The 55,233-nt window shown below is 62.6% G+C and carries 57 protein-coding genes and 1 pseudogene (1 of these 58 only partly in view); 31 read left to right on the top strand and 27 right to left on the bottom strand.

The window, feature by feature from the left end; translation table 11 throughout:
• Positions 1 to 316 carry the 5' portion of a DeoR/GlpR family DNA-binding transcription regulator gene (locus P1U55_RS07650; RefSeq protein WP_301046945.1) on the bottom strand. 455 nt of this gene lie to the left of the window's left edge, so 316 of the gene's 771 nt are visible here — the first part of the coding sequence; it begins with the start codon at positions 314 to 316; its stop codon lies beyond the left edge, outside the window.
• A 254-nt stretch (positions 317 to 570) separates the two neighbouring features.
• Here P1U55_RS07650 and glpD point away from each other — a divergent pair, with 254 nt between their 5' ends.
• From glpD to glpK, 8 genes are all read left to right on the top strand, one after another.
• A complete protein-coding gene (glpD, locus tag P1U55_RS07645) occupies positions 571 to 2,172 on the top strand; it encodes a glycerol-3-phosphate dehydrogenase (protein ID WP_301046944.1) in 1,602 nt (533 codons plus the stop codon).
• 12 nt (positions 2,173 to 2,184) lie between these two features.
• Complete coding sequence (locus tag P1U55_RS07640) at positions 2,185 to 3,270, top strand: ABC transporter ATP-binding protein (RefSeq protein WP_301046943.1); 1,086 nt, start codon at positions 2,185 to 2,187, stop codon at positions 3,268 to 3,270.
• Positions 3,271 to 3,282: 12 nt separating this feature from the next.
• Entirely contained in the window at positions 3,283 to 4,362 is a 1,080-nt protein-coding gene (locus tag P1U55_RS07635; RefSeq protein ID WP_301046942.1) for an ABC transporter ATP-binding protein, read from the top strand.
• Between the two features lie 205 nt (positions 4,363 to 4,567).
• Positions 4,568 to 5,443, top strand: coding sequence for a carbohydrate ABC transporter permease (locus tag P1U55_RS07630; RefSeq protein ID WP_301046941.1), 876 nt, complete (start codon positions 4,568 to 4,570; stop codon positions 5,441 to 5,443).
• A complete protein-coding gene (locus tag P1U55_RS07625) occupies positions 5,440 to 6,288 on the top strand; it encodes a carbohydrate ABC transporter permease (RefSeq protein WP_301046940.1) in 849 nt (282 codons plus the stop codon). Before P1U55_RS07630 ends, P1U55_RS07625 begins: the two co-directional genes overlap by 4 nt.
• Before the next feature lie 216 nt (positions 6,289 to 6,504).
• The gene (locus P1U55_RS07620; RefSeq protein ID WP_301046939.1) at positions 6,505 to 6,777 is read left to right on the top strand and encodes a DUF2160 domain-containing protein; all 273 of its coding nucleotides are present in this window, start codon (positions 6,505 to 6,507) and stop codon (positions 6,775 to 6,777) included.
• A gap of 58 nt (positions 6,778 to 6,835) precedes the next feature.
• Entirely contained in the window at positions 6,836 to 8,557 is a 1,722-nt protein-coding gene (locus P1U55_RS07615) for an ABC transporter substrate-binding protein (RefSeq protein ID WP_301046938.1), read from the top strand.
• Between the two features lie 188 nt (positions 8,558 to 8,745).
• Positions 8,746 to 10,275 (top strand): glycerol kinase GlpK, encoded by a 1,530-nt coding sequence (gene glpK, locus P1U55_RS07610; protein ID WP_301046937.1) that lies wholly within the window; start codon positions 8,746 to 8,748, stop codon positions 10,273 to 10,275.
• 78 nt (positions 10,276 to 10,353) lie between these two features.
• Here the strand turns inward: glpK and P1U55_RS07605 are convergent, their stop codons facing one another.
• Positions 10,354 to 11,169 (bottom strand): response regulator, encoded by an 816-nt coding sequence (locus P1U55_RS07605; protein WP_301046936.1) that lies wholly within the window; start codon positions 11,167 to 11,169, stop codon positions 10,354 to 10,356.
• A 175-nt stretch (positions 11,170 to 11,344) separates the two neighbouring features.
• Here P1U55_RS07605 and P1U55_RS07600 point away from each other — a divergent pair, with 175 nt between their 5' ends.
• The 4 genes from P1U55_RS07600 to P1U55_RS07585 are packed head-to-tail and all read left to right on the top strand — an operon-like array spanning position 11,345 to position 15,619.
• Positions 11,345 to 11,509 carry a NepR family anti-sigma factor gene (locus tag P1U55_RS07600; protein ID WP_301046935.1) on the top strand — a complete coding sequence of 55 codons (165 nt, stop codon included), beginning with the start codon at positions 11,345 to 11,347 and terminating at the stop codon, positions 11,507 to 11,509.
• A complete protein-coding gene (locus tag P1U55_RS07595; protein ID WP_301046934.1) occupies positions 11,506 to 12,084 on the top strand; it encodes an RNA polymerase sigma factor in 579 nt (192 codons plus the stop codon). The genes P1U55_RS07600 and P1U55_RS07595 overlap by 4 nt, the downstream gene beginning before the upstream one ends.
• Before the next feature lie 20 nt (positions 12,085 to 12,104).
• Entirely contained in the window at positions 12,105 to 13,934 is a 1,830-nt protein-coding gene (locus tag P1U55_RS07590; protein WP_301046933.1) for a sensor histidine kinase, read from the top strand.
• Positions 13,931 to 15,619 carry a phospholipase D-like domain-containing protein gene (locus tag P1U55_RS07585; protein WP_301046932.1) on the top strand — a complete coding sequence of 563 codons (1,689 nt, stop codon included), beginning with the start codon at positions 13,931 to 13,933 and terminating at the stop codon, positions 15,617 to 15,619. The genes P1U55_RS07590 and P1U55_RS07585 overlap by 4 nt, the downstream gene beginning before the upstream one ends.
• Before the next feature lie 16 nt (positions 15,620 to 15,635).
• Here P1U55_RS07585 and P1U55_RS07580 read toward each other — a convergent pair whose 3' ends face one another.
• From P1U55_RS07580 to P1U55_RS07570, 3 genes are all read right to left on the bottom strand, one after another.
• Positions 15,636 to 16,739, bottom strand: a complete 1,104-nt coding sequence (locus P1U55_RS07580) for an AI-2E family transporter (protein ID WP_301046931.1) — start codon at positions 16,737 to 16,739, stop codon at positions 15,636 to 15,638.
• Positions 16,740 to 16,910: 171 nt separating this feature from the next.
• A complete protein-coding gene (locus tag P1U55_RS07575) occupies positions 16,911 to 17,795 on the bottom strand; it encodes a PRC-barrel domain-containing protein (RefSeq protein ID WP_301046930.1) in 885 nt (294 codons plus the stop codon).
• 328 nt (positions 17,796 to 18,123) lie between these two features.
• The gene (locus P1U55_RS07570; protein WP_301046929.1) at positions 18,124 to 18,294 is read right to left on the bottom strand and encodes a DUF1328 domain-containing protein; all 171 of its coding nucleotides are present in this window, start codon (positions 18,292 to 18,294) and stop codon (positions 18,124 to 18,126) included.
• 203 nt (positions 18,295 to 18,497) lie between these two features.
• Here P1U55_RS07570 and P1U55_RS07565 point away from each other — a divergent pair, with 203 nt between their 5' ends.
• From P1U55_RS07565 to P1U55_RS07550, 4 genes are all read left to right on the top strand, one after another.
• The gene (locus tag P1U55_RS07565; RefSeq protein WP_301046928.1) at positions 18,498 to 18,821 is read left to right on the top strand and encodes a DUF883 domain-containing protein; all 324 of its coding nucleotides are present in this window, start codon (positions 18,498 to 18,500) and stop codon (positions 18,819 to 18,821) included.
• A gap of 4 nt (positions 18,822 to 18,825) precedes the next feature.
• A complete protein-coding gene (locus P1U55_RS07560) occupies positions 18,826 to 19,182 on the top strand; it encodes a phage holin family protein (protein WP_301046927.1) in 357 nt (118 codons plus the stop codon).
• A 3-nt stretch (positions 19,183 to 19,185) separates the two neighbouring features.
• Positions 19,186 to 19,914, top strand: a complete 729-nt coding sequence (locus P1U55_RS07555; protein WP_301046926.1) for a Crp/Fnr family transcriptional regulator — start codon at positions 19,186 to 19,188, stop codon at positions 19,912 to 19,914.
• 121 nt (positions 19,915 to 20,035) lie between these two features.
• Complete coding sequence (locus P1U55_RS07550) at positions 20,036 to 20,599, top strand: DUF2585 domain-containing protein (RefSeq protein WP_301046925.1); 564 nt, start codon at positions 20,036 to 20,038, stop codon at positions 20,597 to 20,599.
• Positions 20,600 to 20,616: 17 nt separating this feature from the next.
• Here P1U55_RS07550 and P1U55_RS07545 read toward each other — a convergent pair.
• Both P1U55_RS07545 and P1U55_RS07540 read right to left on the bottom strand, forming a co-directional pair.
• A pseudogene (locus P1U55_RS07545) lies at positions 20,617 to 21,598 on the bottom strand (fumarylacetoacetate hydrolase family protein).
• Positions 21,599 to 21,718: 120 nt separating this feature from the next.
• Positions 21,719 to 21,856: a hypothetical protein gene (locus P1U55_RS07540; RefSeq protein ID WP_301046956.1), complete on the bottom strand. Its 138-nt coding sequence runs from the start codon at positions 21,854 to 21,856 to the stop codon at positions 21,719 to 21,721.
• A gap of 9 nt (positions 21,857 to 21,865) precedes the next feature.
• Here P1U55_RS07540 and P1U55_RS07535 point away from each other — a divergent pair, with 9 nt between their 5' ends.
• Positions 21,866 to 22,138 (top strand): MarR family winged helix-turn-helix transcriptional regulator, encoded by a 273-nt coding sequence (locus P1U55_RS07535; RefSeq protein ID WP_301046924.1) that lies wholly within the window; start codon positions 21,866 to 21,868, stop codon positions 22,136 to 22,138.
• Between the two features lie 6 nt (positions 22,139 to 22,144).
• On the opposite strand, the gene P1U55_RS07530 is transcribed toward P1U55_RS07535, so the two are convergent.
• From P1U55_RS07530 to tyrS, 3 genes are all read right to left on the bottom strand, one after another.
• Positions 22,145 to 22,498 (bottom strand): hypothetical protein, encoded by a 354-nt coding sequence (locus P1U55_RS07530; protein WP_301046923.1) that lies wholly within the window; start codon positions 22,496 to 22,498, stop codon positions 22,145 to 22,147.
• 47 nt (positions 22,499 to 22,545) lie between these two features.
• A complete protein-coding gene (locus tag P1U55_RS07525; protein ID WP_301046922.1) occupies positions 22,546 to 23,538 on the bottom strand; it encodes a zinc ABC transporter substrate-binding protein in 993 nt (330 codons plus the stop codon).
• 118 nt (positions 23,539 to 23,656) lie between these two features.
• Positions 23,657 to 24,907, bottom strand: coding sequence for a tyrosine--tRNA ligase (tyrS, locus tag P1U55_RS07520; protein ID WP_301046955.1), 1,251 nt, complete (start codon positions 24,905 to 24,907; stop codon positions 23,657 to 23,659).
• A 71-nt stretch (positions 24,908 to 24,978) separates the two neighbouring features.
• On the opposite strand from tyrS, the gene P1U55_RS07515 reads away from it, so the two are divergent.
• A complete protein-coding gene (locus P1U55_RS07515) occupies positions 24,979 to 26,097 on the top strand; it encodes an anhydro-N-acetylmuramic acid kinase (RefSeq protein WP_301046921.1) in 1,119 nt (372 codons plus the stop codon).
• 125 nt (positions 26,098 to 26,222) lie between these two features.
• Here the strand turns inward: P1U55_RS07515 and P1U55_RS07510 are convergent, their stop codons facing one another.
• The 5 genes from P1U55_RS07510 to P1U55_RS07490 all read right to left on the bottom strand — a co-directional run bounded on the left by P1U55_RS07510 (position 26,223) and on the right by P1U55_RS07490 (position 31,056).
• Entirely contained in the window at positions 26,223 to 26,645 is a 423-nt protein-coding gene (locus P1U55_RS07510) for a cupin domain-containing protein (RefSeq protein ID WP_301046920.1), read from the bottom strand.
• A 316-nt stretch (positions 26,646 to 26,961) separates the two neighbouring features.
• On the bottom strand, positions 26,962 to 28,239 hold the full coding sequence (eno, locus tag P1U55_RS07505; protein ID WP_301046919.1) for a phosphopyruvate hydratase: 1,278 nt from the start codon (positions 28,237 to 28,239) through the stop codon (positions 26,962 to 26,964).
• Positions 28,240 to 28,481: 242 nt separating this feature from the next.
• Complete coding sequence (locus tag P1U55_RS07500) at positions 28,482 to 29,429, bottom strand: DMT family transporter (protein WP_301046918.1); 948 nt, start codon at positions 29,427 to 29,429, stop codon at positions 28,482 to 28,484.
• 401 nt (positions 29,430 to 29,830) lie between these two features.
• The gene (locus P1U55_RS07495) at positions 29,831 to 30,523 is read right to left on the bottom strand and encodes an anti-sigma factor (protein ID WP_301046917.1); all 693 of its coding nucleotides are present in this window, start codon (positions 30,521 to 30,523) and stop codon (positions 29,831 to 29,833) included.
• On the bottom strand, positions 30,520 to 31,056 hold the full coding sequence (locus tag P1U55_RS07490; protein WP_301046916.1) for a sigma-70 family RNA polymerase sigma factor: 537 nt from the start codon (positions 31,054 to 31,056) through the stop codon (positions 30,520 to 30,522). The genes P1U55_RS07495 and P1U55_RS07490 overlap by 4 nt, the downstream gene beginning before the upstream one ends.
• A 194-nt stretch (positions 31,057 to 31,250) precedes the next feature.
• Here P1U55_RS07490 and P1U55_RS07485 point away from each other — a divergent pair, with 194 nt between their 5' ends.
• Positions 31,251 to 32,105, top strand: coding sequence for a DUF4394 domain-containing protein (locus tag P1U55_RS07485; protein ID WP_301046915.1), 855 nt, complete (start codon positions 31,251 to 31,253; stop codon positions 32,103 to 32,105).
• A 179-nt stretch (positions 32,106 to 32,284) separates the two neighbouring features.
• Here the strand turns inward: P1U55_RS07485 and P1U55_RS07480 are convergent, their stop codons facing one another.
• Complete coding sequence (locus P1U55_RS07480; protein WP_301046914.1) at positions 32,285 to 32,695, bottom strand: Fur family transcriptional regulator; 411 nt, start codon at positions 32,693 to 32,695, stop codon at positions 32,285 to 32,287.
• Between the two features lie 132 nt (positions 32,696 to 32,827).
• A complete protein-coding gene (locus tag P1U55_RS07475) occupies positions 32,828 to 33,667 on the bottom strand; it encodes a MoxR family ATPase (RefSeq protein ID WP_301046913.1) in 840 nt (279 codons plus the stop codon).
• A 188-nt stretch (positions 33,668 to 33,855) separates the two neighbouring features.
• On the opposite strand from P1U55_RS07475, the gene dksA reads away from it, so the two are divergent.
• On the top strand, positions 33,856 to 34,278 hold the full coding sequence (dksA, locus tag P1U55_RS07470) for an RNA polymerase-binding protein DksA (RefSeq protein WP_301046954.1): 423 nt from the start codon (positions 33,856 to 33,858) through the stop codon (positions 34,276 to 34,278).
• 64 nt (positions 34,279 to 34,342) lie between these two features.
• Positions 34,343 to 35,509, top strand: a complete 1,167-nt coding sequence (locus P1U55_RS07465) for an FAD-dependent oxidoreductase (protein ID WP_301046912.1) — start codon at positions 34,343 to 34,345, stop codon at positions 35,507 to 35,509.
• 256 nt (positions 35,510 to 35,765) lie between these two features.
• On the opposite strand, the gene xth is transcribed toward P1U55_RS07465, so the two are convergent.
• Positions 35,766 to 36,557, bottom strand: a complete 792-nt coding sequence (gene xth, locus P1U55_RS07460; protein WP_301046911.1) for an exodeoxyribonuclease III — start codon at positions 36,555 to 36,557, stop codon at positions 35,766 to 35,768.
• 107 nt (positions 36,558 to 36,664) lie between these two features.
• Complete coding sequence (locus P1U55_RS07455) at positions 36,665 to 36,988, bottom strand: iron-sulfur cluster assembly accessory protein (protein ID WP_301046910.1); 324 nt, start codon at positions 36,986 to 36,988, stop codon at positions 36,665 to 36,667.
• Positions 36,989 to 37,076: 88 nt separating this feature from the next.
• Here P1U55_RS07455 and P1U55_RS07450 point away from each other — a divergent pair, with 88 nt between their 5' ends.
• A complete protein-coding gene (locus P1U55_RS07450) occupies positions 37,077 to 38,219 on the top strand; it encodes a deoxyguanosinetriphosphate triphosphohydrolase (protein WP_301046909.1) in 1,143 nt (380 codons plus the stop codon).
• 26 nt (positions 38,220 to 38,245) lie between these two features.
• Here the strand turns inward: P1U55_RS07450 and P1U55_RS07445 are convergent, their stop codons facing one another.
• A complete protein-coding gene (locus P1U55_RS07445; protein WP_301046908.1) occupies positions 38,246 to 39,310 on the bottom strand; it encodes a hypothetical protein in 1,065 nt (354 codons plus the stop codon).
• Positions 39,311 to 39,637: 327 nt separating this feature from the next.
• Between P1U55_RS07445 and argS the strand changes: the two genes are divergently transcribed.
• The 8 genes from argS to P1U55_RS07405 all read left to right on the top strand — a co-directional run bounded on the left by argS (position 39,638) and on the right by P1U55_RS07405 (position 47,304).
• On the top strand, positions 39,638 to 41,380 hold the full coding sequence (gene argS, locus P1U55_RS07440; RefSeq protein ID WP_301046907.1) for an arginine--tRNA ligase: 1,743 nt from the start codon (positions 39,638 to 39,640) through the stop codon (positions 41,378 to 41,380).
• Positions 41,381 to 41,464: 84 nt separating this feature from the next.
• Complete coding sequence (locus tag P1U55_RS07435) at positions 41,465 to 42,589, top strand: SPOR domain-containing protein (RefSeq protein WP_301046906.1); 1,125 nt, start codon at positions 41,465 to 41,467, stop codon at positions 42,587 to 42,589.
• Positions 42,586 to 43,608 (top strand): glycoside hydrolase family 3 N-terminal domain-containing protein, encoded by a 1,023-nt coding sequence (locus P1U55_RS07430; RefSeq protein ID WP_301046905.1) that lies wholly within the window; start codon positions 42,586 to 42,588, stop codon positions 43,606 to 43,608. Before P1U55_RS07435 ends, P1U55_RS07430 begins: the two co-directional genes overlap by 4 nt.
• Positions 43,601 to 44,395 (top strand): ScpA family protein, encoded by a 795-nt coding sequence (locus P1U55_RS07425; protein ID WP_301046904.1) that lies wholly within the window; start codon positions 43,601 to 43,603, stop codon positions 44,393 to 44,395. Before P1U55_RS07430 ends, P1U55_RS07425 begins: the two co-directional genes overlap by 8 nt.
• A gap of 97 nt (positions 44,396 to 44,492) precedes the next feature.
• Positions 44,493 to 45,110, top strand: coding sequence for an SMC-Scp complex subunit ScpB (gene scpB, locus P1U55_RS07420; RefSeq protein ID WP_301046953.1), 618 nt, complete (start codon positions 44,493 to 44,495; stop codon positions 45,108 to 45,110).
• Complete coding sequence (locus P1U55_RS07415; protein ID WP_301046903.1) at positions 45,103 to 45,240, top strand: hypothetical protein; 138 nt, start codon at positions 45,103 to 45,105, stop codon at positions 45,238 to 45,240. Before scpB ends, P1U55_RS07415 begins: the two co-directional genes overlap by 8 nt.
• Before the next feature lie 4 nt (positions 45,241 to 45,244).
• Positions 45,245 to 45,403, top strand: coding sequence for a hypothetical protein (locus P1U55_RS07410; protein WP_301046902.1), 159 nt, complete (start codon positions 45,245 to 45,247; stop codon positions 45,401 to 45,403).
• 83 nt (positions 45,404 to 45,486) lie between these two features.
• The gene (locus P1U55_RS07405) at positions 45,487 to 47,304 is read left to right on the top strand and encodes an ATP-binding cassette domain-containing protein (protein ID WP_301046901.1); all 1,818 of its coding nucleotides are present in this window, start codon (positions 45,487 to 45,489) and stop codon (positions 47,302 to 47,304) included.
• A 219-nt stretch (positions 47,305 to 47,523) separates the two neighbouring features.
• Here the strand turns inward: P1U55_RS07405 and P1U55_RS07400 are convergent, their stop codons facing one another.
• The 7 genes from P1U55_RS07400 to P1U55_RS07370 form a co-directional block, all read right to left on the bottom strand.
• A complete protein-coding gene (locus P1U55_RS07400) occupies positions 47,524 to 48,198 on the bottom strand; it encodes an ATP-binding cassette domain-containing protein (RefSeq protein WP_301046900.1) in 675 nt (224 codons plus the stop codon).
• Positions 48,167 to 49,852, bottom strand: a complete 1,686-nt coding sequence (locus P1U55_RS07395; RefSeq protein WP_301046899.1) for an ABC transporter permease — start codon at positions 49,850 to 49,852, stop codon at positions 48,167 to 48,169. Before P1U55_RS07395 ends, P1U55_RS07400 begins: the two co-directional genes overlap by 32 nt.
• Positions 49,853 to 49,951: 99 nt before the next feature.
• Complete coding sequence (locus tag P1U55_RS07390; protein ID WP_301046898.1) at positions 49,952 to 51,169, bottom strand: ABC transporter substrate-binding protein; 1,218 nt, start codon at positions 51,167 to 51,169, stop codon at positions 49,952 to 49,954.
• Positions 51,169 to 51,789, bottom strand: coding sequence for a CDP-alcohol phosphatidyltransferase family protein (locus P1U55_RS07385; protein WP_301046897.1), 621 nt, complete (start codon positions 51,787 to 51,789; stop codon positions 51,169 to 51,171). The genes P1U55_RS07390 and P1U55_RS07385 overlap by 1 nt, the downstream gene beginning before the upstream one ends.
• Positions 51,790 to 51,903: 114 nt before the next feature.
• Positions 51,904 to 52,788, bottom strand: a complete 885-nt coding sequence (locus P1U55_RS07380) for a TPM domain-containing protein (protein WP_301046896.1) — start codon at positions 52,786 to 52,788, stop codon at positions 51,904 to 51,906.
• A gap of 81 nt (positions 52,789 to 52,869) precedes the next feature.
• The gene (locus tag P1U55_RS07375) at positions 52,870 to 53,220 is read right to left on the bottom strand and encodes an MmcQ/YjbR family DNA-binding protein (RefSeq protein ID WP_301046895.1); all 351 of its coding nucleotides are present in this window, start codon (positions 53,218 to 53,220) and stop codon (positions 52,870 to 52,872) included.
• Between the two features lie 84 nt (positions 53,221 to 53,304).
• On the bottom strand, positions 53,305 to 54,129 hold the full coding sequence (locus tag P1U55_RS07370) for an isocitrate lyase/phosphoenolpyruvate mutase family protein (protein WP_301046894.1): 825 nt from the start codon (positions 54,127 to 54,129) through the stop codon (positions 53,305 to 53,307).
• A gap of 198 nt (positions 54,130 to 54,327) precedes the next feature.
• On the opposite strand from P1U55_RS07370, the gene cysS reads away from it, so the two are divergent.
• Positions 54,328 to 55,233 (top strand): cysteine--tRNA ligase (cysS, locus tag P1U55_RS07365; protein ID WP_301046893.1); only part of this gene is annotated, 906 nt, incomplete at its 3' end.

The raw sequence follows: 55,233 nt of genomic DNA, 5'->3' as shown, positions 1-55,233 counted from the left end.
CGGCCTCGGTGCTGGTGCCGATATTCAGGAAAATACTCGCATTTTCAGGGATTTGCGAAGCGCAGCAGCGGGCAATCGCCGCCTTGGCGCGGTGATTCAGCGACCGCCGCTCCTCATAGCCAATGTTATGGGTGCCCGAAGGCGGGATCGCCCCACCATGCACCCGTTCGATCTGCCCCGCTTCGGCCATATCCGACAGGTCGCGGCGGATGGTTTGCAGCGTGACTCCAAAATGCTCGGCCAGCCCATCGACCGTCACCTTGCCGTCCCGGCGCAGGATTTCAACGATCTCAGGGCGGCGAAAGGCCTGATTCATGGTGGGCTCACTGGCTTGCGAATTTTCGTTTCTTTTCGCATGGGGGGCAGGGGCGGGCAACGGTTTTTGAACGCTATCAAAGGCCGGAGAGTGCAAGGCCCTATATTTGCTGCGCTGCGGCGTTGGTTTACCCTAGTGCAGCAAGCCCATGATCTTGCGGGGCTTTCCGAGAAGCGAAAACAAACGAACATTTTCTGCTTTCGCTTCCCCCCGACTCGCCTCATAATCGGACCCGCACAGGTGGGGAGGATCATGTGTCTGATGACGCGGCACAAAAGCTGGTAGACCTGTTCGTGATCGGCGGCGGCATCAACGGTTGTGGCATCGCGCGGGATGCGGCGGGCCGGGGCCTTTCGGTTACGCTGGCCGAAATGGGCGATCTGGCGCAGGCGACCTCCTCCTCATCAACCAAGCTGTTCCACGGCGGGCTGCGCTACCTTGAATACTTCGAGTTTCGCTTGGTGCGAGAGGCGCTGGTGGAGCGTGAAGTGCTGCTGCGCAACATGCCCCACATCTCGTGGCCCATGCGTTTTGTGCTTCCTTATCATAAGGATATGCGCTTTGAGGCCGAAACGCCTACCTCCCGCCTGTTGTCGCTGGTCATGCCATGGATGAAAGGGCGCCGCCCGGCGTGGCTGATCCGCCTTGGCCTGTTCCTTTATGATCATCTCGGCGGTCGCAAGCTGCTGCCCGGCACTGAAACCCTCGCCTTGCCCGGAACGCCCGAAGGCGCGGCGCTGCAACCGCGCTTTGAGCGGGCCTATGAGTATTCCGACTGCTGGGTCGAGGACTCGCGCCTCGTGGTGCTCAACGCCCGTGATGCCGAAAGCCGGGGCGCAACCATCCACACCCGCACCAAGGTGATTTCGGCGGGGGTCGAAGACGGCCATTGGCGGATCGAAACGCAAAATTGCGAAAACGGCGAAACCGCCACCCACCACGCCCGCGTGGTGGTGAACGCCGGTGGCCCCTGGGTTGGCCAGATTCTCAGCGAAACGATCCAAACCAACAGCAACGAGGGTGTGCGGCTGGTGCGTGGCTCACATATCGTCACCCGCCGCCTCTACCCGCATGACAAGGCCTATTTCTTCCAGGGCGAGGACGGGCGGATCATCTTTGCGATCCCCTATGAGCAGGATTTCACCCTGATCGGCACCACCGAAAGTGCGCATGAAAACCCCGATGAACCGCCCCATTGCACCGATGCCGAGCGGGACTACCTGATCGCCTTTGCCAACCGCTACCTTGCCGCGCCCATCAGCGCCGAGGACGTGGTTTGGAGCTATTCCGGCGTCCGCCCGCTTTATGACGATGGTGCAAGCTCGGCCACGGCGGCCACGCGCGACTATACCCTCAAGGTGGATAAAACGGCGGGCGCCCCGGTGCTCAACATATTCGGCGGCAAGATCACCACCTACCGCCGCCTCGCGGAATCCGCCTTGGAAAAGATTGCAACGCATTTCCAGGGGCTTGGCGGGAAGTGGACGAAGGATGCTCCACTCCCCGGCGGTGATTTCCCGGTCGAGGGCGTGGCCAAGCTTACCGCCCGGCTCCACGCCGATTACCCCTTCCTCACCGCGCCCCACGCCGCCCGGCTGGTGCGCGGTTATGGCACCGAGGCGTGGCAAATCCTGGGCGAAGCGCGCAGCCTTGAGGACCTTGGCGAGGCTTTCGGCGCCACACTCACCGAGGTCGAGGTTACCTGGCTCCTCACCCATGAATATGCCCGCAGCGCCGAAGATATCCTTTGGCGGCGCAGCAAGCTTGGCCTGCGCCTTACCCCCGATGAGGCGGCGGCGCTCAAGGCCCATGTCGCAACCCGGATCAAAGCCCGCAGCGCCGCGGCTGCGGAATAAGGAGAGAACACCGTGCTGGACCTCAAATCCGTGACCAAGGTGGTGGGCCGTAACACCCATATCCACCCCACGGACCTCACGCTGCAAAAAGGCACGATGAACGTGCTGCTTGGCCCCACCTCGTCGGGCAAGACCAGCCTCATGCGGCTGATGGCGGGCCTCGATCAGCCTAGCGAGGGCCGGGTGTTTTGGGATGGCGTGGATGCGACGGGGATGCGCGTGCAGGACCGTCAGGTGGCGATGGTCTACCAGCAGTTCATCAACTACCCGTCGATGACGGTTTATGACAATATCGCCTCCCCGCTGCGCCTTCAGGGCAAGGACAAGGCCGAGATTGACGCAGCGGTGCATAAAACCGCCGAGATGATGCAACTCACCCCCATGCTGGCGCGCAAACCATTGGAGCTTTCGGGCGGGCAGCAGCAGCGCTGTGCGCTGGCCCGCGCATTGGTGAAGGGCGCAGGGCTGGTGCTGCTTGATGAGCCGCTCGCCAACCTTGATTACAAGCTGCGCGAAGAGATGCGGGTTGAAATCCCGCGCATCTTTGAGGAGTCCGGCGCGATCTTTGTTTATGCCACCACCGAGCCGGAAGAGGCGCTCTTGCTGGGCGGCAATACGGCGACCCTCTGGGAGGGGCGCGTCACCCAGTTTGGCCCCACGGCGCAGGTTTATCGCCACCCGGTGGATGCCACCACTGCGCGGGTGTTCTCTGACCCGCCGATGAACTTTTTGCAGGTCTCAAAAACCGGCGGCAAGCTGATGTTTGGCGATGGTCAGGCTACCGCCGCCACAGGCAAGCTGGCCGAGGTGCCAGATGGTCGCTACATGGCCGGGTTTCGCCCCAACCATCTGGAAATATTGCAACATACCGAAACCGCGATGCGCTTTGAAGCGCAGCTTTCCGTGACCGAGCTCACCGGGTCAGAGACCTTTGTGCATCTCGATCATCACGGCGAGCGCTGGGTGGGGCTGGTGCATGGGGTGCATGATCTGGCCCCCGGTGCGCCGCTCGATGTCTGGCTCGACCCGAGCCATGTGTATGTTTTTGATGAAACCGGCGCATTGGTGGCCCCTGCCGCCTATGCCGTCGCCGCCTGAGGGGAGGGGACCATGGCCCGGATCACGCTCGACAATCTCGCCCACAGCTACCTCACCGCGCCGACGAGCGAGGATGATTTTGCGCTGAAAGAGTTGAACCACGTTTGGGAAGACGGCGCCGCCTATGCCCTGCTCGGTGCTTCGGGTTGCGGCAAGTCGACCCTGCTCAACATCATCTCGGGCCTGTTGCAGCCCTCGCGCGGGCGCATCCTGTTTGATGACCGCGATGTTACGCACGCGCCCACCGCCGAGCGCAACATAGCGCAGGTGTTCCAGTTCCCCGTGGTCTACGACACGATGACGGTGCGCGATAACCTCGCCTTCCCGCTGCGCAATCGCGGACGCGATGAGGCCTATGTAGCCGAGCGGGTGGGGGAGATTGCCCGGATGATCGGCATGGAGGCCGATCTTGACCGCAAGGCGCGGGGGCTGACGGCGGATGCCAAGCAAAAGATCTCGCTGGGCCGGGGCATGGTGCGCAAGGACGTGAATGCGCTGCTGTTCGATGAGCCGCTCACGGTGATTGATCCGCACATGAAGTGGGAGTTGCGCACCCAGCTAAAGCAACTCCACCATGACTTTGGCCACACCATGATCTACGTCACCCATGACCAGACCGAGGCGCTCACTTTCGCCGATAAGGTGGTGGTGATGCACGATGGCCGGGTGGTGCAGATCGGCACACCCGAAGAGCTTTTCGAGCGGCCTGATCATACCTTTGTGGGCTACTTCATCGGCTCGCCGGGGATGAATGTGATCCCCGCCCGGGTCGAGGGCAACCGCGCCTATATCGACGGGGCCGAGCTGGTATTGGCGCAGGGCTACGGCCCGCTGGAGGGCAATGTCGCACTTGGCGTGCGGCCCGAATATGCCAGCCTTTCCGCGACCGAGGGCCTGCCCGTGAAGGTGCGCCGGGTGGAAGACGTCGGCCGTCACAAGATCGTGCGTGCCGAGTGTTTTGGCAATGAGATCAACGTGATCGCCGGAGAGGGTGATGGGATCTCAGAAAATATGACCAGGGTCAAATTTGATCCGGCGCATGTGAACGTCTACGCGAATGACTGGCGTGTCAGCCCGGAGGTGGCGCCATGAGCTTGCGCGCGCGCATGGCAATCGTCTTGCCCGGCTTCAGCCGGGCAGCGGCCGACCTCCCCCCGGAGGCCGCTTTGGTGATGTCTCCAGCAAAAGGCGCGGCATTCATGCTTGCGGGCGCACGCACTGGCCAAAGGGCTTGCAAACGGCCTCTAGGTCGGCCGCTACCCGGCTCACGATACACCGCCCCCAAAGGAGCCGCCTGATGGAAAAGACCACCAACCACAAGGCATGGTTCCTGGTTCTGCCGGTGCTGATCCTCGTCGCCTTCTCTGCCGTGATCCCACTCATGACCGTGGTCAATTATTCGGTGCAGGACACCTTCGGCAACAACCAGTTCTTCTGGGCGGGGCTGGAATGGTTTGATGACATGCTGCACTCCGAGCGCATGTGGTCCGCCCTCTGGCGGCAAATGGGATTCTCGGCGATCATCCTCGCCATCGAGGTTCCGCTGGGCATTTTCGTGGCCCTCAACATGCCTAAAAAGGGCTTCTGGGCCTCGCTCTGCCTGGTGCTGATGAGCCTGCCGCTGCTGATCCCATGGAATGTGGTTGGCACCATCTGGCAAATCTTCGGGCGGGTCGATATTGGCCTGCTGGGTTACACGCTTGATGCCATCGGGATTGATTACAACTATACCCGCGATGTGCTTTCGGCCTGGATCACCGTTGTCGTCATGGATGTCTGGCACTGGACCTCGCTGATCGCGCTGCTTGCCTACGCGGGCCTGCAATCCATCCCCGATGCCTTCTACCAGGCCGCCAAGATCGACCAGGCCTCGCGCTGGAAGGTCTTCCGCTTCATCGAACTGCCCAAGATGCAGGGCGTGCTGATGATCGCCATCCTGCTGCGCTTCATGGACAGTTTCATGATTTATACCGAGCCTTTCGTCGTTACCGGCGGCGGTCCGGGCAATGCCACCACCTTCCTGTCGATTGACCTTGTGAAAATGGCCATCGGCCAGTTTGACCTTGGCCCGGCTGCCGCCTTCTCGATCATGTATTTCCTCGTAATCCTGCTGGTGAGCTGGGTGTTCTACACCGTGATGACCAACCTCGAAAAACGGGACGGCCTGAAATGACCGATGCAACCCTGAACACTCCCGCCAAAGCCGCACCAAAGATCCGGGTCAAAGGGTCTGCCGTGGTGATGGGCCTTTACCTGCTGTTCCTGCTGTTGCCGATCTACTGGCTGCTGACCATGAGTCTGAAGACCAATTCTGAAATTCTCGGAGGTTTTTCGCTTTGGCCGCAAGATATCACGCTGGCCAACTACATGGTCATCCTGACAGACCCAAGCTGGTATATGGGCTACGTCAATTCGCTGATTTACGTGGTGATGAACACGGTGATCTCCATCGCCGTTTCGCTGCCCGCCGCCTATGCGTTTTCGCGCTACCATTTCCTTGGCGACAAGCACTTTTTCTTCTGGTTGCTGACCAACCGCATGGCCCCGCCTGCCGTGTTTGCGCTGCCGTTCTTCCAGCTTTATTCGTCGGTCGGCCTGTTTGATACGCATATCGCGGTGGCGCTGGCCCACTGCCTTTTCAACGTGCCGCTGGCGGTGTGGATCCTTGAGGGCTTCATGCGCGGCGTCCCGAAAGAAATCGACGAAACCGCCTATATTGATGGCTACTCCTTCCCGCGCTTCTTTGTGAAAATCTTCATGCCTTTGATCGCCTCGGGCATCGGCGTTGCGGCCTTCTTCTGCTTCATGTTCTCGTGGGTCGAGCTGCTGCTCTCGCGCACCCTCACCACGGTCGATGCCAAGCCCATCGCCGCCACCATGACGCGCACGGTTTCGGCCTCGGGCCTCGACTGGGGCGTGCTCGCTGCTGCCGGGGTGCTCACCATCGTGCCGGGCGCCTTGGTGATCTACTTCGTGCGCAACTACATCGCCAAGGGCTTCGCCCTGGGGAGGGTGTGATGCAAGCAAATCGTCTCAACCCAAGCCGGGCAGCGGCCGACCTGGAGGGCGCATGTGCTCCCGTCGGCCAGCGCCAGCACTCAAAAGCATCCATTGCGGGCTTGTTACGCACGACATCGCCGAAGCGGCCTCCGGGGGAAGGTCGGCCGCTGCCCGGCTTGGGCCGGGCGCGACATCACCAACCAACCCCGCGAAACACCGAAGGGAGCCACTAACATGGACTGGATGGCATGGACCTGGCCCACCGCGATCTTCTTCATGGTCATCGCGACCCTGCTGATCATCTTCACGGTGCTCGCTATCAAGTTTCCGGAGACACCCCGCAAGGGCGTGCTCCAGATCGAAACGACAAGGGGCGACCGCCTCTTTATCACGCTTCTCGGCTCGGCCTTCATCAACCTGGCCTGGCTTGGATTGACCGGCATCGCCCAACCCTGGGCGCTGGTTCTCTGCCTGATCTACGCCGCAGCGGTGTTCCGCTGGGTCTAGCACAGGAACGACGGCCGCCCAGAAGGCGGCGTTTCATAACCCCTAGGGAGGAGACATCATGAAACTTACTTTCAGATCAACCACGGCGCTGGCGCTGGCCATGGGGCTTGCGGCCCCGGCCTTTGCCGGAATGGACGAGGCCAAGGCCTTCCTCGACGCCGAAATCGGAGATCTTTCCACGCTCAGCCGCGCCGACCAGGAGGCCGAGATGCAGTGGTTCCTCGATGCTGCGGCACCGATGGAGGGGATGGAGATCAAGGTGGTCTCCGAAACCATCACCACCCACGAGTATGAGAGCCAGGTGCTCGCCCCCGCCTTCGAGGCGATCACCGGCATCAAGGTCACCCATGACCTCATCGGTGAGGGCGATGTGGTGGAAAAGCTGCAAACCCAAATGCAGTCCGGCGAGAACATCTATGACGCCTACGTTAACGACTCTGACCTGATCGGCACCCACTGGCGCTACCAGCAGGCCCGCAGCCTGACAGACTGGATGGCAAACGCCGGTGCCGATGTGACCTCGCCCACGCTGGACCTCGATGATTTCATCGGCACCCAGTTCACCACCGGCCCGGATGGCGACCTCTATCAACTGCCCGACCAGCAGTTCGCCAACCTTTACTGGTTCCGCTACGATTGGTTCACCGATCCCAAATCCATGGCCGACTTCAAGGAAGCCTATGGCTACGACCTTGGCGTGCCGGTCAACTGGTCGGCCTATGAGGACATCGCCGAGTTCTTCACCGGGCGCGACATGTCTTACGCGGGCGGCCCCGACAGCGGCGTCTTCGGCAACATGGACTACGGCAAGAAAGACCCTTCGCTCGGCTGGCGCTACACCGATGCGTGGATGTCCATGGCTGGCATGGGGGACAAGGGCGAGCCAAATGGCCTGCCGGTCGATGAGTGGGGCGTTCGGGTCAACGACAAATCCCAACCCGTCGGCTCCTGCATGGCCCGTGGCGGCGCAACCAACGCGCCCGCTGCTGTCTATGCCGTTGAAAAGGCGATTGAATGGCTGCAAAAGTACACGCCGCCTGCGGCTCAGGGCATGACCTTCGGCGAGGCCGGTCCGGTGCCGAGCCAAGGCAATATCGCCCAGCAGATGTTCATGTATACCACCTTCGTGCCTTCACTGGTCGAAGAGGGTCTTCCTGTCATGAACGACGATGGCACGCCCAAGTGGCGCCTTGCCCCGTCGCCCCATGGCGCTTACTGGGAAGAGGGCATGAAGATCGGCTATCAGGACGTGGGGTCCTGGACGCTGTTGAAGTCCACCCCCGATGACCGCGCCAAAGCGGCCTGGCTCTATGCCCAGTTCGTCACCTCCAAAACCGTGGACGTGAAGAAAAGCCACATTGGCCTGACCTTCATCCGCGAAAGCTCGATCGCACATGACAGCTTCACCGAGCGCGCGCCCAAACTGGGTGGTCTGGTCGAGTTCTACCGCTCGCCAGCCCGCGTCCAATGGTCGCCCACCGGCACCAACATCCCCGACTACCCCAAGCTGGCACAGCTCTGGTGGCAGAATATCGGCGATGCGATGTCTGGCGCAAAAACCGCTCAGGAGGCGCTGGATTCGCTCTGCGCCGATCAGGAAAAGGTGCTGGAGCGGCTTGAGCGCGCAGGCGTTCAGGGTGAACTTGGCCCGGTCATGAACGAGGAAGTCGATCCGGCTGAATGGCTCGCCAAATCGGGCGCACCCAAGGCCAAGCTCGACAATGAAGACCCAGAGCCGATGACCGTCAACTACGACGAGCTTATTGCCTCCTGGCAGTAACCTATCAAGCCGGGGCTGCCCTCACAGGTGGCCCCGGCATTTCTCCCGTCCCCCAAGCCACTCATCCGCCCTTCGAGGCGTCTTCGCAGCGGCGATGATGGCCCATGGGGCCTGAAGAGCCTCCCCCGGTGACGCGAGAGGCCCTTGCCGTTAGACTCTCCAAACAATCACCCGAGGGAGGACCGCCCATGACCTACATTCTCGCCATTGACCAAGGCACCACGTCCTCCCGCGCCATCCTGTTTGACGAGCACCTCAAGGTCAGCGCCACCGCACAGGAAGAATTCACCCAGCACTTCCCCCAGTCCGGCTGGGTCGAACATGACGCCGCCGATCTTTGGACAACCACCGCCGCCACCTGCCGTGGTGTGCTCGAAAAGGCCGGGGCCAGTGCCTCGGATATCGCCGCCATCGGCATCACCAACCAGCGTGAAACCACCGTGGTATGGGACCGTCATACCGGCAAGGCCGTCCACAACGCCATCGTCTGGCAAGACCGCCGCACCGCCGATTTTTGCCGTGATCTCAAAGGGCAGGGGCTGGAAGCTCAAGTGACCAAAGCCACCGGCCTGCTGCTTGATCCCTACTTCTCGGCGACCAAGCTGGCTTGGGTTCTCGAAAACGTCGAAGGCGCGCGCGCCGGGGCCGAAGCCGGCGATCTGCTGTTCGGCACGGTGGATGCGTGGATCATCTGGCACCTCACCGGCGGCATATCCCACGTCACCGACGCCACAAACGCCGCCCGCACCATGCTTTATGATATCCGCAAAGGCGCGTGGTCTGATGAGATGTGCGACATGCTCGACATCCCGATCAAAATGCTGCCCGAGGTGAAAGACAGCGCCGCCGCCTTCGGCACCACCCGCCCTGATCTGTTCGGCGGGCGCGAAATCCCCATCCTTGGCGTCGCCGGAGATCAGCAAGCGGCGACGGTGGGGCAGGCCTGCTTTCAACCTGGCATGATGAAAAGCACCTATGGCACCGGCTGCTTTGCCCTGCTCAACACCGGCTCAGAGCCTGTTTTCAGCAAAAACCGCCTGCTCACCACCATCGCCTACCAACTTGATGGCAAGCCGACCTATGCGCTCGAAGGGTCGATCTTTGTGGCCGGGGCGGTTGTGCAATGGCTGCGCGATGGGCTGAAAATGATCCGCGATGCAAGCGAAACCCAGCCGCTGGCTGAAACTGCCGATACCGCGCAAGGGGTGGTCATGGTGCCTGCCTTCACCGGCCTCGGCGCGCCCTATTGGGAGGCCGATTGCCGTGGCGCGGTCTTCGGCCTCACCCGCGCCACCGGCCCCGCCGAACTCGCCCGCGCCGCGCTTGAAAGCGTGGGCTACCAAACCCGCGATCTGCTGGAAGCGATGAAGGCCGATTGGCAAGGGACAGGCCAAACCGGCGGTGAAACGGAGCAGCGCGACGGGACTGTCAGTCCAGCGACCCTTCGGGTTGACGGGGGTATGAGCGCCTCTGACTGGGCGATGCAGTTTTTGTCCGATATCATCGGTGCCCCGGTTGATCGTCCTCGCGTGCTCGAAACCACCGCCATGGGCGCAGCCTGGCTGGCCGGGCAGGCGGCAGGGGTTTACCCCGATCAGGCGGGTTTTGCCGAAACATGGGCGCTTGAGCGCAGCTTTCAGCCCGAGATGAGCGCTGAGGAGCGGGACGAAAAATATACCCGCTGGAAACGCGCCGTCGCCGCCACGATTTCTTTCTAGGCCCGCGGCCGCCGTGCGCTGCACGGGGCTTTACCGGTAGTTTGCGGGCCAGCCACCGGGCGGCGACTGGCCGCATAATCAGGCGACCAAGGTTACCGTGGAGGAGAAGAACATCGCCTGGCTGACAGCAAGGCGCACCTGCTCTTCAGTGTAGGGCTTGGTGATCAGGAACACCGGCTCGGGCTTGGCTCCGGTCAGCAAACGTTCGGGGAAGGCGGTGATAAAGATCGCCGGCATCTCACCAAACTCGGCCAGAATATCATTCACCGCATCAATCCCTGACGAGTTGTCAGCGAGTTGAATATCGGCCAGCACAAGATCCGGTTTTTCCTGCTGGGCAAGGCTGACAGCCCCCTTATGGGTGCGGGCAACGCCGGTGACCAGATGGCCCATATCGGAAACCACGCTCTCAAGGTCCATGGCGATAATCGCCTCGTCCTCGATGATCATCACCTTACCGGTGATCGACTTGGCCATCTCTTCCTGCGCGGTAATCACCATCTGCTCTGCCTCTTCTGCCGAGTTGCCGGTGATCTCGCCGATCTGGCTGTAGCTGAACTGCTCGATGGTATAGAGCAATAGGGCTTCACGGGTGCCGGGGGTGAGCGGGGCCATGTGCTTTTGGGCCTGGGTGGCGGTGAAATTACTATCGTCGACGCCCTCAACCGGCGCGCCAGAGCTTGTCCAGATCGCGTGAAAGGCGGCAAACAGCGTCACCCTTGGGCTGCGAGACCGATCCCCCAGTTCGGGGTCTTCCAGCATCGCTTCAAGGGTGGCGGCAGCATATGCATCACCGGTTTTCTGGCTTCCCGTCAACGCCCGTGCGTAGCGCCGCAGATATGGAAGTTCGCGTGCGATGCCATCGGCAAAGCTCTCGGTTTGTGCACTGTTCATTCGCAATGACCCTGTTTTTATTGATCCCTCTGCAACCGAACGCTAAAAAAAGCGATTGGTTCCAAACTTTTTTGGAACCTGCGCGGTTTTTACGGGTTGAACAAGCGTCTAATAAGGTAGCCTCCATGGGGCTGGGGGTGCGCTGGCACTAAAAAATATGGGTACGGGAACACTTATGTCTGAGCAGAACAACGAACCGAATGAAGGGCTACGGCGCCAAATCGACGAGAACCTGCGGCGGGTTTACCAATCGCAGGTGGAAGAGGAATTGCCTGATCGCTTTACCGATCTTCTCGCGAAGCTCAAAGCCCAGGATAGCAACTGTGGATCGTCTGAATGAACGATGCATCCTCACGGGCGACATCGACAGATCCACGCGATGAGATCGTCGAACACCTCCCCGCCATGCGTGCCTTCGCCATGAGCCTCGCCCGAAATTCGGCCCAGGCCGATGATCTGGTTCAGGACTCGGTCGTCAAGGCGTGGTCAAACTTTGACAAGTTCAAGGAAGGCACCAACCTGCGCGCCTGGCTCTTTACCATTCTGCGCAACACCTTCTACTCCGCCCGCCGCAAGGCTGGCCGCGAAGTGGCTGATGTGGATGGGGTATTTGCCGATGGCCTCGCCACCAAGCCCGACCATGACGGACGCCTTGCCCTGGCAGATTTCCAGCGCGCCTTTGCCACTCTGCCCGATGAGCAGCGTGAAACCCTGTGGCTCGTGGGCGCTCTGGGCATGTCTTACGAAGAAGCCGCCGATACGTGCGAATGCGCCGTTGGCACCGTCAAATCCCGTGCAAACCGTGCCCGCGCCCGCCTTGCTGAAATGCTCAACCTTGACGAAAAGGAAAAAATGGAGCTGACCGAACAGGGCACCATGGCTGTCCTCTCGGCAAGCGCGACACGGATCGGCTGATCCGAAAGAGGGGGCGGCACATGCCGGCAAGAGTTATCGGACGTAGCCTCGTTTTTCGGGTGGCGCTGCTGCTGTCGGTTGCGCTGCTGCCCGTTGGCATTATCGCCTTGATGCAAACGGCCAATGTTTCGCGGCAGGGCGAAGCGCTGAAACGCTCGGCGCTCTACGGGCAAACCGTGGCCGATGTGGAGCCGCTGCGCGATATGGTCTATGGTGGTTTTGCCTCGGCACGGGTGCTGGCAGCCAGCGTTGTCACCACCCGGCAAGACCCGGACGCCTGTCACCAGACGATGCAGGAATTTACCGACAGATCCGTCACTTACACGCTGGCGACCTTTGTTCAGCCCAACAATGTGACCACTTGCAACTCCCGCGGTGAAACCTTTGAGCTGGGAGGCTCGACCTTTTCCGAACAGATGCATCGCGACAGGGTGCCAAGCGCCCAGGTGCTCGACCGGGGCCGCATCAGCGGGATTCCGGTGCTGATCATCGGCTACCCGGTTTATGACGACGCGGGCTACCTTGGTTTTGTGTCCGTCTCGATTGAACGGGCGCAAATCGACAGCAACAAAACCGTGACGCACAACCCCGTGCAAGGCGCCGCAGATATATCCCCGGTGCCGATTGATCTGCTCACCTTCACCCGTGACGGAAATATCATCTTCTCCGGCTTGGCCGTGCCAAAGCTTGGCCCGGAACTGCCGCTTGATATTGATCTCGAGCAACTGCCGCTCAGTGGCGATACCGCCTTTGCCAGTGTCAGCCGCGGCGGCAAGAATCGCATCTATACCGTCGTCACCGTTGTTCCGGATCTTGTTTACGCGGTGGCCATCTGGCGCAATACCGAACCGGGCAATGTCTTGCTTGGGGCGGCTTTCTTCCCGATGCTGATGTGGGCGATTTCACTCGCGGTGGCCTATATCGCGGTGCATCGCCTTGTGCTGGTGCACATCCGCCGCCTGAGGGGGCGGATGATCCGCTTTGCCGCTGGCGACCGCGATCTTGCGGAGGGAGGCAGCATCCCGCGAACTGCCCCGGCAGAGCTGCGCCAGATGGATGAAACTTTCATGACGATGGCCGAGACGATCATCCATGATGAGGCAGAGCAGGAGAACAACCTGCGCGAGAAAAACCTGCTGCTGCGGGAGGTTCATCACCGGGTAAAGAACAACCTTCAACTGATCGCTTCGATCATGAACATGGAACTCCGCAAATCCCGCGCCCCGGAAGCGCGGGCGACCTTGCAGCGCGTGCTTGACCGGGTGTTGGGGCTCGCAACCGTCCACTCCAGCCTTTACAAAACGTCGCGGCTCACAACGGTCCACGCCGATGCGCTGCTCTCGACGATCCTGCGCCAAACGCTCTCGACCGCGCTGCCAAAGGATGCCGGGGTCACGCCCGAACTCGACATTGCCTCCCTGCAAATCGCCCCTGATCAGGCGGTGCCCGTGGCCCTGCTCACGACAGAGGCCGTGACCAATGCGACCAAGCACATGGGCCACCCCGACGGCCCCGGCACGGCATGGCTCAAGGTGGTGATGGAGGAGTTGGAACCCAAAGAAACCACCCCGGATGCGCCCGACAAGAAGCCCCGCGCCCGGTTGGTGATCTCAAATTCCAAGGGCGCACCCCTCACCAGAAACTATGAGCCGCCCGGCAAAAACGGGCTTGGTTCGCAGCTTATCCGCGCCTTTGCCGCACAACTTGGCGGGCGGCTTGAGGTGGAGGACGAGGAAGACAGTTTCTGCCTGTCCCTGACGTTTGCCATTGAACCCGGCCCGCTTGATGGCCCCGGCGTGGAGCATGCCCCCGGAGAGGCCGCGCCCACCGCAGCGGATGCTGCGCAATGAGCGCCGCCGGGCAATCCGCGCCCCTGCCCGATGTGAGCGATTGTAAGCTGTTGCTCACCGCCGCCGAGGCGTTCCCGGCGCTGGAGCGGGCCATTCTTGCGGCCCATGAGCGGGTGGTGCTGAGTTTTCGGGTGATTGATCTGGCAACCCGTCTGCGCAGTGACGAGGGCCGCGCAATAGGGGAAACATGGGCTGATCTGCTCGCCGATGCGCTGTCACGCGGTGTGTCGATCCGCCTTGTGGTGGCGGATTTTGATCCGATTGGCGCGCCTGAGCTGCACCGGATGAGCTGGCACACCATTCGTCAATGCGCGGCCGTGCGTGAGATGGCGGGCGACGAGGCGGCACCGTTTGAGGCCATCGCCGCGCTGCATCCTGCGCGCATTGGCAAGGTTCTGGGCATTTTTCTGTGGGCCGTCGCGGCCACCAAGCTGCACCAAGCCGCCGGGATCGTAAACCACCGCCCCGAAGCCGCACGCGAGCGGTTTCTGAGCGAAGCCCCGAGGTTGCGCACGCATCTGGTGAAGACAGACAGCGAAACCCATAAGGTGCGCCCCAACTGGTGGCAGCGCTTTTCGCTGGCGCCCGTGACCCACCACCAGAAACTGGCGGTCATCGACGGCAAACGCCTTTTCATCGGTGGCCTTGATCTGGATGAACGCCGCTGGGACACGCCCGAACACAGCCGCATGGCGCAGGATACCTGGCACGATATCCAGATGCTGTTTGACGAACCCGCCCTGGCCGCTCAGGCCGAGCGCCATGTTGATCTGTTCCTTGATCAAACCGCCGGAAAGCCGGGCTGCCCGCCCCCTCTTGGCCAGCCCGAGATGCGGCCTGCGACCGAGGGGTTGCGGTTTATCACCACGCTGTCGCGCCCCAGCCCGATGAAGGTTTTGCGCTTTGCCCCCGAAACCGCCTCTCGCGGAATTTACGCGGCGCATATTGCGCGCACGGCGCAGGCAAAACACCTCATCTATCTGGAATCGCAGTTCTTTAGAGACACGCACCTCGCTCGCGCCCTGGCCGCACGCGCGGCGGCCGAACCGGGCCTCAACTGCCTGTTGGTGCTTCCTGCGGCCCCTGAAGAGGTGGCCTTCAACTCCGGCGGAACCGATGCGCGGTATGGCGAGTATCTTCAAGCGCGCGCCCTGCGCAAGCTGCGCCGGGCCTTTGGCGAGCGGCTGTTCATTGCCTCTCCGGCCCAGCGCCGCCGCCCCGAAAGCCCATCCGACGAGGTCGGCGAAGCTGGTGTGGGAGAGCCGGATGGAACCGGGCGCGAAAAGCATGGCGGGCTGGGCCGCGCCGCGCTCTTTGGCGCGCCGGTGATCTATGTTCATGCCAAGCTATCGGTGTTTGATGAAGCGGCGGCGATCGTTTCATCGGCTAACCTGAACGGGCGCTCGATGAAATGGGATAGCGAAGCCGGGGTCGAAATGACCCACCGGGGAGATGTGGAGATGATCCGCGAGCGGGTGGTGGACCATTGGTTCCCCGATGCGACCGAAGCCCAGCGGGACCGCTTGATTGATCCGCTCACCGCCCGCGAAGCCTGGGAAAATATCGCCCGCTCCGATGCGGCCCGCTCGCCCGAAGATCGCCAGAGCTTTCTGCTGCCCTTTGATCTGCGCTCAACCGCGCGGTTTGGCCATCAGGTGCCCGGCATCCCGGAACAAATGGTGTAGCGCCAGCGGCTCTGGACTATTCGGCCGGGTCCTTCACGGCATTGGCCACGTGTTCTGCGCCAACGAGCATATCGCCGCTTGGCTTCAGCAGGCCAGAAATCAGCAATACCCAAAGCAGCACCGGGATTGCCACGAAGCCCCCTAGTGCCCCCCAGAGCCAGACAAATGAGATCAGCGACAGAAAAATCGCTAGCGGGTTCACGGACAGGCGTTTGCCCACCAGAGAGGGGGTTACGAACTGGCCCTCGGTGACGTTCATGCACAGATACGCCCCCACTGGCAGCACCGCGAGGATCCCGTCAAACGCCACGATTCCACCAAGCGTCAGCAACACCGCAAACACCGCTGGCCCGAGATAGGGGATGAAGTTCAACGTAAAGGCCCCAAGCCCCCAGAGGATGGGGGAGGCCAGGCCAAAGGCGGCCATTACCGCGGCAACGGCGAGGCCAAGACAGGCGTTGATCAGGGTGATGGTCAGGAAATAGCGTGAGACCATGTGCTCGGCCTGAACGAGGGAGGTTTTGATCCGCTCGTTTTCACCTTCATCGCCACCGCTCATCGTGCGGCCCAACCACAGGTAAATCTGGTCACGCGTGAACAGAAAGAAAAACAGCACCCCGATGAAAACCATGATCTCGGCGGCGATGGCGGGGGCCAGCGAAATCGCGTCAATCGCCGTTGGCATTTGCACGCTGCCTTCCCCTTCTGCTGCCGCCTGCGGGCCTGCCTCGGCGGCTTCTAGGTTAATTGCCCCGGCCACGTTATCGGTGACTTCCTTGATGCCGCGCAGCATGTCCTGCATGTCATGCAGGGAGGATTGCAACTCATACCAGATGCTCGGGATCCGCTCGACTGCTGTCCAAACCACGGGTTCGAGCAGCAGGAACAAACCGGTGAAGCCGACGATAAACAAAAGCAGCAAAGTCCCGGCTGCCGCACCTGTGGGTAATCCGAGCCTGCGAAAAAACGAGATGGCCGGAGCAAGGATAACGCCTGTTGTGAGGGCCAGCACCACGGGGGCCAGGATCGCGGAGCCGATCTTGAGCGCCGCGATCACCGTAAAGGCGGCGATGACCATCAGGGGGCCATAGAGCCGCTTGCGGTTGGCTATGTCTGTCATGGTCATTGGTCCTGACTGGTGTGAAATGCGGTGCAAAAAAACGGTCGGGGGAAATTCTAACACAGGTAAGCACAAAAAACCCCGGGGACCGGAAAAAACCGGCCCCCGGGGCCAAAACGACGTGATCAGAGCAGGCCGCCTGTGAAGCGGCCCGCAACTGCGTGAGCAGGATCAGTCTTCATACGTTGGGAATTCTTCAAGCTGCTGCTCGGTGGTGCCCACATAGGCGCGCAGGTCGTCACCATCGGTCTGCTGTTGCAGCGAAATCCCGTCAAAGCTGATGGCAACCGGCTTTTCGCCAATGCCGAGGAAGCCACCCACATCGATGATCGCGTCGGTCACAACGCCATCGGTGGCGATCAGCACTTCGGAGATTTCACCAACGCGGTTGTCAGCGCTGTCATAGACAGGGGTGCCAACCAGTTCGTCAGAGCTCATCTGCGTCAGCGCAACGGTGGAATAACCTTCACGCTCAAACCCGTCCATCGGACGCTCGGCGGCCGCATTTTCATTCACCAAGGGCGTCTCCGTACCGGAGTTGGTCTCGGTCATTGTGCCATCGGCCTGCGTCATCTCAACATCGGACTGCGTCATTTCAGCATTAGCCCGTTCAAAGGCGGGGGCCTGGTCGAGCGCCTCCTTGGAGGAGGTGAGGGTGATGAAGTAGTCACCGGCGTCATCGCCATCCGACACAAGCTTCAGGTCATCCATGGTGAGGCCAACGGTTTTTTCACCCATGCCGAGGAAGCCGCCAACATCAACAAGGATGCCTTCAACTTCGCCGTTACGGCTGAGCACCACGTCATTCACTTCGCCAATGTCGTCCCACTCGGGGTCGGCGTCGTTCATGGCGGTGGTGTCATCAACATCGGTCTCGCTTACGTAAACGCGCTTACCGATCAGCGTCGAGGCCATGAGGTTGGTTTCGTCAGCCTGCTGAATAAAGCCGCTGTGCGCGCCATCCATCTCAACTTTCGTGTCGGCCATGTGTTGCTCGGCAAAGGCCGGCATTGCAATGGCTGCTGTCAGCGCGGTGGTTGCAAGAATGCGTTTCATAGTTTTTTCTCCCGGTTTAGTTCGTAGAGGATGAGGCGCTGTTCGCCTCGTCTGGATCAACAACAGGTGACGAAATGAATTGTTCCTGTTTTTTTATTCCCCAATTTATGGAACCGGCGGGATGCCGCCCGAGTTACGCGCGCCTTCCTTTTATATGCTGCTTATATACTGCGCGCGCCTCCCCGGGGGGTCCTGAATAAAACATCACAAATTATGCTGGCGGGGCGTTTTGAGTTTTTCACGGTCGCATCCCGCCCCTCAAAGGGGCGGCGAAAAACGAGAAAGGGCGCCCCGAAGGGCGCCCTAACTCACTGGATATGATGCCTTATCAGGGTGTGCGACCGCGCAGTGCACGGGCGACCATTGCAACCACGAAGAGCACGAGGAAGATGAAGAACAGCACCTGCGCGATACCAGCGGATGCAGAGGCAATGCCGCCAAATCCAAAGACAGCCGCGATGAGTGCAATAACGAGGAAAGTGAGTGCCCAGCCAAGCATTTTTAAATTCCTTTCGAGTTCGGTTTCTGCTCAGCGACCTTGATGCCGCCGATTTGAATGACCAACCTTTTCCAGCCTTTCTCTGTTCCACAAAAAATATTTTAAAAATTGAACGCGTTAATTGGAACCATTCGTCATGCGCGCAGTTAATGTGTCGAATGACATAACGTCAGACTTTAAATTCACCCCAGGAGGTTCCTACAATGGCACAGACAAAAACAACCGACAGCAACATCGCATCCGACGACATTGCTGCCCAAATTGAAGCGCTGAAAGCCGACATTGCCGGGCTGACCGGTGCCATGGCCGATCTGGGCCGTGCAAAAGGCTCCGAGGCGCGCCAGTACGCGGAAAGCAAGGCCGGTGAAGCAAAGGCACGCGCGCAAGAAGGCGCGGCATTCGTGCGTGGTCAGGCCGAGGACGCTTACGGGAAGGCGAATAACTTCGTCCACGAAAAGCCCGCCGCCGCACTTGGTATTGCGGCCGGTCTTGGCTTTGTCATCGGCCATATGATGGCGCGGAAGTAATCCGATGTTCGAGCGACTTCAAAACAGCGCGCGCTTCGCCGTGCGGCGAGCGGCTTTCTCCGGCGGGGCGGCTTTATGCCTCCTCGTTGGGGCGGGTTTCCTCACCGTGGCCGGCTGGCTCGCGCTGGTCGCGATCACGTCAGCGCAGGTCGCGGCCTTGATCGTTGGCTGCATCTGGGTTGGGGCCGGGTTTGTCCTTTTGGCACTCGGCCAGATGCGCCCCAAAGTGGATGTTCCGCCCGTTGAGAAAAACCCAAACGTAGAGGCCGCAGCCAATGGGGCCACCCTTGCAGAAGCCTTCATCTACGGGCTGGAATCCGGGCGGCGCAAAGCATCAAACCCGCCGGGCGCGAGGCGCTAATAGATGGCAACCGCCTGCAAAGACTGCCCGCTGCGCAAGAAGCCCCTGTTCAAGCAAATGGACGGGCGCGAAGTTGAGCATATGCAAAACTTCAAGGTCGGCGAGTTGCGCATTGAGGCGGGCGCAACCCTTTTGATGGAAGGGTCCAACAGCCCGCAGCTCTTTACGGCGCTGCGCGGCATGGGGCTGCGTTACAAACTTCTGGAATCCGGCGAGCGGCAGGTGGTGAACTTCGTCTTTCCCGGCGATTTCATCGGCCTGCAGGCCGCCGTGCTGGGCGAGATGACCCACTCGGTCGAGGCGAGCACTTCGATGACGCTTTGTGTGTTTGACCGCAAAGCACTGTTTGATTTCTTCAAAGCCTATCCTGAACGGGCCTATGTTGTGACCTGGCTGGCCTGTGTTGAGGAGCACTTTCTGGGCGAGGCTCTGCTGAGTGTTGGCCAGCGCACCGCGGTTGAAGCGCTTGCTTGGGCCTTGGTGCGGTTGCATCAGCGCGGCGAGGCGCTTGGATTGACCCGCAATGGTGAAATGAACCTGCCTTATCGCCAGCAAGACCTTGCAGACGCCCTTGGCCTGTCGCTGGTTCACACCAACAAGAGCCTCGCAAAACTGCGCGAAAAGCGCCTCGCCACATGGCGCAACGGGCGGCTTGAGCTGCACGATATCGCCGGCCTGCGCAACCTGGCGAAGATGGGCGATGAACCGGTGACAGAACGCCCGCTCATGTAGTGGGCCTGCCAAACCACTCAAACAAACCACCCAAAAATGCCGGAGTCCTTTTGGCAACGCCAAGGGCAATCCACGCGGCGGCTCTATAGACTTGCGGGGCCACCCGTGGTTGCTTTGCGTCATGATACGCAAGATCCCTTGGGGCTACGTTGCCTCCGCGCTCATCGTGGCGATGACCGCCGTTGTCCTGCTCTCATGGGGGCGGGAACCCATTTGCAAGTGCGGCTGGGTGAAACTCTGGCACTTTGAGCTGGGCACCTCAGAAGGGTCGCAGCACATCCTTGATTGGTACACCTTCAGCCATGTCATCCACGGTATCCTGTTCTTCGGGCTTTTGTGGCTGGTCGCCCGCCGTATGCCGCGGGGCTGGCGGCTTGCCATCGCGACCTTGGTCGAGAGCGCGTGGGAGTTGCTGGAAAACACCGAAACGGTGATCGAGCATTACCGCTCGGTGACGATCTCGCTCGACTACTACGGCGACTCGGTGCTGAACTCGGTTTCAGATATCCTCGCAATGTGGCTGGGCTTTTTGCTGGCGCGCAAGTTGCCGGTGTGGGCCAGTGTGGTGATGGTGATCGGCTTCGAGGTTTTCACCACATGGATGATCCGCGACGGGCTGGCGCTGAATGTGCTGATGCTGCTGCATCCGATTGAGGCGGTGAAGGCCTGGCAGGGCGCGTTGTAACGCCCTGACACTGTTGCTTAATCTATGGGGTGCGCGGGCAGAACGCGCCCCGTGCAGGTGCCAAAGCCCACACGGAAACCATCGCCCTCACAGTGCCCTTCAAGGGTGAGGGTATCGCCATCCTCAATAAAACTCCGGGTTTCGCCGGTGGTCAACGTGATCGGCTCGTGGCCGCCCCATGTTATCTCCAGCAGACACCCAAGGCTGCTTTTCTCGCTGCCTGAAATGGTGCCAGAGCCAAGCAGATCGCCCGTATTCATTGCGCAGCCCGATGAGCTGTGATGCGCAAGCTGCTGGGCGGCGGAATAATACATTTCCTTGTAATTCGTCTGGCTGAGCGTCGTCGCCTCGGTCGCGCCGGGTGGCGTGAGGCTGGCGGAGAGCTTGATGTCAAACAGGCCGGGGCTTGGCTCTGCGAGGTAGGGGAGCAGGGGCTTTTCGCGCTCAGGGGTTGAGGTGCGAAACGGCTCAAGCGCCGCAACAGGCACGATCCAGGGGCTGATCGAGGTGGCAAGCGCCTTGCTCAGGAACGGGCCGAGGGGTTGATATTCCCAAGCCTGAATATCGCGCGCCGACCAGTCGTTCAGCAGCACGTAGCCAAAAATCATTTCTTCAGCCCCGGCAACTGTCAGCGTGTCGCCAAGGGATGAACCGGTGCCAACAACCGCGCCGATTTCAAGCTCCATATCCAGCCGTTTGCAGGGGCCAAAGCTGGGCATCCGGGCATCCGCCTGCGCCACAAGGCAATCCGCGCGCGCAGGCTGGCCCATGCCTCGGGACCAAGTTCCATGAAATCGTTCCAATAGGGCACATCGAACACCGGCGATGAGCCAACTTTGAGCAGCCCCTCGGCTTCGGCGCGGCACAGATCAAAGATCATGTCGCCATTGGCGACATCGCGCCGTCTTCTGTCGAGAACACACCATAGGGCAGGTTGTTGAGCGGGAAGGGGTGCGCGGCGTCATTGGCCGAACCCACCCAAGAGAGCTTCAGGGTCAAGTCCGTTCCTTTCGTCGCGTTCTCAGCGTCATTTCGGGCGGTCTGGGGGGCTTGCCGCCGGCGCTTATGCAATTTGGCGGACACGAAGGTCCATGCGCGATAGCCACCAGTCGACCAGCCCTATACCGGCGGCCCATCAAACTTTTTCTCAAGGCTTTCCCAACAATCGATGTAATCGCCCTGCAAGGGAGCTTCCTTGGCCACGAACGCCGTGAGGTGCTGCGGGCGGAATGGCGGGCGCTTTTTCACCTTGGGCATTATGGCGAGATGACAGCGAGCGAGATCGTGATCCGTGCCAATTTGCACAAAACCAAGGTCAGCCGTGCCGTTGCGGCGCTGGAGCGGCGGCGGTTTTGGCCCCGTGAGGAGGTGGCGGATGATCGGTGGCACGAAACCCTGCGGATCACCCCAACAGGGCAGGCCGCCTACGCCGAACTCACCGGTCTGGCAGAGGCGCATAACACGCGGCTTTTACGCGGCGTTCCGGCTGCACAACGTGAGATGCTGTTCACATTTTTGCGAAAGATTGCAGGGCTTTAGCTTTGGTCAGGGGCAGCGGGTGAAATGACCCATAAAGCCCTGATCCCACCAAAAAAGCGTTTTGCCGTCTTCAACCATGAAGATCGCGTCGATCTCGTATTCCTGGCCCTCGCCAACACATTGCATGTGCATGTCCCAGGCATCGCCAGCGGCGAGGGGAGCAGCTGAGATGATATCGCAGGTGTTTTCGTAGCCGCGAAACTCGGTATCGGCGAGGTAGATCGGCGCCTGTGGGGTGGTGCCGGTTTGGTTGGCGCACCACGCGGGCTCGGCGGCCCAATGCCCGGCCCATGGCGGCATCTCTGCAAGCGCCGGGGTGGCGCAGGTGAGGGCAATTACCAGGGCAATAAAAGGGCGCATAGGGGGTCTCCGGCTAGGGTGAAACCAGCCTAGCCGGAGAGAAGCGCTTAGTCGAGGCAGGAGGCGTAACCTTTTGAAATATGGGTCAGAAGCGCCTCATACTGGCCCGGCCCGGCGGGCAAATCGCGGCCCAGCGGATCAAGCGGCTGTGCCTTGAGGTTGGTGTCTTCGGTCAGAGTCTTGATGGTGGCCTGAGGGGTGTCAGGCTCAACGATCAGGCAGGTGATGCCGTCTTCAGCCGCGTGGCGCACCTCGGACATGGCACCGGGAGTGGGGGCCTCGGCGTTGACGCCGGTGAGCGCATGGGCCGGGGCAAGGTGGAAGCGGGCCTCGAAGTAGCCAAACGCGCTGTGCGTGGCGAGGTATTCCACATCGTGGAAGGGCGCCAGCTTCTCGGTGATTTGAGCCTGCAATGCGCCGAGAGACTCAGTGGCTCGGGTGGCGTTGGAGTGGTAAGTTTCAGCATTTTCAGGGTCTTGCGCGGCGAGCTCTTCGGCGATCATCGACAGCCAGATTTGCCCGTTTTCCGGGTCGAGCCAGACGTGCGGGTCACGCGAGCCGTGGTTGTGGCCGTGGTCATCTTCGGCGGCGTGCTCTTCATGCTCGTCGTGGTCATCGTGATCGGCATGTTCTTCATGATCGTCGTGATCATCGTGGTCAGCATGCTCATCCTCGTGATCCTCGTCGCCGTCATGGGCGTGTGCCTCTGACGAGGAGCGATCCAGGATCAGCGTTTCGGGTCGCTCCATCAGGGCGGTAACCTTTGCATCCCTGGCGAGAACCGATAGCGATTTCTCCAACCCAGGAGACATATCGGGGCCGACCCAGAAGACCAGATCGGCGTTTTCAGCCAGCCCTGCCTGGCTGGGGCGCAGGCTGAGGCCGTGGCCCGAGGCGTTGCTGTCAAGCAGCAAATCGGGGGTGCCAACGCCTTCCATCACCTGTGCGACGAGGGAGTGGATGGGGGGCAGATCGGTGAGCACCTGCGGCTCTGCGAGGGCAGGCGTGGCGACGAAGAATAGGGGAATGAGGGTGCGCATGGGGCCTCCGGGTTGATGTCTCCTCGGAGGTCTATTTGTTATGTTATAACAGCGCAAGCGCGATTTGAGGTGCTTGCGGCGCAATTAGATGAGGTTCGCGCCGCAAGCTCTTGATTTATCAGCTTTCCAGCATCACCAGCGCGTGGCGCTTTTTACCTGCCGACAGCTTGACCGGCGAGGACAGCGCGGCGGCATCAAGCATAAGGCCAGCATCGGTGAGCGGCGCGTCATCCATCCGGGCGCCATTTTCGGCGATCAGGCGCTTGGCCTCCTTGCCGGTTTTGGCCAGACCGGAGCGCACGATGAGCTGCACGATCGAAATGCCATCGCTAACATCGGCGGGAGCGAGCGACAGGGTGGGCAGATCATCGCCCACGCCGCCCTTTTCAAAGACTTCCCGCGCTGTGGACTCTGCCGCCGCCGCCGCCTCTGCGCCGTGGCAGAGCGTGGTGACCTCATTGGCGAGCCGGATCTTGGCTTCGTTGATCTCGGCCCCTTCTAGCGCACCGAGCCTTTCGCATTCGTCAACGGGAAGCTCCGAGTAGAGCTTGAGGAAGCGGCCAACATCGGCATCGGTGGTGTTGCGCCAGAACTGCCAGAACTCATAGGGCGCGCACATATCGGCATTGAGCCAGATCGCGCCATTGGCCGATTTGCCCATCTTCTTGCCGTCCGAGGTGGTGAGCAGCGGCGTGGTGAGGCCATAAATCTCATGGTCGAGCACCCGGCGGGTGAGGTCGATCCCGTTGACGATATTGCCCCACTGATCACTTCCGCCAAACTGCGCGAGGCAGCCATAGCGGCGATTAAGCTCAAGGAAATCATAGGCCTGGAGGATCATGTAGTTGAACTCAAGGAAGCTCAGGCTTTGCTCACGGTCGAGCCGCGACTTCACGCTCTCGAACGACAGCATCCGGTTGACCGAGAAGTGGCGGCCAATGTCGCGCAGGAAATCAAGGTAGTTCAGCCCATCGAGCCACTCGGCGTTGTTGAGCATAAGCGCGGGGGTTTCGCCCTCGTAATCGAGGTACTTGGCGAACACCTTTTTGATGCCTGCGATGTTGTCATCAATCTGGTCCGGGGTGAGCAGGGGGCGCTCATCGGCGCGAAAGCTCGGATCGCCCACCTTGGTGGTGCCGCCGCCCATGAGGGTGATCGGCTGGTGGCCGGTTTTTTGCAGCCATCTCAAGGTCATGATCTGGATCAGCGAGCCAACGTGGAGGGATTTGGCGGTCGCGTCAAAGCCGATATAGCCCGGCACCACGCCCTTGATCAGTGCTTCGTCAAAGGCTTGATAGTCGGTGCAATCCGCCAGAAAGCCTCGCTCCATCATTACGGCCATGAAGTCCGATTTTGGGTGGTAGGTCATATCGCTTTTTTCCATGTTGCGAAAGGTGTTGAGCCCCCCTCATACTGGCCCGAAGGCAAGAGGGGAAGGCCATGTTGAAAAAGGGCCGTGTAAGGGCTTTGGGCGCGATGAGCGGCACCTCGCTGGATGGGGTGGATGCTGCCTGGATCGAGACGGATGGGCATGAGATTTTTGCCCTTGGTGAGAGTGGCTACCGCGAATATTCGGATCCCGAGCGCGCTGCGATCAAGGCGGCGCTGGGGCGCTGGCCGGGGGAGGCGGGCGTGGCGGAAGCGGGGGCCGTGGTGGAAAACGCCCATGCGGTGCTCATGCTCGAGCTGCTGGAGGGCGTTGATATTGTTGGCTTTCATGGCCAGACGCTGGCCCATGCGCCGCGCGGGCGGGGCACGCATCAGGTGGGCGATGGGCGGGTTTTGGCAGAGATGCTGCGCCGGACCGTGGTGTGGGATTTTCGCAGCAACGATGTGGAGATGGGCGGCGAGGGCGCGCCTTTGGCGCCGGTCTATCATTTTGCGTTGGCGAGGTGGATCGGTGCAAAAAAGCCCTTGGTTTTCCTCAACCTGGGAGGGGTGGGCAACGTGACCTGGGTGGACCCGGCGAAGGAGGCTCCCGAGGAGGAGGGCGCGATGCTGGCGTTTGATACCGGGCCAGCCAATGCGCCTGTGAATGATCTGGTCGCGGCGCGGCTTGGGATGGCGTTTGACGAGGGCGGCGCGGTGGCGGCAAAGGGCCGGGTTGATGAGGCGGTTTTGGAGCGGTTTGCGGGCCATGGATACTTCTGGAAAGTGCCGCCCAAGAGCCTTGATCGGGATGATTTTGTGCAGCTTGTTCAAGATGTTGAAGCGCTGTCTGTAGAGGATGCCGCCGCCACGCTGACGGCGGCTGCGGCGGCTTCGGTGGCGCGGGGGGCGGAGCATTTTCCGCGTGCGCCAGAGCGGGTTTTGGTGACGGGGGGAGGGCGCAAGAATCCGGTGCTGATGGCGATGATCGCCGAAGGGGTGGGATGCCCGGTGGAGCCGGTGGAATCGGTCGGGCTGGATGGGGACATGCTGGAGGCGCAAGCCTTTGCTTTTATGGCGGTTCGGGTGGCCAAGGGGCTGCCAACCTCCTTTCCGTCAACCACCGGCGTGCGGGCCGCTGTTGGCGGCGGCGTGGTGAGCGAACCTGCCGGGGCGTTGCGGGACGGGTGAGGGGCGTTAACCTTGAAAAGCAAGGGGCCACAAGGGATGCACAAGGGATGCACAACCCATGCACATGTCATTTGACATAAGGAGGAGGGGGTTAACGGACCGGCCCGCGCCCCTGGGAAGCGGGGTTAGCCGGGGATGTCAAAGCCCGGCGCGGCGAGGGTGAAGCCCGAAAAGTCGAAGGCGGGGGACACGGTGCATCCGCAGAGCGCCCAGCCATCCGAGGCAGCTTCGGCGGCTTGCCAGTGATCCTTTGGCGCGATGATTTGAGGCACCTCGCCAGCGGCAAGGTTTGGCCCCAAAGTATGGGCGGCGGCGGGGCCTTCGGTGCTGGGTGAGAGGCGCAGGGTGAGCGGGGTTCCGGCGTAGAAGTGCCAGATCTCGGTGGCATCGACGTGGTGCCAATGGCTGCGCTCGCCGGGTTTGAGCAAAAAGTAGATGCAGGTGCCGGAGGGGCGGCCGGGGCCGTCGGCGATCCAGGTTTGGCGATAGTGGCCGCCCTCGGGGTGGGGGATGAGCTGCAATTTGGAAATGATCTCATCAGGGGTCATCTGCGGTGTCCTTCTGAACAGCAAAACAGGGAGGCTGCGATGAGTGATAGCGCGAAGGGCAACACGGTGGAATGGGGTTGGAGGGACGGCGCCGGGTGAAGTGCGCACACCGCAGGGCAGGGAGGGCGCGCGGGGCGGCAGCGTGGATGATCCGGCGATTTACTTTGGGCAGGAGGGCGGCAACCGGGGTGTTGAAGCTGGCGAGCGGGGTACGGAAGGTGTGAGCGGGCTTATGAAGAGAGCCGCCCGCGAGGCTTTGGGGCCTGCGGGCGGTTTTTGCTGTGATGAGCCGTTGTGAGGGGGCTTTTGGCGGGGATCAGTCCCGCAGGATGCCCCTGCCGGCGTAGATTGCCACTTCGCCCAGCTCTTCCTCAATGCGGATGAGTTGGTTGTATTTGGCGAGCCGGTCGGAGCGGGCCAGCGAGCCGGTTTTGATCTGGCCGCAGTTGGTGGCGACGGCGAGGTCGGCGATGGTGGCGTCTTCGGTTTCGCCCGAGCGGTGGCTCATCACGTTGGTGTAGCGGGCGCGGTGGGCCATATCGACGGCTTGCAGGGTTTCGGTGAGGGTGCCGATCTGGTTGACCTTCACCAGCATCGAATTGGCGACGCCTTGTTCGATGCCCGAGGCGAGGCGCTCGGGGTTGGTGACAAAGAGATCATCGCCGACAAGCTGCACGCGATCACCGATTTTATCGGTCAGGATCTTCCAGCCCTCCCAATCATCCTCTGACATGCCGTCCTCGATGGAGATGATCGGGTAGTCGGTGGCCAGGGCGGCGAGGTAATCGGCGTTTTCCTCGGAGGTGAGGGATTTGCCTTCGCCCTTCATCTCGTATTTGCCATCGCGGTAGTATTCGGTGGCGGCGCAATCGAGGGCGAGGAAAATGTCTTCGCCCATTTTGTAGCCCGCCTTTTCAACCGACTTCGAGATGAAATCGAGCGCCTCGCGGGTGCCCTGGATCTCGGGCGCGAAGCCGCCTTCATCGCCCAGACCGGTGGACATGCCTGCCGCCGAAAGCTCTCCCTTGAGGGTGTGGAACACCTCGGAGCCCATGCGCACCGCATCGGCGATGGTGGGGGCGGAGACCGGCATGATCATGAATTCCTGAATGTCGATCGGGTTATCGGCGTGCTCGCCGCCGTTGATGATGTTCATCATCGGCACCGGCAGGGTGCGGGCCGAGGTGCCGCCAACGTAGCGGTAAAGCGGCTGGCCGGTATATTCGGCGGCGGCCTTGGCGGCGGCGAGTGACACGCCGAGGATCGCGTTGGCGCCGAGGCGGGCCTTGTTGGCGGTGCCGTCAAGCTCGATCATCGCGCCATCAATCGCCACCTGCTCGGTGACATCAAAGCCAACCAGCGTTTCGGCGATTTCGCCGTTTACCGCGGCCACGGCATCGCGCACGCCTTTGCCCTTGTAGCGGGCCTTGTCGCCATCGCGCTTTTCAACCGCCTCATGCGCCCCGGTGGAGGCCCCGGAGGGCACGGCGGCGCGGCCAAGGGTGCCGTCATCAAGGATAACGTCCACTTCAACGGTGGGATTGCCACGGCTGTCGAGGATTTCACGGGCGTGGATGTCGATGATGGTGCTCATGGGCGTGGTCCTTGGGTGAAGGGCAATTTGATTGGCCCAGATTTACCAACTGGCGAAGGTGGGGGAAAGCATGAAACGGCGCAAGCGGCGCAGGGGCGGTGTTTTGCGCGGACGGTATGCGATAAGGGCGGGGCTTGCGGCTTACGCAGGGCATTCACCCTGTTCATGCCTGCTGAGGGGCATGTTGCGAGCGAGGGCCTCTCAAAGGGGGATCAAATGAACGCCGGATTGAGAGGCCATGGCTAGGTGGCGCGGCGTTGGCGCTGGTTTTCTCGCAAGAAGGCATAGAGGCCTGCGGTGATGATGAGCAACGCTCCAATCACTGTCCAACGGTCGGGGCGCTCGCCAAAGAGGGTGAGGCCGATGATGGCGGCAAACAGCAGGCGGCTGTAGCGAAATGGCGCGACGGTAGATAATTCTCCCACCCGCACCGAGGCGGTGAGCGCCCAGTAGCCCGCGACCGTGAAGAGCATGCCAATAAAGGCGAGGCCGAGGGTGGGCAGCGACACGGGCTGCGGCGGGCCGCCCGGCCAGAAAGCGAGCAGGATCAGCGCGGCGGGCGGCACGAAGCAAAAGCCCCAGGCCGAGAGCGTGAGCGAGGGCAGGTGGCGCGGGGCGGCGCGGGTGGTGAGATCCCGCGCCGAAAGGGCCAGAGCGGCGAGCACCGCCAGCAGCAAGGCCGGGTCAAACCCCGCCATCCCGCCGGGAAAGACAGGAGGGGCCGGGTGCGGGCCGGTGAGGGCCTGAATGGCGGCATCTGGGTCAAACCCCGGACGGATGATCAGCAGCATCCCCAAAAGGCCAAGGCCCACCGCCATCCAGCGCCGCCAGCCAACGGTTTCGCCAAAGAACAGCGCCGCCCCGAGGGTCACGAGCAGCGGATTGACCTGCATCAGCGCTGAAACGGTGGAGATGGGCAGCAGCGCCAGAGAGGCGGTGATGGAGATGCCCGCGATCCCCTCGGACAGGCCCCGCGCCAACACGGCGGGGTGGAAGAAGGCGCGTGAAAACACCGGCTCACGGCGAAGGAACGCGGCGAGGGTGAAGGTCACCGTGGTTCCGGCCCCGAGGATGGCGATCACCTGGGGGGCGGGCATGACGGTGGCCAGAAGCTTGATCAGGGTATCGGTGCCGGCCAGCCCGGCCATGGCGAGCACCATGAGGGTGATGCCTTTGAGATTGTCAGACACGCGGGCTCTCCTGTTGGCCGGTTGGCACAGGGCTATCGCGGATTGGCGGAAATGGCGAGGCGGTTTGGGGGAGGGCGGCTCGCTAAGCGTGGGGGGCATGGTGGAGGGGAGGCCGGCGTGCGCGGCTTTGCCCCAGACCCACACCAAGACGGCCGCGCGATTGCCCGTGGGGGCACCGATGGGTTTTCGGATGACGCTTATGGGGGCAAGGTTATCTTCCGGTCAGGCGGACCGCCAACGGATAGGTCGCGCCAGCCCGGCGGACGGGCAGGCGGATGAGTGGCACTTTCGGCTTGGCTGCGGTTGGGGGGGGTGGCCACCCTTTGGGTTTGGCCTGTTGAAGTTTGGCCTGCGGGACGGAGCGCCTTTTTTGCTGACGTTGCTCCAATGTCGGCTTCCGTCTAGGTCGCATCCGAGACGTTGAGGATATCGACGGTGCCGAACACGCGGCCCGATGGCGATCCAGTGCGTGACCCACCGGGCGGCTCTTCGGATACGCCCAAGGTCAACACGCCTGTGACTAAGGAAATTTCGGGCGGTAGGGTGAGACGCACGGTATCGCCTTCCGGCCAGAGACCCACCGATTGTGCCGGCGCGTCCGGGCCGTGGGCCCAGACTTGCAGGATGCGACCGGCAGGTGCTGCCCCTGCTGTGCGGGTCAGTGTCACTTCATTCGCGGTCTTGTCTACGATGGCAACGACACGGAAATCGCGGGCCTCAGAGACGATCTCGGCGGTATAGAGCGGCCCATTTTGGCCGAGCGGTCCGGGCTGCCACATCAGCGCTGCCATCAAAAGCAATGCGGCCACGGCCCCGGCTGTGAGCGCTTGCCAAACCCCCAGCCGTTGCCAGAACGACACGCGTGCTGCCTTTGGGAACAGCCGCCCCATCACGGCGGACTTCACAGCTTCAGGCGGATCAATTGGGGCCAGATCGGCCATTTGGGCCAATCGGGCCTGCCATTCTATGATCCGATTTGCAAAGGCGGGGTCAGTGGTGGCACGGTTTTGCGCGGCGGCACGCTCCTCCCCGGCCAGCAAGCCAATTGCGTATTCAGCGGCCAACATATCGTCAGTTTCAAAATCATCCGTCATTGGCCCATACACTCTCTTAACGCGATTAATCCGCGTCGCAACCATGTGCGCATCGTATTAAGCGGCACGCCCGCCTGCTCAGCAAGATCCGCATAACCGCGCCCCTCAAGATAGGCGCCGGTGATTGCTGCCCGTCTGTCAGTGGCTAAAGTGTTGAGGCATTCTGCGATCCGACCAGCCTCAGAACGCGCGATTGCCGCCTGCTCCGGGGTGCTACCGGGGGCCGAGAGCACATCCTCATAATCTGCCAGGTCTTTATCACCGCGTTGCGCGCGCAACCGGTCAATCGCAGTGTTGCGGGCAATTGTGATCAACCAGGTCATCGGCGAATGCCCGGTCACGCGATAACGCCCTGCGTTCTTCCAGATTTTGATGTAGGCGTCCTGCATTGCGTCCTCTGCGGCAGAGTTTCTGTTCAAGACACGGACGCAGACCGCAAAAAGTTTCGCGCTCGTCATATCATAAAGAGCGGTAAAGGCTTCCTGATTACCCAACGCGCATCGCGCAATCAAACCTTCGATCTGCTCTGCCACAGGACCTGGAGGTTGAGTATGACCCGATGACACCACATGCCGTGCGCCTGCCTTTTGCATTGGGTCACTCATGACATGAGTATGCCTTCCAAAATAAATTTCGTCACGTCTGAAACTTCCTGAACCGTCCTTGCGTGACTTAAGCAATCGATCAGCAAAACGCTGATCGTTGTAAACGAAAAAGGACGATCAATATGACCATGAAGACCACAGCCGCCTTAACTCTATCTGTTCTTACGCTTGCGACCCCGGCCTTTTCAATGGGGCACGCCGGCACATCAGGATATGCGCTGGCAGAAGATGGCAGCACGCTTGTCACGATGGCCGATATTGCTGCCCCGGGTGAGGTGCTCACCCACGGGTTGAAAACACCTCTGCGGGCAATTGCCTACCGTCCAGTGACCAGCCAACTGCTTGGCTATGCAGACGGGACAATCTACGAAATCAACACCATGACAGGGGAGCTGACCGACTTGGGAGCAACCTTCATGGAGGATGCGGTCATCACGGAAGGGGCCGTGGCATTTGACTTCAACAATAAGATTGATGCGGTTCGCGCCGTTGGTGCTGATGGGGCCAACCTGGTGTATTTCCCTGATGGCTTCGGCGATGCAGACGAGCGTGCCAATTCGGTTCGCCGGTTCACCGATGCCTTCTACGCTGAAGGTGACACCTCGGCCGGGACTGACCCATTGATATTTGCAAACGCCTATACCAACGCGATTGCAGGGGCGAAGGCCAAGTCAACTGCACAATATGCGCTGGACGCCCGCGCAAATGCTTTGGTCACATTGGCAAACAACGCAGGCGAACTTGCGACCGTTGGTTTGCTGACCATTGATGGTGAGGCCGTGGACGTTATCGATGCGGGGGGCTTTGACATCGTTTCGCCTGAGGAAGGAACCGACATGGCGTATGCCGTTCTTCAGATCGACGGCGAAGAAACTGCCGGCCTCTATATGGTCGACCTTACATCTGGCGCTCTGACTGATCTCGGCGATCTTGGTATGGGTGGCTTCACCGGGTTTGCTGTTTCACAGGGCATGTAATTTTGTGAGTGAGGGTCAAATTTTGGCCCGCCCTGTTACAGTAACAGGCGTGCCCCTGGCGTGATCGCTGGGGGCACTTTCGTTTGATGAAACGCGCCCATCGGGCCGGTTTGATCCGGCGGTTTGATCCTATGGCGGGTGGGGCAGGTGGGGGGAATTGTTACCGGATATGGGCCGGGTCAGTCGCGTTTGCGCACGCCGTAGAGTTCCATCCGGTGTCCCTTTAGCTCATAACCAAGGCGCTCGGCGATTTTTTCTTGCAGGGCTTCGATTTCGGGGTCGACGAATTCGATCACCTCGCCTGAGTTCATGTCGATCAGGTGGTCGTGGTGGTCGCGCTCGGCGTCTTCATAGCGCGCGCGGCCATCGCCAAATTCGAGCTTTTCGAGCAGACCGGCTTCCTCGAACAGTTTGACGGTGCGGTAGACCGTGGCGAGTGAGATGTTGGGGTCGGCGGCGGAGGCGCGGGCGTAGAGCGCCTCGACATCGGGGTGATCGTCGGCGGCTTGCAGCACCTCGGCGATGACCCGGCGCTGGCCTGTCATGCGCAGGCCCTTCGCGAGGGAACGCTCAATCAAAGTCTGGGTCATGCTGCCTCTCCCGCTGGTCCCGAGGGTCTAGCGCTGTCGGGGGCATTTTGCCAGAGGGCAAGGCGGGGAAGTTGCGACCGCCGATCAGATTTTCGGCGGTCGGCAGAGCTTGCCTGACGGCTTTTTGATGGCTTACCGCTCGCGGCGGGCCATGAAGGCGAGGCGTTCGAAGAGGTGAACGTCCTGTTCGTTTTTGAGCAGCGCGCCATGCAGTTTGGGCAAGGCGCTGGTGCTGTCTTTCTTCAGATCCTCGGCGCTGAGATCCTCGGCCAGAAGCAGCTTGAGCCAATCCAGCACTTCGGAGGTGCTTGGCTTTTTCTTCAGGCCTTGCTGGTCACGGATTTCATAGAATTGGGTGAGCGCGGTTGTCAGCAATTCGGTTTTGATTCCCGGATGGTGAACTTCGACGATTTGCTTGAGCGTTTCCATTTCGGGAAACCGGATAAAGTGGAAGAAACAGCGGCGCAGGAATGCGTCGGGGAGTTCCTTTTCATTGTTGGAGGTGATGATGACGATCGGGCGGTGGATGGCGCTCACGGTTTCGCCGGTCTCATAAACATGAAATTCCATCCGGTCCAACTCTTGCAGAAGGTCGTTTGGAAATTCGATGTCGGCCTTGTCGATCTCGTCGATCAGCAGCACCACGCGGCCGGGGGCGGCGAAGGCCTCCCAGAGCTTGCCGCGCTTGATGTAATTGCCCACATCATGCACCCGCTCCTCGCCAAGCTGGCTGTCACGCAGGCGGCTCACGGCGTCATATTCATAGAGGCCCTGCTGGGCGCGGGTGGTGGATTTGATGTGCCATTCGATCATCGGCACATCCAGCGCCGCGGCGACCTGGCGGGCCAGTTCGGTTTTGCCGGTGCCCGGCTCGCCCTTGACGAGCAGGGGGCGTTGCAAAGTGACTGCGGCGTTGACCGCGACGGTGAGATCCTCGGTGGCGACATAGCTCTCGGTGCCCTGAAACTTCACGGTTTTTCCTTAATCCTGTTTCGTTTGGCCGATTGTGATCACGGCATGTTCATTTCCACAGTGACGCCATTAAAAGGAAGTGACAAGGGGGCGGACCGGGTGTAGATGAAGCGCCACGGGAGCACCTAATGCAATCGACTCGTGTAAGCAGAATGAGTGACAGTGACGCCACCGGCGGGAGACAAGAGATGAAGCAGGACAGCTTTGTGGATGAGGATTATCGTCCCGCAGAGGATGAGCCCTTCATGAATGAGCGACAGGTTGAGTATTTTCGCCGCAAGCTGATCAATTGGCGCAACGATTTGCTGATAGGCAGCCGCGAGACCATTGAGGGCTTGCAGGACGGCACTCGCAATATTCCCGATGATGCGGATCGCGCCTCGGAAGAGACCGACCGGGCGCTGGAGCTGCGCACGCGGGATCGCCAGCGCAAACTGGTCGCCAAGATCGACGCGGCGCTGCGCCGGATTGACGAGGGCGAATATGGCTATTGCGAAGAGACCGGGGAGCCGATTTCGCTGAAGCGGCTGGATGCGCGCCCGATTGCGACGCTGAGCCTTGAGGCGCAGGAACGCCATGAGCGGCGTGAAAAGGTCCACCGCGACGACTGAGGGGTGGCAATGATCGAAAAAGGAGGTGCCCGGGGCTGAAAAGCTGTCCGGGCATTTGTGTTTTATGGCTTTGATTGGCACGGATATTCTGGTGGTGGGCGGCGGCATTGCCGGGCTTGCGACGGCGCGCGCGCTGGCGATGCGCGGTGCGGCGGTGACGGTGCTGGAGCAGGCGCCGGCGATTGCCGAGGTGGGCGCAGGCATTCAGATGAGCCCGAATGGCTATGCGGTGCTGGATGCCTTGGGGCTGACGGAGCGGTTTGAGCAGATCGCGGTGCCAAGCCGGGGCGTGCGGATGATCGACGGGATCGGCGGGCGCGATGTGCTGTGGATGGGCCTGGCGGAGCGCGGGCGGTTTGCCTATGTCCACCGCGCGGATTTCATCGAGATGCTGGAGCAGGGCGCGCGTGACGTTGGCGTACAGATCGCGCTGGGCCAGCGGGTGGAGCGGGTGGAGCCGGGCGAGCGGCCCGTTGTGATCACAGGTGAGGGCGCGCGCGAGGCGGCGCTGGTGATCGGTGCGGACGGGCTGCACTCGGTCGCGCGCCGGGCGTTGCTGGGGCCGGAGGAGCCGGTGTTTACCCATCAGGTGGCGTGGCGGGCGACGGTGGACCTGGCCGACGCAGAGGAGGTGCCCGGCGAGGCGCAGCTTTTCCTTGGGGCGGGGCGGCATTTGGTGGCCTATCCGCTGCGCGGCGGGCGGTTGCTGAACCTTGTGGCCTGTGAAGATGCGGATATTTGGGTGGACGAAGGCTGGCAGGTGCCCGGAGACGTGGAGGAATTCCGCATTCACTTTGCGGGGTTTCCGGCGCGGGTTGAGGACTGGCTGCACCGGGTAGATAGCGTGCGCCGCTGGGGGCTGTTTCGCCATGCGGTTGCGCCGCGCTGGCACCGCGAGGGCGTGGCGATTCTTGGCGATGCGGCGCATCCGACGCTGCCCTATTTGGCGCAGGGCGCGGTGATGGGGCTGGAGGATGGCTGGACGCTGGCCGCCGCGCTGGAGGGGCATGATAGCCCTGAGGCGGGATTGGCGAGCTGGGAAGCCGTGCGCCGCCCCCGCAGCCGCCGGATTGTGGAAGCCGCCACGGCGAATGCGCAGAATTACCACTTGCGACCGGGGCCAAAGCGCATGGCGGCGCATCTGGCGTTGAGAACAGCCAGCCGATTTGCGCCGCGTGTGCTGCCGGGGCGGTTTGACTGGCTTTGGGGAGAGGATGTGACGGCGGGGTGACGCTGTTTGCCTTGCGGCAAAGACGCCGCACCCGCCATCCCTTCAGGGCAGCAGTGCTGAGAGGGGGAGATGGAGGCGGAAAAACTGCCGCGACAGGCAGAGTGAATTTCCGTCATTAGGCAGTGAATGCCGAAGTATTGTTATCGATGGAGCCCTGTGCCAGCCGATCCGAGGCTTTAGCGCGGGCGGCGGTGATGACGGCGGCATTGGTTTTTGTGATGAGCCGGGCGGTCCGGTTTGGCGGCGAGGGCGCGCCTCAAAGATCGAGATCGACCCAGACGGGGACGTGATCGGAGGGTTTTTCGCGGCCGCGCAGGTTTTTTTCGATCCAGCAGTCGGTGAGGCGGTCGGCGGCTTGGGGGGTGAGCAGGACATGGTCGATGCGGATGCCGTCATTCCTGTCCCATGCGCCGCGCTGGTAGTCCCAGAACGAGTAATGCCCCGGCCCCTGGGTGCCGGCGCGGAAGGCTTCGGTGAAACCGAGATTGTTGAGCGCGCGCCATTTGGCGAGGCTTTCGGGGTGAAAGAGCGCATCGCCGACCCAGGCCTCGGGGCGGGCGGCATCAAGCGGGGTTGGGATGATGTTGTAATCGCCGGCCATCAGGGCGATTTCTTCGCTGTCCAGCAGGGCACGGCCACGGGCGATGAGGCGGTCCATCCAGGCCAGTTTGTAGCGGAATTTCTCGGACTGGCCGTCCTCGACCGGGTTGCCATTGGGCAGGTAGAGGCCGCACAGGCGCAGGGCGTCGCGCTCGCCCACCACGGTGGCCTCGATCCAGCGGGCCTGCTCATCGCTGTCATCGCCGGGCAGCCCACGGCTGACATCCTCAAGCGGCAGTTTCGACAGGATCGCCACGCCGTTGAAGCCCTTTTGCCCATGGGTTTCAACGTTATAGCCGAGGTCTTCGAACAGCTCGCGGGGGAAGTTTTCGTCGACCGATTTGATCTCTTGCAGCAGGGCCACGTCGGGGGCGCTTTCGCCGAGCCATGTGGTCACGGCGTTGATGCGGGCTTTGACGCCGTTGATATTGAACGTGGCGATTTTCATGGGCGGTCTCCGGCGCGGGGTTTGGCGCATTTGTGCCTGATCGGGCCGGGTTGCACAATCTATCTGCGGGCGATGGAGGCCGGGGAGGAGGGTGGCCCCGGCGGAGCTTACATCGAGAAGGACACGCCGCAGCCGCAGGAGCTTGAGGCATTGGGGTTATCGACGGTGAAGCGCGCGCCGATCAGCTCATCGGTGAAGTCGATCACGGCGTTTTCGAGGAAGGGCAGGGAGACCTCATCCACCACAACCTTCTGGCCCGATCCTTCAAGCACCAGATCGCCATCGACCGGTTCATCCAGGGTGATTTCGTACTGAAACCCCGAGCAACCGCCGCCTTCGACGGCGACGCGCAGCGCCTTTGGGGCGGCGCTGATTTCGGCCAGGCGCTCAAAGGCGCGGGGGGTGACTTTTGGCGGCAGGGAGAAGGACATCGGGGTACCATCGCATTCTGGTTTCACATGCAATATATGGGGCGAAACGGCGCACGGCAAGGCAGGCCGGATCAGGAAAGGGTGAGCGATGAGGGCAGTTTATGCATGTGATCCGCAGAAAAGCCGGGGGCGGCTGTTTCCCGAGGAGGAGAGCCACTTCCGCTCGCCCTTCCAGCGGGACCGGGACCGGATTATCCATGCCAGCGCCTTTCGCCGCCTGAAGCATAAAACCCAAGTGTTTGTGGAGCATGAGGGCGATTATTACCGCACCCGGCTGACCCATACGCTGGAGGTGGCGCAGGTGGGGCGCACCATTGCCGGGGTGCTGGGGCTGGATGTGGGGCTGACAGAGGCCGTTGCCCTTGCGCATGATCTGGGGCATCCGCCCTTTGGCCATACCGGCGAGGATGCGCTGCACGCGTTGATGGCCCCGCATGGCGGCTTTGATCACAACGCACAGGCGATCCGCATTGTGACCTCGCTGGAGCGGCATTACGCCGAGTTTGACGGGTTGAACCTGACCTGGGAAACGCTGGAGGGCATCGCCAAGCACAACGGCCCGGTTGAGGGCGCGCTGCCTTATAGCCTTGCCGATTACAACGCCCGCCACGATCTGGAGCTGCACACCCATGCCAGCGCCGAGGCGCAGGTGGCCGCGCTTTCGGATGATGTGGCCTATAACAACCACGATCTGATGGATGGGCTGCGGGCCCGGCTGTTTAAAGATGCGGATCTGGAAGAGCTGGCGCTGACCGGGCCGTCCTTTGCCGAGGTGGATCGGATCTATCCGGGGCTTGATCCGATCCGGCGGCGGCATGAAGCGCTGCGCCGGGTGTTTGGCGTGATGGTTGAGGATGTGATCGCGGTGTCACAAGAGCGGCTGGCAGAGGCCAAACCCGAGAGCGCAGAAGCGGTGCGCAATTTGGGCTACCCGGTGGTGGGCTTTTCTGACGGGGTGCAGGAAAAAATCCAGGAGGTGCGGCAATTCCTGTTTGAGCGGATGTATCGCGCGCCCAGCGTGGTGGAGATGCGCGAGCGCGTTACGCGGGTGGTGGAAGCGCTGTTTCCGCATTTCATGGCGCATCCTGAGCATTTGCCGGTGGATTGGCAGCATGATGTGGCCGAGGCGCAGGGCAAAACGGCGCTGGCGCGGATTGTGGCGGATTACATCGCCGGAATGACCGACCGCTTTGCGCTTCAGGTGCATGAAGAGCTGTTGGGCGGCAGCTAGGCTGGTCGCTTGACGGTGGCGAAAGATTAGGCGGTGGGCAGGGCGGTGCGGCGCAGGTAGAGCCATGCGGCGGTGAAGCCGATGATCCATGTGCCGAGGAAATTCAAGGCAGAGATCGTAGTGCCGATCACCAGATAGGCGGGGCTGAATAGCCCTTCGCGCCAGGCTTGCAGCGTGGTGCCTGGATTGATATTTGGCAAGTGGAACCCGAACGAAAGGGCGGGCAGCAGGGCGACAAGGATCACCAGCCCGGCGAGCAGTTTCTCCATGCGGGTTGGTTTGGCCGGAGCGGTGAGGCCAATGAGCGCGGCGAGGCTCATCAAGTCCCCGGCGCCGCTTGTGAGCCAGCCGGAAGCGGTGGAGGCCTTGATGACGGCGGAAAGCGCGGCCCACCGCTGCGCTGGGTTGGGGATCATCGCGGCTTCTACCAGTTGCGGCAGCACAAAGATCACATTGGGCAAGGCCCATGTGAGGAAAATGGCGACTGTCCAAAGCCAGGCCCGCCCCGGCAGAACGCCGCGCCGGTTGAGCACGAAAGCGGCAATGATCATAGGCAGGAACAGCAGGGCTGTGCCGCCAAGCGCGGTGCCGGTCCCGGCCTGAAGCACGATGAGCAGGGCGGCGAGCAGCGCCAGTGCGGCGGCGAGAACGCGGTGCGAGGCGAGTTCGAGCCGGGTGGCCAGGGCGATGGCCAGCATCACCGGCGGGGTGAGCGTGATCAGCGAGGCGATGGCGTAGATCCACACCTGAATGTGGTAGAAAGCCGCAGCGCTCAGGGGCAGAAGCGCAGCGCTGTTGGCGATCAACGCGAGGCTCACAAGCGCCAGCAGCAGCGAGGCAAGGAAGGCCCACAAAGGCCGCAGCACCGCGTGCGGCAGGATCACCGCGATCAGCGCCGGCATGAGAGAGTTGACCAGCCCGCCCCAGGCATAAATCGTATAGGCCAAAGGCGAAGGCGGAGCATACTGGCCGGGCAGTGGCACCAAAAGCTGAACGGGAAGGGACTTGAGCATGGCCAGCGACACCATCTGAACGAACAGCAGCCCAAGGCAGATGCGCAGGGCGGTTTGGGTGCGGGTGGGATGATCCATCAGGTGTCCTTTTGTGCTCTTGCGGCATGGTAAGGGCTGGGAACGGCGGGGGAAAGGCCTGTGCGCTCAGCCCTTTGTGCGGGGGCGAAGCGCGCGCCACGCGAGCCAGACCAGCCCGACAAGGATGAGTGTGGAATAGGCAATCCCCCCTGCGCCGTGCAGCAATGTGGCCGGCGGGGCGGGCGCGGCGGTGAGCCAAAAGCGCCAGCGCAAACCCCATGCCATGCAGCCATGGGCCGAGGGGTGGCCGCGCGCGCCCTGTGCAAGCGTAACTTGACGCGGGGCAGTAGGCTGGTAGAGACGCGGACAACGAAAAGGACCGTTGAAATGAACCTCTTTGCCGATATCCGTGCGCTGGTGATCCAGGAGTTGGAAGCGATGACAGCCGAGGGCGCTTTGCCTGAGGGGCTGTCACTGGCCAATGTGGCGGTTGAGCCGCCGCGCGATGCGGCCCATGGCGATATGGCGACCAATGCGGCGATGGTTCTGGCCAAGCCCGCCAAGGCCAACCCGCGCGAGATTGCCGGGAAACTGGCCGAACGGCTGGCGGCTGACGAGCGGATCGAGAGCGCCGAAATTGCCGGGCCGGGGTTTATCAACCTGCGGCTGGTGAGCGGTGTCTGGGGCGGTGTGGTAAAGGCCGTTCTGGCGCAGGGAGAGGGGTTTGGCCGCTCTGATCTGGGTGAAGGTCGGCGCGTAAACATAGAATTTGTTTCAGCAAATCCGACGGGCCCCATGCATGTGGGCCATACCCGCGGCGCGGTGTTTGGTGATGCCCTCGCCAGCCTGCTCGCCTATTCGGGCCATGAGGTAACGCGCGAATATTACATCAACGATGGCGGCGCTCAGGTGGATGTGCTCGCCCGGTCGGTCTACCTGCGCTACCTTGAGGCGCACGGGCAGGAGGTGGCGTTTGAGGACGGCACTTACCCCGGTGATTACCTTGTGCCAGTGGGCGAGGCGCTGAAGGCCAAGGTGGGCGATGCCTTTGTGGACAAGGGCGAGCAGGTATGGCTCGAAGAGGTGCGCGATTTTGCCACCGAGGCGATGATGGGGCTGATCCGCGCCGATCTGGCGGCGCTGGGCGTTGAGATGGATGTGTTCTTCTCGGAAAAGGCGCTTTACGGCACTGGCAAGATTGAAGCCGCAATCGAGGATTTGCGTGACAAGGGGCTGATTTACGAGGGCAAGTTAAAGCCGCCCAAAGGCAAGTTGCCGGAAGATTGGGAAGCCCGCGAGCAGACGCTGTTCAAATCCACCGAGTTTGGCGATGACGAGGATCGCCCGGTGCAGAAGGCGGATGGCAAATGGGCCTATTTCGCCCCTGACATCGCCTATCATTTCGATAAGGTTTCCAGAGGCTTCGACGAGCTTATTGATGTGTTTGGCGCCGATCACGGCGGCTACGTCAAACGGATGAAGGCGGCTGTCGCCGCGTTGAGTGACAACCGTGTGCCGCTGGATGTGAAGCTGGTGCAGCTCGTCAAGCTGTTCAAGGACGGCCAAGAGTTCAAAATGTCGAAGCGGGCGGGCACATTTGTCACGCTGCGCGACGTGGTGGATGAGGTGGGCGCAGATGTGACCCGCTTTGTGATGCTGACCCGCAAGAACGACGCCCCGCTTGATTTTGACTTCGCCAAGGCGATGGAGCAGAGCAAGGACAACCCGGTTTTCTACGTGCAATACGCCCATGCGCGGGTGCGTTCGGTGCTGCGAAAGGCCGAGGCGGCGGGCTGGGACGTGAGCGAAAAAAACCTGCTGGAACAGGAACCTGGCACGGTGCACCCGGCAGAACTGGCAACCATGCGCAAGCTGGCCGAGTGGCCGCGCATGGTGGAGATTGCCGCCAAGGGCCATGAGCCGCATCGCATTGCGTTTTATCTTTACGATCTGGCCCAGGCCTTCCACGCGCTTTGGCACCGGGGCAACGATGAGCCGGAGCTGCGCTTCTTCCAGGAGGGCAACGAAAGCGCCAGTTTGCCGAAAATCGCCATTGCGAAGGCCGTTTCCGTTGTTATTTCGTCCGGTCTTGGTATTCTTGGCGTAACCCCGGCGGAAGAATTGCGCTGAGCCTCGACGCTCAGGCCATGTGACCGGGGCGGCAGTATAGCGGCCACGCCACAAGAAGGGCGGGCCGAGAAGGCGAGGCAGAGCATGGATCAACGACCCATGAGTGGCGCGGGCTATCAGCCCGGTGAGCCGGGAAGGCATGAGCCCTACCCGCAGATGGACCAGTTCAATCAGGGCGGGCCGCAACCCTATCCCTATCAGATGATGCAGGCCGAGCCGGAGCCGGGCTTTGTGGCCGCGCTCAAGGCGAAGGCCGGGCGGCTGGTGAATTACGGCGGCGCGGCGATGTCGCTGGCGCTTATTCTGGGGCTTTGCGTGTGGGGTTATCGGATTACCATGCGCGATGTGGCCGGGGTGCCGGTGGTGCGCGCGATTGATGGGCCGATGCGTGTGGCGCCCGAAGATCCCGGCGGCGAAGTGGCCGATCACACCGGGCTGGCGGTGAACAACGTTGCCGCCGATGGTGGTCCGGGCGAGCTGGCCGATGAGATCGCGCTGGCCCCGCCGCCCGCAAGGCTGACCGAGGAAGACCTGCCGATTGCCGCGCTCGCCGCTGAGCTTGAGCGCGATTTGGCGGCGCAGGCCGCGGATGACCTCCCGGAAGAGCTGACGCCCGCCGTTGAGCAAGCCGATGCCGAGTTGCAGTCCGCCGATCTGGAAGTGGCGGTGAGCCTGTCGCCGGATGTGGACCCGAACGATCCGGTGGCGGTGGCGCTTGCGATGGCCAATCAGGTGGCCAATGGGGCGACGCCGCTGGAAGCCCCGGCTGAGCCGGAGATCAGCGCCGAGGCCAAGCGGCTGGCAAAGCTGCCGGGCGTGAAACGCTCGCTTTTGCCCAAGAAACGCCCGGCCGATCTGGCCGCGCCAACGCCAGAAAAAAGCGCCCCGACATCCCCGGCAGAGAACACGCAACTTGCCTCGACCAACCCGCAGATTGCCTTGCCAAACGCTATCCCGGCGGGCACCAGGCTGGTGCAGCTTGGCGCGTTTGACACCCCCGAGGACGCGGCGGCGATCTGGGCCAAGCTTCAAGGCCAGTTTGAAACGCTGATGCTGGAAAAATCCCGCGTGATCATGGAAGCCCAGAGCGGGGGGCGGGTGTTTTACCGGCTGCGTGCGCAGGGCTTTGCCGATCTTTCCGACGCGCGGCGCTTTTGCGCGGCCCTCGTGGCCGAGAAGGCCGATTGCATCCCGGTGGTGGCACGTTGAGCCGACCGGCGCGGCTGGGGGCGGCGATCCTTGGCTGTGAAGGGCTGGTTCTTGGTGCGGATGAGGCAGCGTTTTTCAGGGATTTCCAGCCGTTTGGCTTTATCCTCTTTGGCCGCAATATCGACACGCCGGAACAGCTTCGCCGGTTGACGGGTGCGCTACGGGATGCGGTGGGCTGGCAAGCGCCGATTTTCATTGATCAGGAAGGTGGCCGAGTTGAGCGGATGGGCCCGCCCCATTGGGGCGCGTGGCTGCCGCCGCTTGAGCAAATGGCCACCGTGGGGCCGGAACACGGCGCGCGGGCGATGGCGCTGCGGTACCGGCTGATTGCCGATGATCTGCGTGCAGTGGGGATTGATGGCAATTGCGCCCCGCTGGCCGATATTGCCACGACAGACACCCACCCGGTGCTGCGCAACCGCTGCTATGGCATTGATCTGGCCACGGTGGTGAGCGCGGCGCGGGCGGTGGCCGATGGGCTGCTGGCGGGTGGGGTTTTGCCGGTGCTGAAACACATCCCCGGCCATGGCCGCGCCACGATGGACAGCCACAAGGCGCTGCCCCGTGTGAGTGCCTCGGCAGAGGTGCTGCGGGGAAGCGATTTTGCCGCCTTTCGCGCGCTGAATGACCTGCCGCTCGGGATGAGCGCGCATATCGTGTTTGAGGCGCTTTCAAGCAAGGCGGCCACGGTTGATCCGGAAATGATTGCGCTGATCCGCGATGAAATTGGCTTTGACGGTCTGCTGATGACCGACGATATCTCGATGGAGGCGCTGGAGGGCACGGTGGCCGAGCGCGGCGCAGCGGCGCTCGCGGCGGGCTGTGATGTGGTGCTGCATTGCAATGGTGAGCTGGCCGAAATGCAGGATTTAGCCAAAACCGTCGGAGATTTGAATGAAACGGCCCTCGCACGGGCCGATGCCGCCTTGGCCCGGCGCGGCGTGCCTGATAGGCTTATACGCAAGGACGCAGAGGCTGAGCTTGGGCGTTTGATGGAAGGGCTGGCAGCACATGGCTGAGGACGGCGCGGCAGGCTTTGGAGATGTTTCCGAAAGGCTGGCCGCTGAAGCACTGATCGTGGATGTCGACGGCTTTGAAGGGCCGCTCGACCTGCTGTTGACGCTTGGCCGCACTCAAAAGGTTGATCTGCGCAAGGTTTCGATCCTGCAATTGGCCGAGCAATACCTGGCCTTTGTGGAGCGTGCCAAGCAGCTGCGCATTGAGCTGGCGGCGGATTATCTGGTGATGGCGGCCTGGCTGGCCTTCCTGAAATCAAAGCTGCTGTTGCCGCCTGACCCTACCGAAGAAGGGCCAACCGGGGCCGAACTGGCCGCGCATCTGGCGTTCCAGCTCGAGCGGCTTTCGGCGATGCGCGAAGCCGCCGCCAAGCTGATGGGGCAAGACCAGAAGGGCCGCGACTTTTTTGTGCGCGGGGTGCCCGAGAGCGTGGAGCGGGTGCGCAAGGTGAGCTACACCGCCACCCTGATGGAGCTGATGCAGGCCTATGCGCGCATCCGCACCAAGGATGAGTTCCGCCCCTTCGTGATGGACCGCCAGAATGTTTTTACCATGGAGCAGGCGCTGGATCGTTTGCGCGGCCTGATCGGCTATGCCGGGGACTGGACCAACCTGATGACCTATCTGCCAGAGGGCTGGGAGAGTGATCCGATGAAGCGCCGCTCGGCCACGGCGGCCACCTTTGCGGCCTCGCTGGAGCTGGTCAAACATGGCCATTTGACGATCCGTCAGGCCGATACCTTTTCCCCGATCCAGATCAAGCTGCGGGAGGCCCCCGGTGGTGCCTGACCTGAACAACACCCCGACCAACACGCTGGACGAGACCCCGCCCAGACTGCCCGAGGAATTGGAGCCGGTTGAGGCGAGCCTGTTTGAAGCGCCGCCCATGGCCGAGCAGGAGCGCATGGTCGAGGCGATCCTGTTTGCCTCTGCCGAGCCGGTCACCGTGGCCGAGCTCAACGCGCGGATGCCCCATGGGGCCGAGGCCGCCGTGGCGCTGGAGCATTTGCAAAAACGCTACGAGGGGCGCGGCGTGGAGTTGCGCCGGGTGGGTGAGGCATGGGCGATGCGCACCGCGCCCGACCTTGGATTTTTGATGCAAAAGGAAACGGTTGAAACGCGCAAGCTGTCGCGCGCGGCGATCGAAACACTGGCGATTGTGGCCTATCATCAGCCGGTGACCCGCGCCGAGATCGAGGAAATTCGCGGTGTGAGCGTGTCACGCGGCACGGTTGACCAACTGCTTGAGATGGAGTGGATCCGCTTTGGCCGCCGCCGGATGACACCGGGACGCCCGGTGACCTATGTTGTCACCCAGGATTTCCTTGACCATTTCGGGCTGGAAAGTGCGCGCGATCTGCCCGGCCTGAAAGAACTGCGCGCCGCCGGCTTGCTCGACAGCCGCCCGCCGCCCGGCATGGTCAGCCTGGGTGAGCTTGACGAAGACGAAGCACCATCAAACGACCAGAACGAACTTTTCCAGGAGGACGAAACCGATGAATGATATCTTTTCGCAAATCTGGCGCCGCATCATGGCGCAGTTTTCCAACCGGATGCGCCATGGCGTTGACAGCGCGGTAAGCCGTGGTTTCAACTCGGCGGGCAACACGCTCAAGGGCAAGAAAAAGAAGTGATCCGATGAACGCAGGTTCGCTGATCAATCAAGTCATCCGGCAGATGATGCGGATGCGCCGCCAATCCGCCCGCAAACCGGGAGGGCGCGTAGGGCAGGGCAACCAGACCATGCGCAAGACCCGCTCGGTGATGCGGTTTGCAAGGTTTTTCCGGCGGTTCTAGCGCCGCCCGACGTGGCCCTTTGCGGTGGCGGTTGTGGCTGCGCCGCGCTTGACCCTCCTGCGAGGGCCGGATAGGGCGTGAGCATGGCCCGTGCCCCGCTTATGCAACTCTCCGATATTTCTCTCACCTTCGGGGGAGGCGCGCTGTTTGACGGCGTTGATCTGGCTGTTCAGGCCGGGGATCGGGTGGCGCTGGTGGGGCGCAATGGATCGGGAAAATCCACACTTCTCAAGGTGATGGCCGGATTGGTTGAGGCGGATCGGGGGCAGGCTGTCACAGCCCCTGGCGTGCGCGTGGGCTACATGGAACAAGAGCCGACGATGGCGGGTTTCGCCACGCTGGGCGAGTTCGCGGGCAGCGGGCTGGACGTGAGCGAAGCCTGGCGGGTGGAAGCGGTGGCCGAGGGGCTGAAATTTGGCCTCGATACGCCCGTTGAAGCCGCAAGCGGTGGGGAGCGGCGCCGTGCGGCGCTGGCCAAGCTGCTGGCCGAAGCGCCCGAGTTGATGCTGCTCGATGAGCCGACCAACCACCTTGATATCGAAGCGATCGCCTGGCTCGAAAAAGAGCTGAAAGAGACCCGCACGGCCTATGTGCTGATCTCCCACGACCGGGCGTTCCTGACCAACCTCACCCGCGCAACCCTGTGGATTGACCGGGGCGAAGTGCGCCGCCAGGAGCGCGGTTTTGCCGAGTTCGAAGCCTGGCGTGACAAGCTGTGGGAGGAGGAAGACCTCGCCCGGCACAAGCTCAACCGGAAGATCAAGGCCGAGGCGCGTTGGGCGGTTGAGGGCATTTCGGCACGGCGCAAGCGCAACATGGGCCGGGTGCGCGCCTTGCAGGATTTGCGCGCTGAGCGGGCCGGCCAGATCCGGCGGCAGGGAGCGGCGGCGATGGCGCTGGAATCGGGCCAGAAGAGCGGCAAGGTGGTGCTGGAAGCGCGTGGCATTTCAAAGCGCTATGGCGACAAGCTGATCCTGCGCCCATTTGATCTGAAGCTGGCACGCGGCGAGCGGGTGGCTTTTGTTGGCCCCAATGGCGCGGGTAAAACGACGCTGGTGAACATGCTGATCGGCCGGGTTGAGCCGGATGAAGGCAGCGTGAAGATGGGCGCAAATGTTGAGATGGAGGTGTTCGATCAAACCCGCTCGGCGCTCGACCTCGATGCCACCCTGTGGGATAACCTGACCGGCGATCCCGAGATGCGGGTGTCCGGGCAGGCCGATCAAGTGATGGTGCGCGGCACGCCCAAGCATGTGGTTGGCTACCTCAAGGAATTTCTGTTTGACGAAGCCCAGGCCCGCGCCCCGGTGCGCGCCCTTTCGGGCGGCGAAAAGGCGCGGCTGTTGCTGGCGCGGTTGATGGCGCGGCCCTCCAACCTGCTGGTGCTTGATGAGCCAACCAATGATCTGGATATCGAAACGCTGGACTTGCTGCAGGAAATTCTGGGCGATTATGACGGCACGGTTCTGCTGGTGAGCCACGACCGGGATTTCATTGATCGGGTGGCAACACAAACCATCGCGCTGGAGGGGGAAGGCCGTGCCGTGAGCTATGCGGGCGGCTGGTCTGACCTCTTGTCACAGGGCGGCGGCGATTGGCACCGCCCCGAGGTGGTGGCCGCAGCGGCGAAGGCAAACAAGGCCGAGAAGGCGGCGGCCGAAAAGGCCAAGCCAGCGGGCCTCAGCTTTACCGAGAAACACCGGCTGGAGGAATTGCCCGCCGAGATTGAACGGCTCGAAGCCGAGATCGCCAAGCTCGAAGAGCTGATGAGCGACCCGGAGCTTTATGCCCGCGAGCCGGTCAAGTTCCAAAAAGCCAGCGAGGCGCTCTCAGCGCGGCAGGAAAAGCTGGCCGCCGCCGAAGAAGAATGGCTGGCTCTGGAAGAAAAAGCGGCTGGCTGACAGCGGCTTACCCCTCGAGCAACGACACACCCCGAAATAAATTGACCCCGGTCAATTTGCCTCTCAATGCTCCAGAAATATCCCGGGGGGTGTGGGGGGCTGGCCCCCCATTGGTGGCGCGGTTTGGGGGGCTGGCCCCCCATTTTAATGACGCGGTGTGGGGGGTGCCCCCCCCCCACGGATAGCTTGGTGTGGGGCGCAGCCCCCCACAAAACAACCCTACCCATAAGCGATCTTGCCGGGAACGGCTTGCACCACCGGGCCGGCGGCGGCTTGGGCATCGTCACTGTCGTGGGTGACCAGCAGTACCGGCAGGCCATAGGCTCGGGCGTGGTCGAAGGTGAGGCTGCGGATGGCTTCGCGGCGCGGGCCGTCAAGGCGGGAGAAGGGCTCATCCAACAGCAGGGCGCGGGGGGCGGAGAGCAGGGTGCGCATCAGCGCGACCCGCGCTTGTTCACCACCCGATAGAGTTGCCGGATCACGGCGGCCAAAGCCGGGCAGGCCGATCTCTTCCAGCGCAGATTCGATCCGGGCGCGGCGCTCGCGGCGTGGGCCGGGCGGGAGCGCGAAGGCAAGGTTTCCGGCGACCGAGAGATGCGGAAACAGCAGGCTTTCCTGAAACAGGATGCCAAGGCGGCGTGCTTCGGGTGGCAGAGCGGTCAGCTCAACCGGGCCAAGCCGGGCCACCCCCGAGGCAGTAAGGCCGGGCGGCAGGGTGCCGGTAAGGGCGCCGAGCAGGGCCGATTTGCCCACGCCGGACGGACCCATGAGGGTGAGCACCTCGCCGGGGGCGATTTCAGCCGAAAGGCCAAGCAGGCAGGCGCCGCCCGCCGAAACTTCAAGCTTGTCGAGTGTGAGCCGTTCAGCCACCGCGCATCCCCCTTCGGTTGCCATATATGAGGCGCGGCAGGGCGAGGGCCAGCGCGAAAGGCAGCAGGGCGGCCAGCGTTTGGGCCAGCCCGTAGGCCCCGATGGCGCGGCGATCCCCGCCGGAGGTGAGGGCCACGGCCTCGGTCGTCAGCGTGCTCACCCGGCCACCGCCAAGCAGCAGAGTGGGCAGGTATTGCCCGACCGACACCGCAAAGCCAACCGCGAAGGCGGTGAGCAGAGGGGTCAGCAACAGCGGCAGGCGCAGCCGCCAGAGCCGTGCCGAGGGCGAGGCGCCAAGCGAAGCGGCAGCGGTAAAGAAGCGCGGCTCAACGGCGTGATAGGGCCCTGAGAGCGCGAGGAAGGTGTAGGGGATCACGAAGGTGAGATGCGCGGCGATCACCGGCGCTAACCCTTCGCCAAGCCCCAGCGAGAGCATCAGGATTTGCAGGCCGGGCAAGAAGGCGATTTGCGGGATCAGCAGCGGCAGATACAGGATCAGCCGCCCGAAGGGGCCGATACGCAGCCCGTGGCGGGCCTCGGCCTCAAGGCAGCCCGTCGCCAATGCGAGGGCCGTCAGGGCGGCGGTGGCGGCGATCAACAGGGTGGTGAGCGCGGTGGGGGCCATCATCGGGCCGTGGCGCATCCATGTTTTCAGTGAAAGCGTATCGGGCCAGGCTTCGGGGAAGGCCCAGAAGCCCGCGACAGACCAAAGCGCCAGCGCCGCCAGCCCTGCAAGCACCGCGAGGGCGGTGGCGGTGGCGAGGGTGAGGCCGAGCGCGCGCAGCGGGCGTTCTACCACGCGCCCCCGGTGGCCCGACATGGCGCGGGCGCGGCCAATGCGGGCGGCCAGCGCCTCGGCCAGCCGCCAGACGGCGAGGCTGGCCAGCACCAGCGCCAATTGCCAAAGGGCCGCGGCAGAGGCGAGCGGGCGCAGGGTGAGATCAGGGGCTGACATCCAGCGGGTGATTTGCACCGCCAGGGTTGGCGGGGTGTTTGGCCCGAGGATCATCGCCACATCGACCACCGAGGCCGAATAGGCCAGCACCACATAGACCGGCAGGCGGATCTGCGCATAGAGCGCCGGAAAGGCGGCGAGCAGCCAGCCGGTGGTGCGCGGATAGCCAAGCGTGGTGGCGACGCGGGCGAGCGAGGTGGCGCGGGTTTGGCTGCGCGCCGCGATGAGCATCAACAGCAGGAAGGGCACTTCCTTGGCGATCAGCCCGGCGGTGAGCGCGAGGCCGGCGCTGTCTTGCAGGATCAGCCAATCGGGCGGGCGCGTCCAGCCGGTGAGCCATGGCGAGAGCAGCCGGGCGAGCCAGCCCGAAGGCGCGAGGAGGAAGGCAAGGCCAAAGGCCGCCGCCGCGTGAGGCACCGAGAGCAGCGGCGAAAGCAGCCGCTGGAGCAGCGCGAAGGCGCGGGTGCCTTCCCACCCGGCGGCGATCAGCGCGGTGATCGCCAGCGCCCCGGCGGTCGCGGCGAAACCGGTGCTGAGCGACAGGCGGGTGGCCTCGGGCAATCCGGGCCATGCCAGCAGGTCGCCGAAGGCCGCAAGGCTAAGGCCGGGCGAGGCCTCGGTGGGCGAAAAGCCCAGCGCCGGCGCGAGGGTAAAGAACAGCCCAAGGCCCACCGGCAGGATGAGCAGCGCAACGGTGAGCGCGGGGAGGGCGAGGCGGGGCATCGGGGGTCAGTCAGGCGCGGCGGGGCAAGGGGGGCAAGCCCCCGCGCTCTGCCCTCAGGGCACAGGCGGGGGCCGAGGCGATAGGGGCCGCTCCAGCGATCATTCGGCAATGCCGTAGCGGGTGATCCAATCGGCGGTGAGCCGGGTTGACCACGAAGGATGCGGCTCTGGCAGGGCGGGGCCGAGATCGGCAGGCGAGAGGGTGGCCGGGCCAAGATCGAGCGCGGCAAAGGCGGCGCGATCGGCCTCGCTCAGTGCCTCCATCGAAAGGACGGTGCCATAGCCCAGCACATCGGGGTCTTGCGCGCGCAATTGCGCTTGGGGCGAGAGCAGGAAATTGGCCACCACCATCGCGCCTTCTTTGGCGGAGCTGTTGAAGGGAATGGCGACGAAGCTGGCGTTGCCCAGCGTGCCTCCCTCGAGCACATAGGTGCGTACCGAGGGCGGAAGCTGGTCATTAGCAATTGCCGTACTGGCCTCGCCGGGCGAAAACGAGATCGCGATATCCACCTCACCATCGGCGATAAGCTGAAGCTGGCGCGGCCCGGTTTGCGGGTAGGCGCGCCCTTGCCGCCAGAGGGTGGGGGTGAGGGCATCGAGGAACTCCCAGAGCGGCGCGGTGGCGGCCTCGTAATCGGCCTCTTCGACCGGGCGGCTGAGGGCGGTGGCATCGGGGGTCAGCTCCACCAGCGCCTGTTTGAGGAAGGTCGTGCCGAGAAAGTCGGGCGGCTGGGGAAAGGTAAAGCGGCCGGGGTTGGCGCGGGACCACTCCAGCAGGGCGGGCATGGAGCGCGGCGGCTCGGGCAGGCGGGCGCTGTCGTGGATGAACACCACCTGCGCCATCGCCCAGGGGCTTTCATAGCCCTCAACCGGCACGGTGAAATCATGCTGCACGTCCTTGCCGGTGGTATCGACCATGGCCCAGCTTGGCAGGCTTTCGGCGAAGGGGCCAAAGAGCAGGCCCTGGCGCTTCATCGCGGCAAAGTTGGGGCCGTTGATCCAGATAAGATCCACCGCGCCGCCTTCGCTTTGGCCGGCCTGCTGCTCGGTGAGCACGCGGGAAACCGCATCGGCGGTGTCGGCCAGTTTGACGTGCTCTAGGGTGACACCGTGGCGTTCGCTCACCTCATCGCCAACCCAGGCGATAAAGGCGTTGGTCGTGGTGGAGCCGCCCCAGGCGTGCCAGTAGACGGTTTGGCCATGGGCCGCTTCAAGCACCTCGGGCCAATTGGCGGGATCAGGCTCGGCCATGGCGGGCAGGGTGGTGGCGGGCAGGGCAAGGGCAAGCAGGGCCGCGAGAGTGCGAAGCGGTTTCATCAGGTCTCCTCGGAGTGGGGGAAGGTCTGGCGGGCGAGCAGCACCCGTGACATGGCGGTGATGAGGCAAAGCGCCCCGAAGGCCCAAGCGAGCGGCGCAAAAGCCGCAGGCCAGAGGCAGAGCAGCGCGAAGAAGGCGATGGTTTCGGTGCCCTCCAGCAGCCCGCCGGTGAAATAGAGCGTTTTGGCCCCGCGCGAGGCGGTTTCCATGCGGGCGCGTTCGGCCAGCACGGCGTAACCGAGAAAGGTGGTGCCGTTGATGTAAAAGCTGGCCAGCAGGAAGCCTCCGGCGGCGGCATTGGCGGCGGTATCCGCCCAGATGAAGGCCAGCGGGATGGCGGCGTAGAAGGCGAAGTCGGCAACGATATCGAGAAAGCCGCCAAAGTCGGTTTTGCGGGTGGCGCGGGCAACGGCCCCGTCAAGCCCATCGGCGAGGCGAGAGGCCAGCAGCAGCACAAGGGCAAGGCCGGGCCAGCCTGCCCAGATCAAGGCGGCGGCAGCGAGGCCAAGGCCGAGGCCGAGCAGGGTGACGTGATCGGCCTGCCAGCCACGCCCGGCCAGTGCAGCCCCCGCCCGGTTGAGCGGTGGGTCGATCAGAGCGCGTGCGTAACCGTCGAGCATTGTTGGGCTGTCCCCCCCGTTTCTTCGGAAGGTTATCGCGCGGCTCTGTCTAGGGGCGCAATGGGCTGTAACGCGGCGTGACGGTTTTGTGAGCCAGAGCGACCACTTGCCCGCTTACCACTTGCCGGAGGCCCCGCCGCCCGAAGACTTGCCGCCGGAAAAGCCGCCGGAGGACGAAGAGGAGGATTTGGTGATGCGGCTGATCGTATAGGGGACGACGTTGTTATAGCCGCATTTCGAGCAGGTCTGGGTGCGCTCGCCAGTGCCGGAGCCGGAGCGGGTGGCGGCCTGGATGGTGCGCTTGGTGGTGGTGATGGTGCCCTTGGCGCCGCATTGCGGGCAGGTGCGGAAACGATTGGTGATCTTGCGGCCAAAGATCAGGAGCCCGGCGAAAAGCGCCACGACCCCGCCGATGATCCAGCCGATAAAGCCGCCACCCTTTCCCGATGAGGGGGCGGCGGCGGGGGCGGGCTGGCCTGCGGCGAAGGGCTGGGCGATGCGGGTGATCACTTCAAGCGTGCCGGTGCGGATGCCATCGCTGTAGCGGTCCTCGCGGAAGGCCGGGAGGAAGGAGCTGTCGATCACCCGCGCGGCGAGCTTGTCATACGCGGCCCCATAACCTGCGCCGAGTTCGATGCGCATGGTGCGGTCGGCGCGGGCGACGAGGATGAGGATGCCGTTGTTGCTTTCGGCGTCGCCAATGCCCCACTGGTTGAAGAGGCCGGTGGCGAAGGGCTCGATCTCATCATAGTGGCCGTAATCGGCGGTGGAGAAGATGGTGAGCACGGTGGCTTCAACCCCGGTCTCCTCGCGCAGATTGGTGAGCGCTGTGGTTAGCTCGGCCTCGACCTCGGGGGGCAGCAGGCCGGCGTAGTCATTAATATAGGGGCTTTCGAAATCGGGGTAGTTTTGCGCCGTAGCGGCGAGCGGCATGAGGGTGAGGGCCAGCACGGCCAGCAGGAAATGAACGGGGCGAAATGCGCGGAGTGAAAATGTCATAGGCTTTATTTGGCCACGGGGCGGCGTGTGTGACAAGGGAAATGGCGCGCCAGTGCGGGCAGTTTCACGCTTTGCGAACGGCTATGAGGGGAAAGGGGCGAGGGTGGCTTGCAGTTTTTTGGTCAGGCTGGCGCGGATGATCGCATAGGAGGTGCGCAGACGTTCCTCGACCTCGGCGTCCTCCACAAGACCCCAAGGCAGCTTGATCCAGCTGCGGTGAAAATAGGGGGCCTTGATGGCGTGGCCCGCCTCGATGATGAGGTGCGCGGTTTCGGTGCTGGCGGTTTTCACGCTCACCCCGTCGCCCGTGGCACCGATGGCGGCAAACATCTTGCCGCCGACCTTCCAGGCATCATGCCCGCCGCCCCATGGATCGGAGACTTCGGCACCGGGGAAGCTGGCGCAGAGGGTGTTGATGGCTTGGCGCTCCATGGCAGGATTGAGCACGCGGGGCGCCGGGCAGGCAAGGAATATGGCCTCCGGCGGGGATATTTATGGAGCATTGAGAGAGGGGCGTTAGCCCTTTGGGGTGCCTTTTGCGAGGAGCGCCTCGACCTCGTCACCCGAGATGGAATGGCCCAGCGGGGTGAAATCACCCTCGCGCAGCATAGCGGTGGCGGCATCCCGGATTGCGCGGTGGGTGACGCGGGCCAGCGACCCGCCGAGCGAGATGCGCGCAACATTGGCGGCGGCGAAATCGGCGGGGGTGGCGGCGGTGAAGGGGCCAGCGGCGAGCGCGTTCACCGGTTTGGCGGTGGCGGCGCAGACGCGGGCCTGATCGGCCATGCTGCCGGGGCGGGGGACATAGAGCGCATCGGCCCCGGCCTGATCGAAGGCGATGATGCGGGAAATGGCGTCATCGAGGGTGTATAGCCCGTTCATCACCCCGTCGGCGCGGGCGACGAACATGAAATCACGCGGCAGGGCGCGGGCGGCGGCGGCTCCGGCCTGCATCCGCTCGACCGCGAGATCAAAGGGGTAGGCGGTGCCATCGGGGTAGCGGATATCTTCAATGCAGATCCCCGCAAGGCCGATCTCGCCTGCAAGGCGCACGGTTTCGGCGACCACCTCTGGCGCGTCACCAAAGCCGTTCTCGAAATCGCCCTGCACCGGCAGATCGGTGGCGGCGACGATCTCGGCGGCGTGGGTGAGTGCCTGATCGCGGCTGATCGCGCCCATATCGCGGCTGCCCAGCACAAAGGCATGGGCTGCCGAGGAGGTGGCAAGCGCCTCGGCGCCCAGCCCGGCGAGCATGCGCGCGGAGCCAATATCCCAGACATTGGCGAGGATGAAGGGCTTGCCCGGCACATGCAGGGCGCGAAACTGGCTGAACTTGTCCATACGTGCGAGCATTTCACGGCGCGGGCCATGCCACAAGCCTCTTGGCCGATCTCGCATGCCGTGCTATTGACGCAGCATGAGCCATGCCGCGATCATCATCATCTGCTGCATTACCTGCTGACATCGTCACGCGGGCCCGCTCTCTTTTCACCACCTGATGAAGTTGCTAAAGCCCGCGGGGACACCCGAGGAGCCGCTATGGACATTCATCTCCACAATACCAAGACCCGACAGAAAGAGCTGTTGCGCCCGGTCGTGCCGGGGCAGGTGAGCATGTATGTGTGCGGGCCGACGGTGTATGACCGCGCTCACATTGGCAATGCGCGCCCGGTGATCGTGTTTGACGTGCTGTTTCGGCTGCTGCGCCATGTGTATGGAGCGGATGCGGTGACCTATGTGCGCAATTTCACCGACGTGGATGACAAGATCAACGCGCGGGCGGCGGCGAGCGGGCGCTCGATTGGGGAGATCACCGAAGAGACCATCAAGTGGTATCACGAGGATATGGAGGCGCTGGGCACCCTGCGCCCCACCAAGGAGCCGCGTGCGACCGATTGGATCGGCGCGATGGTGGAGATGATCGAGGGGTTGATCGCCTCGGGGCACGCCTATGCGGCCGAGGGGCATGTGCTGTTTCGGGTGCGTTCCTACGAGGCTTATGGCGCGCTTTCAGGCCGCTCGGTGGATGACATGATTTCCGGGGCGCGGGTGGAAGTGGCGCCCTACAAGGAAGACCCGCTGGACTTTGTGTTGTGGAAGCCATCGAGCGATGATCTGCCGGGGTGGGAGTCTCCCTGGGGGCGGGGGCGGCCCGGCTGGCATATCGAGTGCTCGGCCATGGCGCATGGGATTTTGGGCGACAGTTTTGACATTCATGGCGGCGGCAATGACCTGATGTTCCCGCACCACGAAAATGAGATTGCCCAATCGTGCTGTGCCCATCCCGAGGGGGATTTTGCCCATATCTGGATGCACAACGAGATGTTGCAGGTGGAAGGCAAGAAGATGTCGAAGTCTCTCGGCAACTTCTTCACCGTGCGGGATTTGCTGGACGAGGGCGTGCCGGGTGAGGTGATCCGCTTTGTGTTCATGGGAACGCATTAC

Origin of the sequence: Vannielia sp., assembly GCF_029212645.1 — a bacterium.
Lineage (GTDB): Bacteria > Pseudomonadota > Alphaproteobacteria > Rhodobacterales > Rhodobacteraceae > Vannielia.
The sequence above is the reverse complement of the archived record's forward strand: the minus strand, read 5'-3'. Positions and strand labels throughout refer to the sequence as shown.

Coding starts and splice junctions, on each gene's coding strand:
- P1U55_RS07405 (WP_301046901.1), top strand. CDS start 45,487: ATGGCCCGTGCCCCGCTTATGCAACTCTCCGATATTTCTCTCACCTTC.
- P1U55_RS07515 (WP_301046921.1), top strand. CDS start 24,979: ATGTTGAAAAAGGGCCGTGTAAGGGCTTTGGGCGCGATGAGCGGCACC.
- P1U55_RS07535 (WP_301046924.1), top strand. CDS start 21,866: ATGACAGCGAGCGAGATCGTGATCCGTGCCAATTTGCACAAAACCAAG.
- P1U55_RS07455 (WP_301046910.1), bottom strand. CDS start 36,988: ATGTCCTTCTCCCTGCCGCCAAAAGTCACCCCCCGCGCCTTTGAGCGC.
- P1U55_RS07450 (WP_301046909.1), top strand. CDS start 37,077: ATGAGGGCAGTTTATGCATGTGATCCGCAGAAAAGCCGGGGGCGGCTG.
- P1U55_RS07565 (WP_301046928.1), top strand. CDS start 18,498: ATGGCACAGACAAAAACAACCGACAGCAACATCGCATCCGACGACATT.
- P1U55_RS07375 (WP_301046895.1), bottom strand. CDS start 53,220: ATGGAGCGCCAAGCCATCAACACCCTCTGCGCCAGCTTCCCCGGTGCC.
- P1U55_RS07630 (WP_301046941.1), top strand. CDS start 4,568: ATGGAAAAGACCACCAACCACAAGGCATGGTTCCTGGTTCTGCCGGTG.
- P1U55_RS07370 (WP_301046894.1), bottom strand. CDS start 54,129: ATGGACAAGTTCAGCCAGTTTCGCGCCCTGCATGTGCCGGGCAAGCCC.
- P1U55_RS07390 (WP_301046898.1), bottom strand. CDS start 51,169: ATGAAACCGCTTCGCACTCTCGCGGCCCTGCTTGCCCTTGCCCTGCCC.
- P1U55_RS07510 (WP_301046920.1), bottom strand. CDS start 26,645: ATGACCCCTGATGAGATCATTTCCAAATTGCAGCTCATCCCCCACCCC.
- dksA (WP_301046954.1), top strand. CDS start 33,856: ATGAAGCAGGACAGCTTTGTGGATGAGGATTATCGTCCCGCAGAGGAT.
- P1U55_RS07585 (WP_301046932.1), top strand. CDS start 13,931: ATGAGCGCCGCCGGGCAATCCGCGCCCCTGCCCGATGTGAGCGATTGT.
- xth (WP_301046911.1), bottom strand. CDS start 36,557: ATGAAAATCGCCACGTTCAATATCAACGGCGTCAAAGCCCGCATCAAC.
- P1U55_RS07495 (WP_301046917.1), bottom strand. CDS start 30,523: ATGACGGATGATTTTGAAACTGACGATATGTTGGCCGCTGAATACGCA.
- P1U55_RS07400 (WP_301046900.1), bottom strand. CDS start 48,198: ATGGCAACCGAAGGGGGATGCGCGGTGGCTGAACGGCTCACACTCGAC.
- P1U55_RS07485 (WP_301046915.1), top strand. CDS start 31,251: ATGACCATGAAGACCACAGCCGCCTTAACTCTATCTGTTCTTACGCTT.
- P1U55_RS07550 (WP_301046925.1), top strand. CDS start 20,036: ATGATACGCAAGATCCCTTGGGGCTACGTTGCCTCCGCGCTCATCGTG.
- P1U55_RS07595 (WP_301046934.1), top strand. CDS start 11,506: ATGAACGATGCATCCTCACGGGCGACATCGACAGATCCACGCGATGAG.
- P1U55_RS07635 (WP_301046942.1), top strand. CDS start 3,283: ATGGCCCGGATCACGCTCGACAATCTCGCCCACAGCTACCTCACCGCG.
- P1U55_RS07435 (WP_301046906.1), top strand. CDS start 41,465: ATGGATCAACGACCCATGAGTGGCGCGGGCTATCAGCCCGGTGAGCCG.
- P1U55_RS07530 (WP_301046923.1), bottom strand. CDS start 22,498: ATGCGCCCTTTTATTGCCCTGGTAATTGCCCTCACCTGCGCCACCCCG.
- P1U55_RS07615 (WP_301046938.1), top strand. CDS start 6,836: ATGAAACTTACTTTCAGATCAACCACGGCGCTGGCGCTGGCCATGGGG.
- P1U55_RS07385 (WP_301046897.1), bottom strand. CDS start 51,789: ATGCTCGACGGTTACGCACGCGCTCTGATCGACCCACCGCTCAACCGG.
- P1U55_RS07540 (WP_301046956.1), bottom strand. CDS start 21,856: ATGCCCAAGGTGAAAAAGCGCCCGCCATTCCGCCCGCAGCACCTCACG.
- eno (WP_301046919.1), bottom strand. CDS start 28,239: ATGAGCACCATCATCGACATCCACGCCCGTGAAATCCTCGACAGCCGT.
- P1U55_RS07580 (WP_301046931.1), bottom strand. CDS start 16,739: ATGACAGACATAGCCAACCGCAAGCGGCTCTATGGCCCCCTGATGGTC.
- P1U55_RS07395 (WP_301046899.1), bottom strand. CDS start 49,852: ATGCCCCGCCTCGCCCTCCCCGCGCTCACCGTTGCGCTGCTCATCCTG.
- P1U55_RS07380 (WP_301046896.1), bottom strand. CDS start 52,788: ATGACATTTTCACTCCGCGCATTTCGCCCCGTTCATTTCCTGCTGGCC.
- P1U55_RS07590 (WP_301046933.1), top strand. CDS start 12,105: ATGCCGGCAAGAGTTATCGGACGTAGCCTCGTTTTTCGGGTGGCGCTG.
- argS (WP_301046907.1), top strand. CDS start 39,638: ATGAACCTCTTTGCCGATATCCGTGCGCTGGTGATCCAGGAGTTGGAA.
- P1U55_RS07415 (WP_301046903.1), top strand. CDS start 45,103: ATGAATGATATCTTTTCGCAAATCTGGCGCCGCATCATGGCGCAGTTT.
- P1U55_RS07525 (WP_301046922.1), bottom strand. CDS start 23,538: ATGCGCACCCTCATTCCCCTATTCTTCGTCGCCACGCCTGCCCTCGCA.
- P1U55_RS07620 (WP_301046939.1), top strand. CDS start 6,505: ATGGACTGGATGGCATGGACCTGGCCCACCGCGATCTTCTTCATGGTC.
- P1U55_RS07570 (WP_301046929.1), bottom strand. CDS start 18,294: ATGCTTGGCTGGGCACTCACTTTCCTCGTTATTGCACTCATCGCGGCT.
- glpK (WP_301046937.1), top strand. CDS start 8,746: ATGACCTACATTCTCGCCATTGACCAAGGCACCACGTCCTCCCGCGCC.
- P1U55_RS07480 (WP_301046914.1), bottom strand. CDS start 32,695: ATGACCCAGACTTTGATTGAGCGTTCCCTCGCGAAGGGCCTGCGCATG.
- P1U55_RS07555 (WP_301046926.1), top strand. CDS start 19,186: ATGGCAACCGCCTGCAAAGACTGCCCGCTGCGCAAGAAGCCCCTGTTC.
- P1U55_RS07600 (WP_301046935.1), top strand. CDS start 11,345: ATGTCTGAGCAGAACAACGAACCGAATGAAGGGCTACGGCGCCAAATC.
- tyrS (WP_301046955.1), bottom strand. CDS start 24,907: ATGACCTACCACCCAAAATCGGACTTCATGGCCGTAATGATGGAGCGA.
- P1U55_RS07410 (WP_301046902.1), top strand. CDS start 45,245: ATGAACGCAGGTTCGCTGATCAATCAAGTCATCCGGCAGATGATGCGG.
- P1U55_RS07625 (WP_301046940.1), top strand. CDS start 5,440: ATGACCGATGCAACCCTGAACACTCCCGCCAAAGCCGCACCAAAGATC.
- P1U55_RS07445 (WP_301046908.1), bottom strand. CDS start 39,310: ATGGATCATCCCACCCGCACCCAAACCGCCCTGCGCATCTGCCTTGGG.
- P1U55_RS07425 (WP_301046904.1), top strand. CDS start 43,601: ATGGCTGAGGACGGCGCGGCAGGCTTTGGAGATGTTTCCGAAAGGCTG.
- P1U55_RS07575 (WP_301046930.1), bottom strand. CDS start 17,795: ATGAAACGCATTCTTGCAACCACCGCGCTGACAGCAGCCATTGCAATG.
- P1U55_RS07465 (WP_301046912.1), top strand. CDS start 34,343: ATGGCTTTGATTGGCACGGATATTCTGGTGGTGGGCGGCGGCATTGCC.
- P1U55_RS07605 (WP_301046936.1), bottom strand. CDS start 11,169: ATGAACAGTGCACAAACCGAGAGCTTTGCCGATGGCATCGCACGCGAA.
- scpB (WP_301046953.1), top strand. CDS start 44,493: ATGGCCGAGCAGGAGCGCATGGTCGAGGCGATCCTGTTTGCCTCTGCC.
- P1U55_RS07560 (WP_301046927.1), top strand. CDS start 18,826: ATGTTCGAGCGACTTCAAAACAGCGCGCGCTTCGCCGTGCGGCGAGCG.